At 52.5% G+C, this 53,472-nt stretch carries 70 protein-coding genes, 3 other RNA genes and 1 pseudogene (1 of these 74 only partly in view); 5 read left to right on the forward strand and 69 right to left on the reverse strand.

What is annotated here, in order from left to right; genetic code table 11:
- Positions 1-409 precede the first annotated feature (409 nt).
- The 19 genes from BLT35_RS08880 to BLT35_RS08965 form a co-directional block, all read right to left on the reverse strand.
- A complete protein-coding gene (locus BLT35_RS08880; protein WP_062409932.1) occupies positions 410-1,270 on the reverse strand; it encodes an inositol monophosphatase family protein in 861 nt (286 codons plus the stop codon).
- 155 nt (positions 1,271-1,425) lie between these two features.
- Positions 1,426-3,099 carry a putative ABC transporter permease subunit gene (locus tag BLT35_RS08885; protein ID WP_074727577.1) on the reverse strand — a complete coding sequence of 558 codons (1,674 nt, stop codon included), beginning with the start codon at positions 3,097-3,099 and terminating at the stop codon, positions 1,426-1,428.
- Complete coding sequence (locus tag BLT35_RS08890) at positions 3,092-3,463, reverse strand: ATP-binding cassette domain-containing protein (RefSeq protein WP_496559579.1); 372 nt, start codon at positions 3,461-3,463, stop codon at positions 3,092-3,094. Before BLT35_RS08890 ends, BLT35_RS08885 begins: the two co-directional genes overlap by 8 nt.
- 57 nt (positions 3,464-3,520) lie before the next feature.
- Positions 3,521-3,844 carry a helix-turn-helix transcriptional regulator gene (locus BLT35_RS08895; RefSeq protein WP_074727578.1) on the reverse strand — a complete coding sequence of 108 codons (324 nt, stop codon included), beginning with the start codon at positions 3,842-3,844 and terminating at the stop codon, positions 3,521-3,523.
- The gene (locus BLT35_RS08900) at positions 3,841-4,533 is read right to left on the reverse strand and encodes a DNA-methyltransferase (protein ID WP_074727579.1); all 693 of its coding nucleotides are present in this window, start codon (positions 4,531-4,533) and stop codon (positions 3,841-3,843) included. The genes BLT35_RS08895 and BLT35_RS08900 overlap by 4 nt, the downstream gene beginning before the upstream one ends.
- 100 nt (positions 4,534-4,633) lie before the next feature.
- Entirely contained in the window at positions 4,634-5,002 is a 369-nt protein-coding gene (locus tag BLT35_RS08905; RefSeq protein WP_074727580.1) for a phage holin, LLH family, read from the reverse strand.
- Positions 5,003-5,049: 47 nt separating this feature from the next.
- Positions 5,050-5,859 carry a DUF1906 domain-containing protein gene (locus BLT35_RS08910; RefSeq protein WP_074727581.1) on the reverse strand — a complete coding sequence of 270 codons (810 nt, stop codon included), beginning with the start codon at positions 5,857-5,859 and terminating at the stop codon, positions 5,050-5,052.
- Between the two features lie 44 nt (positions 5,860-5,903).
- Positions 5,904-6,125: a hypothetical protein gene (locus BLT35_RS08915; RefSeq protein WP_074727582.1), complete on the reverse strand. Its 222-nt coding sequence runs from the start codon at positions 6,123-6,125 to the stop codon at positions 5,904-5,906.
- A 61-nt stretch (positions 6,126-6,186) separates the two neighbouring features.
- Positions 6,187-6,333 (reverse strand): CD1375 family protein, encoded by a 147-nt coding sequence (locus tag BLT35_RS08920; RefSeq protein WP_254777530.1) that lies wholly within the window; start codon positions 6,331-6,333, stop codon positions 6,187-6,189.
- A gap of 46 nt (positions 6,334-6,379) precedes the next feature.
- Positions 6,380-6,535 carry a CD1375 family protein gene (locus BLT35_RS26870; protein WP_175471964.1) on the reverse strand — a complete coding sequence of 52 codons (156 nt, stop codon included), beginning with the start codon at positions 6,533-6,535 and terminating at the stop codon, positions 6,380-6,382.
- The gene (locus BLT35_RS08925; RefSeq protein WP_074727583.1) at positions 6,532-6,966 is read right to left on the reverse strand and encodes a hypothetical protein; all 435 of its coding nucleotides are present in this window, start codon (positions 6,964-6,966) and stop codon (positions 6,532-6,534) included. Before BLT35_RS08925 ends, BLT35_RS26870 begins: the two co-directional genes overlap by 4 nt.
- On the reverse strand, positions 6,963-8,792 hold the full coding sequence (locus BLT35_RS08930; RefSeq protein ID WP_074727584.1) for a hypothetical protein: 1,830 nt from the start codon (positions 8,790-8,792) through the stop codon (positions 6,963-6,965). The genes BLT35_RS08925 and BLT35_RS08930 overlap by 4 nt, the downstream gene beginning before the upstream one ends.
- A 15-nt stretch (positions 8,793-8,807) precedes the next feature.
- Complete coding sequence (locus tag BLT35_RS08935) at positions 8,808-9,374, reverse strand: putative phage tail protein (protein WP_074727585.1); 567 nt, start codon at positions 9,372-9,374, stop codon at positions 8,808-8,810.
- A 4-nt stretch (positions 9,375-9,378) separates the two neighbouring features.
- Complete coding sequence (locus BLT35_RS08940) at positions 9,379-10,452, reverse strand: baseplate J/gp47 family protein (RefSeq protein WP_074727586.1); 1,074 nt, start codon at positions 10,450-10,452, stop codon at positions 9,379-9,381.
- Complete coding sequence (locus BLT35_RS08945) at positions 10,433-10,831, reverse strand: GPW/gp25 family protein (protein WP_074727587.1); 399 nt, start codon at positions 10,829-10,831, stop codon at positions 10,433-10,435. Before BLT35_RS08945 ends, BLT35_RS08940 begins: the two co-directional genes overlap by 20 nt.
- Positions 10,828-11,040, reverse strand: coding sequence for a hypothetical protein (locus tag BLT35_RS08950; RefSeq protein WP_074727588.1), 213 nt, complete (start codon positions 11,038-11,040; stop codon positions 10,828-10,830). The genes BLT35_RS08945 and BLT35_RS08950 overlap by 4 nt, the downstream gene beginning before the upstream one ends.
- The gene (locus tag BLT35_RS08955) at positions 11,037-12,095 is read right to left on the reverse strand and encodes a phage late control D family protein (RefSeq protein ID WP_074727589.1); all 1,059 of its coding nucleotides are present in this window, start codon (positions 12,093-12,095) and stop codon (positions 11,037-11,039) included. The genes BLT35_RS08950 and BLT35_RS08955 overlap by 4 nt, the downstream gene beginning before the upstream one ends.
- Positions 12,096-12,108: 13 nt before the next feature.
- Positions 12,109-12,672 carry a LysM peptidoglycan-binding domain-containing protein gene (locus tag BLT35_RS08960; protein ID WP_074727590.1) on the reverse strand — a complete coding sequence of 188 codons (564 nt, stop codon included), beginning with the start codon at positions 12,670-12,672 and terminating at the stop codon, positions 12,109-12,111.
- Between the two features lie 4 nt (positions 12,673-12,676).
- Complete coding sequence (locus BLT35_RS08965; RefSeq protein ID WP_074727591.1) at positions 12,677-15,274, reverse strand: phage tail tape measure protein; 2,598 nt, start codon at positions 15,272-15,274, stop codon at positions 12,677-12,679.
- Positions 15,275-15,335: 61 nt separating this feature from the next.
- Here BLT35_RS08965 and BLT35_RS08970 point away from each other — a divergent pair, with 61 nt between their 5' ends.
- Positions 15,336-15,611: a hypothetical protein gene (locus tag BLT35_RS08970; protein WP_074727592.1), complete on the forward strand. Its 276-nt coding sequence runs from the start codon at positions 15,336-15,338 to the stop codon at positions 15,609-15,611.
- A gap of 145 nt (positions 15,612-15,756) precedes the next feature.
- Here the strand turns inward: BLT35_RS08970 and BLT35_RS08975 are convergent, their stop codons facing one another.
- The 36 genes from BLT35_RS08975 to BLT35_RS09145 form a co-directional block, all read right to left on the reverse strand.
- On the reverse strand, positions 15,757-16,137 hold the full coding sequence (locus BLT35_RS08975) for a hypothetical protein (RefSeq protein ID WP_074727593.1): 381 nt from the start codon (positions 16,135-16,137) through the stop codon (positions 15,757-15,759).
- A gap of 62 nt (positions 16,138-16,199) precedes the next feature.
- Positions 16,200-16,640 (reverse strand): hypothetical protein, encoded by a 441-nt coding sequence (locus tag BLT35_RS08980; protein ID WP_074727594.1) that lies wholly within the window; start codon positions 16,638-16,640, stop codon positions 16,200-16,202.
- A complete protein-coding gene (locus BLT35_RS08985) occupies positions 16,609-16,860 on the reverse strand; it encodes an ATP-binding protein (protein ID WP_074727595.1) in 252 nt (83 codons plus the stop codon). The genes BLT35_RS08980 and BLT35_RS08985 overlap by 32 nt, the downstream gene beginning before the upstream one ends.
- 8 nt (positions 16,861-16,868) lie before the next feature.
- The gene (locus BLT35_RS08990) at positions 16,869-18,290 is read right to left on the reverse strand and encodes a phage tail sheath C-terminal domain-containing protein (RefSeq protein ID WP_074727596.1); all 1,422 of its coding nucleotides are present in this window, start codon (positions 18,288-18,290) and stop codon (positions 16,869-16,871) included.
- Positions 18,291-18,294: 4 nt separating this feature from the next.
- Positions 18,295-18,783 (reverse strand): hypothetical protein, encoded by a 489-nt coding sequence (locus BLT35_RS08995; RefSeq protein ID WP_074727597.1) that lies wholly within the window; start codon positions 18,781-18,783, stop codon positions 18,295-18,297.
- Positions 18,780-19,388 (reverse strand): phage virion morphogenesis family protein, encoded by a 609-nt coding sequence (locus tag BLT35_RS09000; protein ID WP_074727598.1) that lies wholly within the window; start codon positions 19,386-19,388, stop codon positions 18,780-18,782. Before BLT35_RS09000 ends, BLT35_RS08995 begins: the two co-directional genes overlap by 4 nt.
- Positions 19,376-19,816 carry a DUF1320 domain-containing protein gene (locus BLT35_RS09005; protein WP_074727599.1) on the reverse strand — a complete coding sequence of 147 codons (441 nt, stop codon included), beginning with the start codon at positions 19,814-19,816 and terminating at the stop codon, positions 19,376-19,378. Before BLT35_RS09005 ends, BLT35_RS09000 begins: the two co-directional genes overlap by 13 nt.
- A gap of 13 nt (positions 19,817-19,829) precedes the next feature.
- Positions 19,830-20,858 (reverse strand): major capsid protein, encoded by a 1,029-nt coding sequence (locus tag BLT35_RS09010; protein ID WP_074727600.1) that lies wholly within the window; start codon positions 20,856-20,858, stop codon positions 19,830-19,832.
- 66 nt (positions 20,859-20,924) lie between these two features.
- A complete protein-coding gene (locus BLT35_RS09015; protein ID WP_074727740.1) occupies positions 20,925-21,962 on the reverse strand; it encodes a hypothetical protein in 1,038 nt (345 codons plus the stop codon).
- A 5-nt stretch (positions 21,963-21,967) separates the two neighbouring features.
- On the reverse strand, positions 21,968-22,786 hold the full coding sequence (locus BLT35_RS09020; protein WP_074727601.1) for a minor capsid protein: 819 nt from the start codon (positions 22,784-22,786) through the stop codon (positions 21,968-21,970).
- A complete protein-coding gene (locus BLT35_RS09025) occupies positions 22,783-24,042 on the reverse strand; it encodes a phage portal protein family protein (RefSeq protein WP_074727602.1) in 1,260 nt (419 codons plus the stop codon). The genes BLT35_RS09020 and BLT35_RS09025 overlap by 4 nt, the downstream gene beginning before the upstream one ends.
- Positions 24,043-25,788 carry a phage terminase large subunit gene (terL, locus tag BLT35_RS09030; protein WP_074727603.1) on the reverse strand — a complete coding sequence of 582 codons (1,746 nt, stop codon included), beginning with the start codon at positions 25,786-25,788 and terminating at the stop codon, positions 24,043-24,045.
- A gap of 281 nt (positions 25,789-26,069) precedes the next feature.
- Positions 26,070-26,315, reverse strand: coding sequence for a hypothetical protein (locus BLT35_RS26445; protein WP_139170791.1), 246 nt, complete (start codon positions 26,313-26,315; stop codon positions 26,070-26,072).
- Between the two features lie 33 nt (positions 26,316-26,348).
- The gene (locus BLT35_RS09035) at positions 26,349-26,912 is read right to left on the reverse strand and encodes a phage protein Gp27 family protein (protein ID WP_074727604.1); all 564 of its coding nucleotides are present in this window, start codon (positions 26,910-26,912) and stop codon (positions 26,349-26,351) included.
- On the reverse strand, positions 26,909-27,226 hold the full coding sequence (locus BLT35_RS09040) for a helix-turn-helix domain-containing protein (RefSeq protein ID WP_139170792.1): 318 nt from the start codon (positions 27,224-27,226) through the stop codon (positions 26,909-26,911). Before BLT35_RS09040 ends, BLT35_RS09035 begins: the two co-directional genes overlap by 4 nt.
- Positions 27,223-27,489 (reverse strand): hypothetical protein, encoded by a 267-nt coding sequence (locus BLT35_RS09045; protein ID WP_074727606.1) that lies wholly within the window; start codon positions 27,487-27,489, stop codon positions 27,223-27,225. Before BLT35_RS09045 ends, BLT35_RS09040 begins: the two co-directional genes overlap by 4 nt.
- 127 nt (positions 27,490-27,616) lie before the next feature.
- Positions 27,617-27,922 carry a Mor transcription activator family protein gene (locus BLT35_RS09050; protein WP_074727607.1) on the reverse strand — a complete coding sequence of 102 codons (306 nt, stop codon included), beginning with the start codon at positions 27,920-27,922 and terminating at the stop codon, positions 27,617-27,619.
- Positions 27,923-27,943: 21 nt separating this feature from the next.
- Positions 27,944-28,342 (reverse strand): regulatory protein GemA, encoded by a 399-nt coding sequence (locus tag BLT35_RS09055; RefSeq protein WP_074727608.1) that lies wholly within the window; start codon positions 28,340-28,342, stop codon positions 27,944-27,946.
- A 13-nt stretch (positions 28,343-28,355) separates the two neighbouring features.
- Complete coding sequence (locus BLT35_RS27800) at positions 28,356-28,490, reverse strand: hypothetical protein (RefSeq protein WP_302848193.1); 135 nt, start codon at positions 28,488-28,490, stop codon at positions 28,356-28,358.
- The gene (locus BLT35_RS09060; RefSeq protein WP_074727609.1) at positions 28,456-28,713 is read right to left on the reverse strand and encodes a hypothetical protein; all 258 of its coding nucleotides are present in this window, start codon (positions 28,711-28,713) and stop codon (positions 28,456-28,458) included. Before BLT35_RS09060 ends, BLT35_RS27800 begins: the two co-directional genes overlap by 35 nt.
- The gene (locus BLT35_RS09065) at positions 28,710-29,210 is read right to left on the reverse strand and encodes a host-nuclease inhibitor Gam family protein (RefSeq protein WP_074727611.1); all 501 of its coding nucleotides are present in this window, start codon (positions 29,208-29,210) and stop codon (positions 28,710-28,712) included. Before BLT35_RS09065 ends, BLT35_RS09060 begins: the two co-directional genes overlap by 4 nt.
- Before the next feature lie 27 nt (positions 29,211-29,237).
- Positions 29,238-29,477, reverse strand: coding sequence for a DUF3850 domain-containing protein (locus BLT35_RS09070; RefSeq protein ID WP_074727613.1), 240 nt, complete (start codon positions 29,475-29,477; stop codon positions 29,238-29,240).
- The gene (locus tag BLT35_RS09075) at positions 29,477-29,692 is read right to left on the reverse strand and encodes a DUF2508 family protein (protein ID WP_074727615.1); all 216 of its coding nucleotides are present in this window, start codon (positions 29,690-29,692) and stop codon (positions 29,477-29,479) included. The genes BLT35_RS09070 and BLT35_RS09075 overlap by 1 nt, the downstream gene beginning before the upstream one ends.
- Positions 29,689-30,705 carry an AFG1/ZapE family ATPase gene (gene zapE, locus BLT35_RS09080; protein ID WP_083351247.1) on the reverse strand — a complete coding sequence of 339 codons (1,017 nt, stop codon included), beginning with the start codon at positions 30,703-30,705 and terminating at the stop codon, positions 29,689-29,691. Before zapE ends, BLT35_RS09075 begins: the two co-directional genes overlap by 4 nt.
- Before the next feature lie 145 nt (positions 30,706-30,850).
- Positions 30,851-30,918: hammerhead ribozyme type II (locus tag BLT35_RS09090), an RNA gene on the reverse strand.
- A 355-nt stretch (positions 30,919-31,273) separates the two neighbouring features.
- Positions 31,274-31,513: a hypothetical protein gene (locus tag BLT35_RS09095; RefSeq protein ID WP_074727744.1), complete on the reverse strand. Its 240-nt coding sequence runs from the start codon at positions 31,511-31,513 to the stop codon at positions 31,274-31,276.
- Entirely contained in the window at positions 31,494-31,955 is a 462-nt protein-coding gene (locus BLT35_RS09100; RefSeq protein ID WP_083351249.1) for a hypothetical protein, read from the reverse strand. The genes BLT35_RS09095 and BLT35_RS09100 overlap by 20 nt, the downstream gene beginning before the upstream one ends.
- Before the next feature lie 4 nt (positions 31,956-31,959).
- Positions 31,960-32,382: a hypothetical protein gene (locus BLT35_RS09105; protein ID WP_074727621.1), complete on the reverse strand. Its 423-nt coding sequence runs from the start codon at positions 32,380-32,382 to the stop codon at positions 31,960-31,962.
- An RNA gene (locus BLT35_RS09110) (hammerhead ribozyme type II) lies at positions 32,370-32,436 on the reverse strand. The genes BLT35_RS09105 and BLT35_RS09110 overlap by 13 nt, the downstream gene beginning before the upstream one ends.
- Positions 32,435-32,653, reverse strand: coding sequence for a hypothetical protein (locus tag BLT35_RS09115; protein WP_074727623.1), 219 nt, complete (start codon positions 32,651-32,653; stop codon positions 32,435-32,437). The genes BLT35_RS09110 and BLT35_RS09115 overlap by 2 nt, the downstream gene beginning before the upstream one ends.
- Positions 32,650-32,811, reverse strand: coding sequence for an aspartyl-phosphate phosphatase Spo0E family protein (locus BLT35_RS09120; RefSeq protein ID WP_083351250.1), 162 nt, complete (start codon positions 32,809-32,811; stop codon positions 32,650-32,652). The genes BLT35_RS09115 and BLT35_RS09120 overlap by 4 nt, the downstream gene beginning before the upstream one ends.
- A gap of 13 nt (positions 32,812-32,824) precedes the next feature.
- Positions 32,825-32,894, reverse strand: an RNA gene (locus BLT35_RS09125) — hammerhead ribozyme type II.
- Complete coding sequence (locus tag BLT35_RS09130) at positions 32,895-33,095, reverse strand: hypothetical protein (protein WP_074727625.1); 201 nt, start codon at positions 33,093-33,095, stop codon at positions 32,895-32,897.
- 15 nt (positions 33,096-33,110) lie between these two features.
- Positions 33,111-34,115 carry an AAA family ATPase gene (locus BLT35_RS09135; protein WP_074727627.1) on the reverse strand — a complete coding sequence of 335 codons (1,005 nt, stop codon included), beginning with the start codon at positions 34,113-34,115 and terminating at the stop codon, positions 33,111-33,113.
- 25 nt (positions 34,116-34,140) lie between these two features.
- On the reverse strand, positions 34,141-36,132 hold the full coding sequence (locus BLT35_RS09140; RefSeq protein WP_074727629.1) for a Mu transposase C-terminal domain-containing protein: 1,992 nt from the start codon (positions 36,130-36,132) through the stop codon (positions 34,141-34,143).
- A 29-nt stretch (positions 36,133-36,161) separates the two neighbouring features.
- The gene (locus tag BLT35_RS09145; protein ID WP_074727631.1) at positions 36,162-36,380 is read right to left on the reverse strand and encodes a hypothetical protein; all 219 of its coding nucleotides are present in this window, start codon (positions 36,378-36,380) and stop codon (positions 36,162-36,164) included.
- 203 nt (positions 36,381-36,583) lie between these two features.
- Between BLT35_RS09145 and lexA the strand changes: the two genes are divergently transcribed.
- The gene (lexA, locus tag BLT35_RS09150; RefSeq protein WP_083351251.1) at positions 36,584-37,516 is read left to right on the forward strand and encodes a transcriptional repressor LexA; all 933 of its coding nucleotides are present in this window, start codon (positions 36,584-36,586) and stop codon (positions 37,514-37,516) included.
- Between the two features lie 16 nt (positions 37,517-37,532).
- Here the strand turns inward: lexA and BLT35_RS09155 are convergent, their stop codons facing one another.
- From BLT35_RS09155 to BLT35_RS09180, 6 genes and pseudogenes are all read right to left on the reverse strand, one after another.
- Positions 37,533-37,829, reverse strand: a complete 297-nt coding sequence (locus tag BLT35_RS09155) for a hypothetical protein (protein ID WP_074727633.1) — start codon at positions 37,827-37,829, stop codon at positions 37,533-37,535.
- A gap of 581 nt (positions 37,830-38,410) precedes the next feature.
- Positions 38,411-38,803 (reverse strand): annotated as a pseudogene (locus BLT35_RS09160) (ATP-binding cassette domain-containing protein); the annotation flags it as partial.
- Between the two features lie 207 nt (positions 38,804-39,010).
- Positions 39,011-39,526, reverse strand: a complete 516-nt coding sequence (locus BLT35_RS09165) for an ABC transporter permease (RefSeq protein ID WP_309144123.1) — start codon at positions 39,524-39,526, stop codon at positions 39,011-39,013.
- A gap of 197 nt (positions 39,527-39,723) precedes the next feature.
- On the reverse strand, positions 39,724-40,491 hold the full coding sequence (fabI, locus tag BLT35_RS09170; protein WP_054819545.1) for an enoyl-ACP reductase FabI: 768 nt from the start codon (positions 40,489-40,491) through the stop codon (positions 39,724-39,726).
- A 312-nt stretch (positions 40,492-40,803) separates the two neighbouring features.
- Positions 40,804-41,121, reverse strand: coding sequence for a hypothetical protein (locus BLT35_RS09175; RefSeq protein ID WP_074727635.1), 318 nt, complete (start codon positions 41,119-41,121; stop codon positions 40,804-40,806).
- 218 nt (positions 41,122-41,339) lie between these two features.
- Complete coding sequence (locus BLT35_RS09180; RefSeq protein ID WP_054819543.1) at positions 41,340-42,362, reverse strand: amidase domain-containing protein; 1,023 nt, start codon at positions 42,360-42,362, stop codon at positions 41,340-41,342.
- A 225-nt stretch (positions 42,363-42,587) separates the two neighbouring features.
- On the opposite strand from BLT35_RS09180, the gene acnA reads away from it, so the two are divergent.
- On the forward strand, positions 42,588-45,296 hold the full coding sequence (gene acnA, locus BLT35_RS09185) for an aconitate hydratase AcnA (protein ID WP_074727637.1): 2,709 nt from the start codon (positions 42,588-42,590) through the stop codon (positions 45,294-45,296).
- Between the two features lie 113 nt (positions 45,297-45,409).
- Here acnA and BLT35_RS09190 read toward each other — a convergent pair whose 3' ends face one another.
- Positions 45,410-46,153: an IclR family transcriptional regulator gene (locus BLT35_RS09190; RefSeq protein WP_054819542.1), complete on the reverse strand. Its 744-nt coding sequence runs from the start codon at positions 46,151-46,153 to the stop codon at positions 45,410-45,412.
- A 328-nt stretch (positions 46,154-46,481) separates the two neighbouring features.
- Between BLT35_RS09190 and BLT35_RS09195 the strand changes: the two genes are divergently transcribed.
- Both BLT35_RS09195 and BLT35_RS09200 read left to right on the forward strand, forming a co-directional pair.
- Entirely contained in the window at positions 46,482-47,501 is a 1,020-nt protein-coding gene (locus BLT35_RS09195; RefSeq protein WP_054819541.1) for an alpha/beta hydrolase, read from the forward strand.
- A gap of 84 nt (positions 47,502-47,585) precedes the next feature.
- Positions 47,586-48,812, forward strand: coding sequence for a Fe-Mn family superoxide dismutase (locus BLT35_RS09200; RefSeq protein WP_074727639.1), 1,227 nt, complete (start codon positions 47,586-47,588; stop codon positions 48,810-48,812).
- 125 nt (positions 48,813-48,937) lie between these two features.
- Here the strand turns inward: BLT35_RS09200 and folE are convergent, their stop codons facing one another.
- The 7 genes from folE to BLT35_RS09235 all read right to left on the reverse strand — a co-directional run.
- Entirely contained in the window at positions 48,938-49,528 is a 591-nt protein-coding gene (folE, locus tag BLT35_RS09205) for a GTP cyclohydrolase I FolE (RefSeq protein WP_062409938.1), read from the reverse strand.
- A gap of 70 nt (positions 49,529-49,598) precedes the next feature.
- On the reverse strand, positions 49,599-49,814 hold the full coding sequence (locus tag BLT35_RS09210; protein ID WP_062409939.1) for a YneF family protein: 216 nt from the start codon (positions 49,812-49,814) through the stop codon (positions 49,599-49,601).
- Positions 49,815-49,903: 89 nt separating this feature from the next.
- Entirely contained in the window at positions 49,904-50,932 is a 1,029-nt protein-coding gene (locus tag BLT35_RS09215; RefSeq protein ID WP_062409940.1) for an HD-GYP domain-containing protein, read from the reverse strand.
- The gene (locus BLT35_RS09220; protein WP_074727641.1) at positions 50,929-51,459 is read right to left on the reverse strand and encodes a methylated-DNA--[protein]-cysteine S-methyltransferase; all 531 of its coding nucleotides are present in this window, start codon (positions 51,457-51,459) and stop codon (positions 50,929-50,931) included. The genes BLT35_RS09215 and BLT35_RS09220 overlap by 4 nt, the downstream gene beginning before the upstream one ends.
- Position 51,460: 1 nt before the next feature.
- Positions 51,461-52,630 carry a tRNA epoxyqueuosine(34) reductase QueG gene (gene queG / locus BLT35_RS09225; RefSeq protein WP_249929657.1) on the reverse strand — a complete coding sequence of 390 codons (1,170 nt, stop codon included), beginning with the start codon at positions 52,628-52,630 and terminating at the stop codon, positions 51,461-51,463.
- The gene (locus BLT35_RS09230; protein ID WP_254777531.1) at positions 52,630-52,836 is read right to left on the reverse strand and encodes a S26 family signal peptidase; all 207 of its coding nucleotides are present in this window, start codon (positions 52,834-52,836) and stop codon (positions 52,630-52,632) included. The genes queG and BLT35_RS09230 overlap by 1 nt, the downstream gene beginning before the upstream one ends.
- Positions 52,837-52,901: 65 nt before the next feature.
- A protein-coding gene (locus BLT35_RS09235; RefSeq protein WP_082661025.1) for a DUF402 domain-containing protein crosses the window boundary here: on the reverse strand, positions 52,902-53,472 show its 3' portion. Its footprint extends 2 nt past the window's final position; only the last 571 of its 573 coding nucleotides appear in the window; only part of the start codon is in view: it crosses the right edge, with 1 base visible at position 53,472; the stop codon is at positions 52,902-52,904.

A 53,472-nucleotide genomic window follows, 5' to 3' on the forward strand; every position in this document is an offset into this window, starting at 1 on the left:
TATTAGGCACGCCGCCAGCGTTCGTCCTGAGCCAGGATCAAACTCTCCAATAAAGAAAAGCTGATTAGCTCATCATCTACTACTGGCGAGAATCTCTCGATTCTCTATCTTTACACTCACTCGTTGTTCAGTTTTCAAAGGGCAATTTTATGCGCCGTTTTTCGACTCTGTTTTTTCAACCTCGTCGAAAGCGACTCTAATAATATACCACATTCACACACTTCAATGCAAGAACTTTTTTTATTTTTTTACCATAACGCTTTAGCTTGTCCTCTGCATTGCCCGTCCTTATCGGCCGGAAAAATAATATAGCATGGATCGAAACCAAAATCAAGCCCTGAAAATAAAAAGCACAAACCCAAAGGTTTGCGCTAAAAACAACAACCTATAAGCCCGCGAGCCCGCGTTTTTAAAAACCGGTTGCGTTTGCCGCTCCAAGCTCCCGTACCATTTCATCATGGATATGTCCGTTGCTCGCGAGCACATGGCGAACGTTCAAGCTGTAGGGATTGCCCAGCGTATCCGTTACCCTGCCGCCGGATTCCGTAATGAGAATAGCCCCCGCAGCCATATCCCACGAGTTCAGTCCAATTTCCCAAAAACCGCTTAAGCGCCCCGCGGCAACATAAGCCATATGCAAGGCGGCCGAACCGGCTACGCGAAGATTTCGCACCTTGGGACCCATTGCTTGAATCCCCCGCATATTTACAGGCATCGCATGTGAACGATCGGCCGATAAACCGGTCGCAATAAGGCTGTGATCCAGCGTCAGCTCGGACGATACCCGCATCCGTTTTCCTTTCAGATAGGCCCCTTTGCCCTTTTCCGCAACATATAGTTCATTATGAACAGGATTGTATACCACGCCTACGATGACCTCGCCTTTATGCGCAAGAGCGATGGATACCGAAAAAAAGGGAAAGCCGTGAACGAAATTGGTTGTACCGTCCAACGGGTCCACAATCCATAAATATTCGGCATGGCTGACTTGCTCCAGCGCTTTCCGGGATGCGTCCGGTCCGGGCTCTACGCCCTCTTCACCGAGAATTTCATGATGCGGAAAATGGGTTTGAATCAAATTGCGGATCATCTTTTCCGCGCCTTTATCGACTTCCGTTACCAGATCATGCATGGAGGATTTGAGCTGCAGATTATTGAAATCTCCAAGCTTACTCACAATCCATTCCCCGGCTTTCGATGCGGTATTAATGGCAACCGCGGTAAAACTCTTGCTTCCGACAGCAGAGGATATGGGATTTTGATTTGGCATCCATAATCATTCCTTTTCTATACCGATAAATAAAAAATCTGATGATATTGTTTGTAATCGGATTGATTATTTCCAGTATAGATAATATAAGAAAAATTTGCTACGAAATTCACAAAAACGTTGCTGAATGTAACAAAAGAGGGATTGGAGGCAGATTAAACCTCTATCTTCAAAAACCACTTCCGCCCTTTGGTCATCAGAAGGCGATACAGCAAGAGATCCGCGCCAATAAATAAAACCAGAAGAGCAAGTGCGGTAGAGAGCAAGCTGAGCTCCAGCTTAAAAACAACGAAAAAGATAAGGCCGGCTGCCAGAATGCCGATCAGCATATTATATATGCCGTTTAAATTTTGCTTCACCGCTTTTTGTTCATTGTCCCAATGCAGCTTCGGCATCAGAAGATCGATCAGAACGCCGGTCAAACAGCAAAACAGCGTGGCCGGAATACTCACCAGAAGCAGCAAAAGCACAAGCAGCAGCGGCAGTTGAAGCAGAAGATAGGCTAAAGCCGTAAGCAGAAATGCGCTTGAAAGCGTCAGGAGCCATCCGGCGAGCATTTTCGCCGAAATCATTTTCCCATACGCGACCGGCAAATATTTATTTACAAAGAACCCGGTGCCTTCTCTGGAGATCGAAGTGGAGGCCGTAGGGTTCGTTCCGGAGACAAAGAGAAATATACTGGCACCGCCCGCAAGAATAAGAGCCGCCATACCGTCATGATTAACTATGCTTTCCGCTGTCCTTAAGCTTTCCATCAAATTCGGCTGTGTCAGAACCGGAATAAGAAAAAACACCGGCCACAAAAAAGACATCAGTACACAGTTCAGAAAGTAGGGCGGGGTTCGAAACAGAATACGAAGTTCTTTGATCAAGTAAGCTTTTAGTACAGACTGCTGCACAGTCAACTTGTCATACCGGGATGCGCTAAGCCGTTTCCGCCGCGCCGACGATTCCGAAATGCCTAACACGCCTTTAAAATACAGGCGCTGTCCAAGAAAGACAAATCCGATAAAGAACAGACAAGAAAGGCTTAAGAAAAGCGTCAGATTCGCCAACCCTGCCAATGACGTCTCCTTCAACAGCGCATCAGCCGCCAGCTTGGCGCTTGGAAATGCCCGGGCCGCCAAATCGATGAAGGCGTTATGGCCGTTCTGCAGCATGTCTTGCAGCTGTTCGGGATTCATCGATTTGTTCATCGTACGTTGAAATAAAATATTGCCCCCGACAGAAAGAATAACCGCCGCAATTCCCGCCAACATCCTAAAACGGTCTTTGTTGCGGGCGATACTGGAAAAGCTCATGGTGATCATGGCTACAAGGGAAGACAACACCAGCGGAATGATAGGGAGCGCCAGGAAGATAAGCCCCGAATAGATATAGTAGACGATTCCGCTGCCATTCTTGATCCCAAAGGTCAGCAGCACGGGCAAAAGCAGAAGCAGCTGCGTCAAATACTCATAAAGCAGCGTTACGATAAATTTGGCCGTCAAGATCTGGGCAGGCTTCAATGGAAGCGGCAGCAAGTGCTCGACGTCCTGAGAGAAGTAAAAGACGTTGATGACATAAAAAACGCCGAAAATGAAGATGACTACACATGTGACTGCCAGGCCAAGACCCGGGATCATCCCTTCGAGTCCAAAAGACGCAAGTCCGTCGTACATAAAAGAGACCAACGAAACCAAAGAGAACATCAAAGGCAAGAAGGCGGCCAATAGAAGCACCGGCAAAAGAAACCGTACGGAAAGCCTGCGTTTTTTCCTGCCTGCCCCCGTTAGCTGTCCTCCGCCGTTCTTGAGCAGGATGCGTGTTAGCAGAAGCGTTTTATTCATGATTCGTCAACTCCAAAAACAGGCTTTCCAAGGACTGATCCGATTGGAAGCGCTCCTGCATGTCCTTAAATGTTCCGCAGAACAAGATCACGCCCTTATTGATGATCGCCACACGGTCACACAGCTTTTCAGCCACCTCAAGCACATGGGTGGAGAAAAGTACCGTTTTGCCGCTGTCCGTATGCTCCCGCATCATTTCCTTCAGCGTGTACGATGATTTGGGGTCAAGACCGGTCAGGGGCTCGTCGAGAATCCATACGGCCGGGTCATGCACAAGGACACCCATAATAACGATTTTTTGCCGCATGCCGTGAGAATAGCTTTGGATCTGTAGCGTCGCATGAAATTTTAGAAAAAGTCTCACGGATTTTTAGAAAAAGGCGCGCCGCGATATGCAAAAAATCATGCATAAAAATTCCGCTTAGTGGGGCGGCGCATGGTATAGATTTTTTTTGATTCTGATCTCTCTGATTGCGTCTCGAACATCCTCCAAGTCTTCCTCGGTTAGTTCCTGCTTCCCGTATACATGAAAATTGCATTGCGATAGGTCTATGTCAGTACCTTTCAGCCGTTCCGTTGTAACGCCTAAGAAACCCGCTATCAATTGTAAATGTTCGTCGGGCGGATCGACGTTTTCGTTCTCATAATCGAGCAGCAGCGACCGCTCGATTCCGATTGAATCCGCCATATTTTGAGTAGTGATCCGGCGCTCAGTCCGTAGTTTGCTAATGCGATAGCCAATCATAAGCCTCGCTCCTCTAGTCCAAGTATGCGATTTTTCGTCGTTTCGTAATGAACAGGATCGATTTCGAAGCCGAGCAACTCGCGATTATTGAGAATAACTGCTTCGGCTACCGGCCCGGAACCAAGAAAGAAGTCGACAACCAATTCACCCTCACTGCTGCTGTTCTTAATAATATTCTCCATAAGATCAGCTGGTTTCTCGGTCGGATGCACCGTTTTGTTTCCCGGCACTTTAGGTATCCGCCATATATCCGGTGCCGATCTCGTTCTGATCTTTCTGGCGTTGCTTTCGCCCTTTACGGCAAAGATGATAAATTCGTGCTGAAATCGATATTGCCAACCGACGCCCATCCTCATTTTATCCCACACAATGCAGTTTTTCACCACGAAGCCGACTCGTCGCATCCAGAGCACCATAAAAGGATACATCCGCCAATCAATGCAAACGTAGATGTGCCGCCCCGGCTTCAAAATGCGGTATGCTTGATATAGCCATTGGAACGTAAACCGCTGATAATCGGAACGGGAGAGTTTATCATTCGCAATTATATTGAAACGAGGCTTCTTGGTACGAGTCTGCGTCGTCCCACCAAAGCCTAAATTATACGGCGGGTCTGTAACGACCAAATCCACCGACTCATCAGCGATGAACCTCTTAGAGCCTTCAATGCAATCCATGTTATAGATCATGTTGACACCTCCTATTTACGAACGTTTGTTCTATATAATAGTAAAAAAAATTTAGCCCCCACGCAATACCGGCGAGGGCTAAAGGGTGATCATTCAGCTACTATGCACTCTTGTATGCATCCTTGGCCTTGGTCTGACTGTTATAATCCAACCACGCCTTATGAATCGCTGCTTGAATTTCTTCCGTCGTTACAACAATCCCGATGTCGCTCAGCTTTCGGGTAGCGTAATCGGTGGCTGCTTGCAACTTGGCCGCACCGCCTAAATCATGAAATAACGTCTCCGCATGGGCAAACGCCTCCGATCCGATATGCTTTAGCGTTTCGCGCTGCGTTGCATTTGTTCGAGCCTCAAACCAAGCAAAGGCTCGTCCTTTAACCTGCTGCAAGGCCGCAATAAGAAACACGGCTAAAATGCTGAGAAGGAGCTGCGCAATTTCGGAAATATACGGTTTAATCACTTCAAACATGGGCTAATTCCACCTTTCATTTTATTACGATTCGTGAGACTTTTCGTCTAATCTTGAATTGGTTGACCGGATGCCTTGCGCAATTCGTTAGCGAGCGTATGCTGCCAATCACGAAGCTTTAGCCATGCTTCTGCAGCATCTGTACGCCCATCATTTATTGCCGCTTGACGTGCTGCCTCACATTGATTCCAGTTCTCACTAAGATAGGAGTCGATAATGTTGTTCGCAATACTTTCGGGCAGTTGTGGTACCGGTGTTTGCTGCGGTTTAAGCATGTTCCATCCTCCTGCATCTCCGTTCGATTCGTTAAGATCGATTCCGATCCCGTTCACCCGGATGTCGTTTTGGAATTGATAAAGGCCAGCGTGTTCTGTCCTCAAGCCTTTACTCCAAGCATAAGTCTGCCAGAGCTTCGTTGTAACGCCTCGTAGTCTCATTGCCTCAACGACCCGATATGAGCCATAGATTCCCAACTCGTAACCATCGATCTCTTTATCTGCAGCACGCATATAAGCTTCGATAGCGTCAAAATCTTGTGGCCCTGCGTCGTAATCCACAGCAAAATAGATCGTCGACCCCTCCGGTTGTTCGACTTCTCGCGCCAGTTCAAGCGCCATTTTCCCGTCCTCGGAGCCTGCCGCTGCGCCTTTACTAGCACGATCAGCGTCACGTTCAAAAATTGAAACGATCCATAGTCCGACATCGTTAATAACACGCGCCTCAGTAGGCGAGAGCCTCTTCCATGAGCCGGGCCGGGATAGGTACCTCCCGACGAAGGAGTAACCTTGGCTAAAGAATAGCGCGGCTAGAGAGGCCGTCAGCGGAGTCGCGCAATCAAATCCTTTATTCGTCGGCATATGCTAATCACCTCATATAAAAAGACGCTCCTGAAGGAACGTCTTTAAGACTCTTTTTTTTCTTCTTGTTTAGTCGAATCGTTCGTATTATACTGCTGCGTGTGCTTCTGTTCGCTCGATGCGGCCTGCTGCTGTTGGTGCTCCAAGTTCTCAAGAACGGCCAGAGCCGTGTTCAATTGTTTCGACCGTTCGGTAAGCCTGTAAATATTAGCCTCCACCTGATGAATTTCACTAAGAATTTGCTGCTTTTGCTCCTGTATGGTCATGTGGATACTCCCCTTTATTGGATTATTAGCCCCGTTCAAAACGGGGCCGTTTCTCAATTCTTCACGCTGCTTTCGTTTCCAACGGTTTGCCGTCCGTCCCGAGTCCTAAAGCTTCGAGCTCCACTTTAACTGCTGGCTGCAAGCTCACCGGCACTTGGGAGAAGGTACGACGCCCATTGATGATAAGCGCCACATATACGTCCACCATGATCGTGTCACCTCCTTTCATAAGATTCAGAAGCCAGAGCAGCAAGCTAACCATTCAAAAGTGCCTCCGGCTGCGCTTGCATCTGTTTGTTGAGCAGCGCCTCCACCTTACTTCGGAGCTCATCACATTCCGGCACCTGATCCAGCTTTCGTATTCCGGCTTTTACGAGCTCGAAGTATACATCCACCATTGAAAGTGTCATGCACCTGTTCCTCCTGTTCCAGCTGCGATTTGGTCCTGAAGGGCGAGCACCATCTCGAATACCTCCGCTAGAGCGGACATCGTTGTGAGGTTCGTCTCGTTCGCGCTGTTTAGAGCTGCCTTAGTTTGCGCGAGCTCCGTCTCCAATCGAGCCGCCTTTTGTTCTAATGTCTCGGGCAGTCGGTCCCGCACGTCGACCAAATCTTCAGGCAATATTTCGCCTTCGGACAATTCAACAATCTTAACTTGGCCGTCGTCTTTATGCTCGACCAACGGTAACTGGTCCAAGAAGATGAAATCAACCAATTCCCTATTCGCGCCACGTATCGCACCGAAAAACCCCACGATGTCGGTTTCCGTGTACCCAGTGACGTCATACACAATACCCGAAACAATGCGGGTTTTCTTGTCGTATGATATTCCGTAAATCATCGAATAACACCGCCTTGTGCCTGATAATACTGCGTGCTGCCTGTGATCGTATTTGAACCAGCCAACATTATCGTCGAATTATAAGCGGATGCGCCTACGTTGTTATTGCTGCCTGTGCATCCGGCTAACCCTGCACGCGACTGGTTAGTAACGATAATTGCATGGTGACGGTTGGATACGTTGCACGCATTTACAAATACGGATGGCGAATATGAAATATTTATTCCGTGCTGCGCCGCTGCTGCCGCCGATATATTAATGCTGCTCAACGTCACCGCGCCCGGGTTTTCATCAACCAAGCAAGCCGGTCCATCCGTTTTTAGTAATGTGCATGTTGCTCCGCCCATGTTCACCTTTATGGTATTTCGGGCAATGTTCAAGGCCCATGTGTCATAATTGCCTAATGCGTTTAGATAAATGTACCCATTGCCAACAAACCCCTTAATGTTGAAGTCGCTTGCGTATGACCCGGCCGCAATATTAATGGTGATTGTATGGTTAATAACCGGCGGCAAGTTGTTTATAACGGACTGGAATGTACGTTTTGCTGTGGCGGCACTTCGGCCATCGTTTGCGTCACTACCTGTCGGTGAAATATACCAATTTTCGTCTTGCTCCGTTGCAAGTGCAAACCGCAATTTACGGTCCCAAAACGTGGCATAATTGCTTTGTGCCTTTCCGGGTAATGCATAATAGAAATGGACCGGTTGCAAGTCCTTGGTGGCATAGCCATTGTCTATAATAACGGCCCTCGTTTGGGCATATGGAGCGGCTTGCTTCCATGAATCCGCGTTCCATATAGGTTGATATCCGTTTTGGACCCAAATACTTTCAGCCCCGCTGAAACGTGTTCCAATGACGTTGACATAATCGGCTGTGGAGTCACCAAACGCTAATTGGTTTGTACTTGTGTTTGTCCCTCCGTTACCCGGTTTGACCCATACTTGGAAATTGTTATTACTTGAATCGTTGCGACCCTTGAAAATTCCTTGATTAGCAGTCAGTCTCCCCGCGTCATCAAATATGAATTGGTTGACCCAATCCCAATCCTCTCCATCTACTGTGGCGGACGGTGCCAAAATTAAACTGTTGGCCGTTGGGTGATGGAGAACCATGCTTTTATACCCGCTAAGCTTGGATACAATCGGGTATGCAACGGTGTAATAAGTTGTCCCGCCAATCGTCCCGCCGCCGGAATGTAATATGTCGTATACCGTGGTTTCTCCCCCGCCAACTGTCGGGCGATACTTCAATCCATTGGCGACCAAATGCAACGGTTTGAACACCGTGCCGGAGTGTACCGAAAGGACTTCGCCAACGTCCTTGGTGCCGTTGTATTGTAAATAAATAAACTTGTTTAAGTCCGTTGACAAGGTTGCTCTAATTTGCCCTGTCGAACTTAGTAGCGACGTGGCAAGAAAATTCAATGCCGAAACACTACCGTTGGAATCCCTTGCGGCAATTGTGTTGGCAGTTGTGGCCGTGGTGGCGTGCATACCGTCAAGCATGTCCGCGTTCAGGTTTGAGACAAGAGTCGTACTGACAACCGAAAGAGGGGCCGTACCAGTCGCAAGGCTGCTCTTGATCTGGCCGGTCATCGTTTGGCTACCGTCAAGGAGAAGCGGAACCTTTGTCAACGCGACGGTGGGGTCAAGCTTTGGCCCTTTACCAGCTGCGCCGCTATGATCGTGCCCGCCTCCAGCGGTCGTCGCCGCGAATAATGCGTCGATAATGTTGTTGTCCGCGTTGAAATCGGCCATTTGAACACGGTCAGAGGCGATCCAGCTATTCAGCGACAAATTAAGCGTCTTGTTTGTCGAAGCCACTTGATGTCCTCCTTTCTATGGTTTCCATACCTCAAATTCGGCCCAAGTCAGGCCGTCGCCGGTTTCGGCTTCAATGCGGCTCCAAGTTGTTGAGCCAGCCTCCAATTCGCTCCATACCAAGTAGGAAAACTCATACTGCATGATCAGGTGAGCAGGCTTGATTTCCTCAAGCGTCTTGGTCAAGTCAGAAAGGTTCGGCGGGATGCCTCGTGCCCCGATGAAGTGAACAATGAAACGGTGCTCGCTAGGAAACTCCAAGACTTCGACATCTCCGTTCGAGTACACTTCGGCGACCGTTTCGATCAGCTTTGTCGTGATCGTACCGGTTCCCCGCAACTTCCCAAGAACGCGGGATTGTCGCTGATCGTCCGGCGTTCCTTCAGCACTCGGCAAAGCGAGCATCAGCTCCCAGCGCGTGAGAAAAGCTGAAGCCGTGCTTCCAAAAATCTCATTGAACGACTGCTCGGTTGCGCTCTCCAAATCGGAGAATCGCTTCGCCAATACTTGCAAGTGCTTGTAAAGGGTTGTCGTTTCCGCCGATGTATCGCCGAATGGAACCATCGAACGAATATACTCGAACATAGCGTCACCCCTTCAGCATAGTTACGGTTCCCAATACCGCAATCTCGTCGGATGTCAGCACTACATTTTGAGTCGGCACGGCCACCGTAACGTCCTTGATTTCCGCAACGTCCAGTACCGTATTGATGATTTGAGCGACACGAACGACTCCACCGACACCCACACCGTTGATATATTGCTGCAGCGCCGTCTGGATTGCAGGCTCCAGCGATGACGTGGAATCCGTGTAGTACGTCAGGGTTACATTGACCGTCACGGCGACCGGCCCGCGAACAAGCACATCGGCGTTGACCGGCTTTTTGTCGTCAATATGATCTTGCACCTGCTGCAGCAGCGCCGAGGAAGGCATGCCGTCCGAAGATACGACAACCACATCCACGGTACCCGCGCCACGCGCCATCGGGATACAGTTCGCCGATACGATACCGGTGACTTCCTTGGCCCAGCGTTCGTAATCCCGTTTCGATCCGCCAGTTTCAGGATTCTGTATAGTTTCCATGAATCGCTGCTTCAGCTCCTTGTCCGATTCTGTGTCGGTACCGCCCGAAAGCCCGGCTGCATCGACGCGGATTGTTTCAATGCCGACCACCGCGACGCCTGTTTCAATGAGCACCGTGTTCGGCGCTAAATTTCCGGCCTTTCCGAGATTGATCGCCTCAACATCGACCGTCACGCTCGTCCCGCCAGCCGGGATCGCAGCTGCTGCCTTCGTCTGGACAGAGACTTTTTTGTCGTTTGTCGATAACACCGTGCCCACTGGAATGTTGATTGTGAACGGGGCAGGAGAGGAGCGACCGACGATTATCTTGCCTGCGGACTTCGTTCCGACTTTCCGCGAAATGCTTCGTTCCATGACGCGACGATCCAGATATTCGCCAGTTAGTGAATCATCATCAACAAAGAACAGATGAAGCAGCCGCTGCAGCATGTAGTAATACTCGCCAAACAAACGAGCTGTAATCTCCCAATAGGTTCGATTGGCCGAACCTGATGACCAGTCAGTAAGACCGGCATCAGCCAGCTCCGGGCGAACCTCGTTCAAGATATCTTCCCGCGTCTTAAATTGTAATTCCGTCATCGTTTATCACCCCTTGCAGAACGACATTGCTGCCGTCGCCGTTCCGGTACCGGTACACAACTCGGAACCGGGTCGTGCGGTCTTCATTTGCGAGATAGACCTCCACCCGGACTAACTGGACGCGCTGTTCACCTTGAACACAACGGCTTATACCGTCTTGCGCCTTCTGGACGAAGTCATCATTCATCGGATCGCCGAGCATGTCATATACAGGGTTGCCATAGGTTGGGTCATAGAACAGGCTCCCGAGTGGAGTTTTCAGGCGCCGGATAAGCGCCAAATCGATGTTCTTGCCGCCGGATGCCAACGCATAGTCGCCTTGATTCGTGATGCGGTGATCATCGTCAAGATGGAAGTCGGTACCGGCCCAATCTTTCATGTGACACCTCCGATCTCAGCGATTACAACGCCGTCGTTCAATTGGCCGTTCACGAACACGACCACAACCTCCGCACCGTCAAGCGGCACCCCGACATGAACCGCTGTTCGAATCCAATCAGTTTCTATTTTGAAGAGGGGAAGGAAGACCTTAACGAGCTGTTCCGTTTCGTTCCTGCCGGTGATGACTCCCGCTTGTGGTGTCGTCATAACTTCGCCCCCTGATAATCGTATAAGTCTTGTCTGTACTGTTGGGCCGTTTCCGGCCTTACGTTCGTAATGTCAACCTCGGACGTGGCTCCCATCTTGCTGATGGAATGCGTCACCCTGTCGATATAATAATCGCCGTCGAACCGTCCGCAGCCTTCGGTTGCAACCTTGCGCTCGGCGATTAGCTCCGGGACTAGCGGCCCCCAAGCCCTTCCGGTAATCACTTGGCGGCTCCATTCCTTCAACCGCTTTTGCGCAAGGGTTTGGGCCAGCTCCGGCGTTGTTGCCTTGGATTCGTAGACAATGCGTTCTTTCACTTGGCCCATTTGCTGAATGAGGAAGTCATCTTTTGCGCTGGCTTCGATAAGTCGCTTTTTGTGCCAGTGACGAACGGTAACGGTATTGACAACTCCTACAGCGGAGTCGTCAAATTCGAGGGTACAGTTCTCATAACCGCGCTTCCGTGAGAATTTATGAACGACCGCCTCGTCTGTTTCGTCTTGCCGGGGACCGAAATAGAGCTGTTTGTCTTTATCGACATAGCAGATGAACCCTTCCCGATCTGCCAGCATCTGCAGGATGTCCCATTCCTTTTTGTCGCTGAACATTTCTTTGTCGAGAGTGGCTACGCCTGGCGTAACGACCGGCGTAAGACCGTATTTATTCGCCAGCAGAATCGCGATTTCATCGGAACTTTGATTCGCGAAAGCGATGCTGCTGTCGGTGTCAAGGTACCGGGCTGAATAGTCGCGCCCGATGATCTGAACCGTTTTTTCAGCAGCGAAACTCGGCTTTACACCGTCGATTTTGCCGGTAAAGACGTGCTGCAACTCCTGTTTGGACCAGCGACCCGGATCGTTGACGAAGCCTAGATAGATGCGAACTTCCTGCTCCTTGCGAAGCCAATCCGACAGCATGTTCTCGTTGTTCAGCTGAATTTCAAATGAATCTGCAGCAAAGTACAACGTATTCTCTAGCCGCATATCGATCAGGTCGTCCCAGCGGACGGTTGCGCCTTCCACCTCAACAATGGCCCTCGGTGCATCCATACTCATGAGCTCACCACCTTCACACCGGAATCGTCAGTTTTTGCCCGATAGCCAATTTGCGCGGATTCGTGATGCCGTTGGCCGAGGCGATGGTCTCCCAATCAACCCCGTTTTCTTGCCCGATCTGCCAAAGCGTATCGCCTTGCTTAACGACGTACTCCTTGGCTTCGGTATCGGCTGCGGCGATTTGCGGCTCCTCAACCGTTTCGCTGCCGCTGCCATCATCCACAACCGGCGAGCTGACCTTCACGATCAGCTCGATAGTGTAGCGGATATAATCGAATCGGATGATCTTCTTGTTAAACGACTTGATGCGCACATCCGCCGCGATCTCTCCGTAACGCCAGCGCAACCATGTGCCTTTGTCCTTTTCCTCTTCGATCAGCAGCGTTTGCTTGTATGCCTCATCGCCGCGCAGCAAGCCGGACCAGCTTGCTATTTTTTCGCTTGGCCCGACATCCTGATACCGTGGAGCGCCGCCGGGTACATCGATCTTAGCGATGTCCCGACCGCTGCTAATGTCAATTTCGCGCTCTGGCGCAAGTTCAAATGTGAAATCGCCAATCGTACACGTATTCGCCATTTGCTCACGCTCCTTGCCATACTTGCTTTTTGACGCCGCGAGACGCGATGTACTTGTCGTCGACCGCGCGGCGAACGCCGATCTCCGCTTCCTTGGCGTCGTTCGCATAAATCGTGATGTCAATCTTGCGATTATCGTTGACGTTCATGCCGCCTTGTGGCCGCTGCAGCAACGTCTTGTTTTCTTGACCCATGCGCTGCGGGAACGGAACGATGTCGGAGGCCGGAACGTTTGGCCGCTCGATGCGGGGTAGGCTGGCCGGGAACGGAATGACATTGTCCATATTCGGGATATTGGCCGTCGGTACGGTAGGCGCGGCCACCTGAATGTCCGATAGCCCGGAGCAGATTTGCGCTGCCGTTCCTTTGACCGACTTAGCGACGCTCGGCAATCCAGCGTCAATGCCACCGGCGAACATTTTCATGAAATTCGGTGCCCATTGATCCGAATTGGAGGCAGGCCCGGCCTCGGTAGGCGAGGAGAAGCCAAGAAACTTCTTGATAATGCCGCCTGCATTCGTCACGGCTTCCTTGACCCAGTCGATGCCTTTCTTGATGCCGTCCGCGATCATTTTCATCATGTTCTTGCCCCATTCGAGAGCATCATACGGCAGAAGGTTAAGCACGCCCATGATGATGCCGCCTATTGGGTTAATCGCGGCTAGAATGAGCGTCGGCCAGTTTGATTTGATCCATTCCCATATCGCGGTGATCTTGTCTCGGAATCCGAGGAAGTTGTTCTTCCATGCGAGAATTGCACCGGTGATGATCGCCGTCACGCCGAGAATGATCCAGCCGATCGGTCCCATGCCAATGAACCAAGCGAGCGCGATCCGCGCTCCCATAAGCAGCGCCTGTACACCTACCGTCAAGAAGCTTGCGCCGATCCGCGCCAGCCATACAGCTCCTTGAACGCCAAAGCGTCCCAGCGCCATTAGGCCGCTACCGGCACCTCGAACCAAGAACATGAAACCGTTCCATCCGACCCGGCCCAGCGAAGATAAAGCTCGCGCGCCTCCCTGAATGAGTTGCTGGAGAATAGGGAAATCCTTGAACAATGCCTTCAACCCGGCAGTAAAAACGCCGTTTCCGACCGTCCGAAAGAAAGTGAACGCCTTCGTCGCATCGCCGACATATTTACCGAATCGGATAAAGCCGCCGCCCATTGAAAACAATGGGCCGAGCACGACACCCTGAACGATTTTAAGAGCACCTATTCCGATGCGTAGTAATGCTAACCCTGCAATAGTTTGGATGATTACTCGGGTTAATTGCGGATGAGCGGCCGTCCACTTCGCGAGTACATCAATCAGCTCCAGTCCTTTTTTCGCAAGCTGCTTCACTTCGTCAAGAACAACCCCGCCAGAAGATGCGTTGAAGGTTTCCCAAGCTCCTTGCATCTGTTCAAACAAACCGACGGTCGTTGCCTGAAGCTCGTTAACCTGCTTTTGAATTTCCATCGACTGCTTTGCTGCTTCTGTCGTCGCTTCATATGAACCTTTACCTTCAGCAGCGAGAGCAATAGCGGCACGCATACCTTCCTCGCCAAACGCTTGCTTGAACAATAGGAGCGTCTGCGCAACGTTCTGCTTGCTGCTTGCCAGCTGATCAAGCTGCTCTTTCGGAAGCAAATTCCCCTTCGAGTCCACAATGTCTTTCAACTCAACGCCGTTTGACTTAAATGCAGCACGAACGGTATCGACCAATGCTTGGGCGCTTTTGATTTGCCCTTTATCGTTAAATACCGCGCCTTCGCCGCCTTTGATCTTCCAAGTGCCGTCTTGTTTCTTTTCAAAAGTTGCGTTCTTCAGCATCCCAAGCTTCGCCATCGCTTCACCGGCTTGATCGTCAATCTTGGTCAATGCGAGCAATAGGTTATTCAGGGAGCTGCCACTCAAGTTGTTCAAGCCTTGGTTAAAAAGCGTGCCGATCAAGAGTGATGTTTCCTTGGCCGTCAATCCGAGGGTATTGGCACTCATACCAGCAAGCTGCATGCTGTACATGATCTCCTGAACGCCAGCGGAGGATGCGTTCGATGCACGGTTAATGTCATCCGCCACCTGCATAAGCTGGTCGCCATTGACTTTGAACATGTTCGACATCTTGGCGATGCTTTCGGCAGCTGTTACTGGAGCGACTTCAGCCGTTTGTGCCAGATAGATCGCTGCTGCAGCCCCACCTGCTAACACGTCTTTCACGTCCATCCCCGCGCGGATAAGCGTCGTCATACCGTCTGCAGCTTCCTTGGAACTAAATGCCGTATCCGCGCCCAATTTAACCGCGAGCGCCTCCAACTCTTTCAATTGCTTCTTCAGTTCCTCGGCTGGCTTGCTAGCATCATATTGGGCGATCTCCAGCCGTTTAATCGCATATTCCAAGTTTGCTGCTGCTTTCACTGATGATTCGATAGGAGCGAGCATAGCGGCACCAGCCGCCGCATCTTTGATACCACTGGCGCGAAGGTCATTCATCTTCTGCACTTTTTGCCGAAGTGCGTCATAGCTTGCACCAAGATCGCTAACCTGCTGTTTAACAGCACGGATCGTCGTACCCATGTTATTAACAGCAGTAAGCACAAGGGCGACCTGCATACTGGTGGACATATAGCCTCACCTCCTCGCATGTGGTATAATCAGGAAAAACGGATCGAACGGAGGATGATTCATGTTCGGGTTTTTCAAGAGCTTTGCCTTAATCGCTCAGTTTATTCTCTCGTTTGCTACAGCTATCGTCGCAGCCATTTTTATAGTCCCTATTGCGTGGCTCTGCGCTGAAGGAGTCAGCATTTTCCTGTTTGGACCAGCATGGATGTGGTTTATAATCATGCTGATCGTGGCACTCGGCACGGCGGTCGCTAAATATGAGCCACAAATACGAAAAATGCAGATGAACTTCGCTGCAGCTCGCCAATCTTTTAAGAGCGCCAACAGCAACAAATAAGAGAGACGGTTTCCCGTTTTATCGGGTCCGTCTCTTTTTCATTCCTCGCTGTCCGAGCCTTCCAACTGCTGCTCACACATCCATTCGAACGACTCCCAAACCGCCTCGCGCATATCGTCCGAAAGGGCGAGCCATTCGTTCAACGCTACTCGGCCTTCGAGCTGGACCCATCGGTAGAGGTCGAGTTGCCCAGCAAAAAACGGGCGGCTTCCTTGGCTTTATCCCGTTTTTCTTCCGTCATTCCGAACATTTCGGTATGGACGGTGGCGTAGAATTGGACGTCGTCATCGTCCCAATCGTTGAACAAATTCAGGAAGCTGGTTGCATCGACCGGCTGGCCGTCTACCGAAACGACGCATTTCGCTTTCAAGGCTTGTTCAACGTGTAGCGTGCCGCCGACCACGTTCTCGTCGCTGATCGGGACGATATCAAGCACGTTGGCGCGATCTAAGCCTTTCGGTTTGCGGAATGTGATCACCTTGCCGCTTGGCAAGGTTAAAGGGCCGTATACTTTGTTTGCAGTCATGGGGGAAATCCTCCTCGATTTCTAATGATTTGTGAGACTAATTGCGAATCGTTTGCAGGTCGTTACGCCTCTTCGATTCCTTCGGCCTTAAAGGACAAATCCTTGTTGACGACCGTTTTCCCGGCTTTGACCGAAATGCTCAGCTCCGGGATGATGACATCGAGCAGCTTTTGCTTGCCGGTCAATCCCTTCTCCGGCGCATCGAATGTGGCCGTAATCGTGAAGCGCGGCTGCGAAGGGATTTTCGTGCCACGCTTCATCGAGCTCACTCCATAAACCCGGCGAATGACATCCGTATACACCATGCCGCGCTTCAGCTTGCCGTCGATCTTGATCTCGCCGTCGAGAATTTGCGCGATGCGCTCATTCGTTTCGAGGTATTCTTCCGTTTCGTTCTTGATGCTGATCTCCAGCTCATTGAATTCACCGGCCAGCTCCGGGCCGTTCGGCCCGACGATGGAAATCGAAACGTCAAACCCTTGAATTGGTGCCTTCCTCGCCATTCTCGATCACCTCCGTCTTTTTATCTTTCTTGTTAGGTTTGCTTGTTTGAATTACTTCTTCAATGGCCGCAATAGGGCAGGCTGGAATACACAGGTTACAGCTGACGCACGATTTCTCAACGGCGACCTTTTGCCGATCATCCGTGTAGACGAGAGCCTGTACCGGACAAACCGGGACACAGGCTCCGCACGCGGTGCAGGAATCTTTTACCGTAATCATGCAGCCACCTACTTTTCATTACCGACCAAGCGCTGAATTGCGTGGTCGATGTAGTCGGCGGCGTAGATCGGGCGGACGCGGATGCGCGTGTTCAGGATACGCGCCTGTACCATTTCTGCCGGGTTGTTCGAAGCGTCGCAGACGGTCGGCTTGAAATCGTAGATTTCCTCCTGCTGCTTCATGTTCTGCAGCACCGCGTCGATCTGCGCGGCCAGCGCGGCCCACGTCTTCGGCGTATGCGGCTCCGAAATGACCCATTGCGTGTCGTTGTAAACCGTCATTTCGATTTTGTCGAAGATGCGCCGGATGTTTGTCTGGTTCCAAGCGGTATCGCTTGCCAGCGTCAAGCCGTTGCGGATGCGGAAGCCGCGACCTTCAACGAGCGTGATCGGGCTGATCTTCGCTTGCGTGAGCGCTTTGACTTCCGCATACGTGAGCAGCCGCTCTGTCGACAGGATGCCGTTGATTTGCTTATTGCTCGGGCTGTGATGACCGGGCAGCTGCGCCAATCGTCCGGCGTAATAACCGTCAGGTGCGACATAAACGCCTTCCATCTCCTGCGGTTCGACCCACGGATAGGCCATGATGCCGCGCATACTGTCCAGCGACCCGGTGAGCGCCGTGGCAGCGTCGACCGCCGTTGCTTGCGGCGTATTGAGCACTGCCATGCGCAGCCCTTCGTCCAGCCCTGCATTCGCCGCGTGCGTGAGCAGGGCGGAACGGATCACCGTACTGGACTGCTGCGCCGCGATCACGACCGAGCAGCGTACCGGGTCGAGCACTCGCAGACCGGAACGGGAACCGTCCGCCGCCAGTGTGCCGACGTAATCGGTGTCAGCTGTCGTTGCGCCGTCGTCGCCTCCGGCCAGCGGCTGCGCGTCAATCACGTTCGGCAGCTTCGTCGCGCCGGTCACCTTCTTGAAAGTTACATCGCTTGTGCTGAACGTTCCCACATTGTCGAGCGTCACGCCGTCAAAGACGGTACTCTTGTTGCCGGATATGACGACCAGTTTGACCGTCCCAGCGGAGGTACCAGCAGCGACAGCAACTTTAATGCCAGTCGATTCCGTGCCGTTTGCCCATTTACCGGGCGAGGTTGCTTCCGCGATGATGCTGTCGGCGTTTGCATCGTCCTTCAGCGTCAGCTTGGCGGTGGCAATCGATGCGCCACCGATCCGCACCACCACAAAGTCGCTTGCGCCTTGGTTGAACGCGCCGAGCATCGAAAGCGGCCCGGAGAGGTCGGTTCGAAACTCCCCGAATTGTTGAACGAACTGATCCGGCGAGCCAATTGTCACCGGCTTGTTTAGCGGCCCTTTCGCGAACGTGCCGACGACGCCGATCCGCCCGAGGCTAACCCCGGAGGCCGGGCGAGGTCCGACGTCGCTTTCATCCACGTCAATGCGTGGCACAATATATTCTTTTGCCATTGGTTCACGCTCCTCCCTGATCTTGCGCGATATCTCTCTGCAGATGCTCAATCGGCTGGAACGGCGCTTGCTTGCGACGTTCCTCGTAATAAATCGCGGTTACGTCCACTTGACAGGCATGCAGATTGGAGTTGGACACTTCTGCATAAACCGCTTGAATGCCCTTGACTTCCAAGTCCTCCAGAATGCCGCCCAGGTATCGATTTGAGAGAAGGGAGAGGCGGATGCGGGAGGCGAGCTCCCACGCCGTGCTTTCTCCGCGTTCCAGCTCGCGGTCGTCCAAGTAGACATAGACCTTGATTTCAGCCTCTGCGCGGTCGAGGTCGCGCGTGTCTGTTTCGTATTTCACGTTCTCGGCACCAACCGATATCGTCGGCCTGCGCGGTACCGCAAAGCCATTCATCCGGTGAAAATCCCGGACATCTTGCAAGCCATCGTCGGCCTGCAGGTGCTCGATAATAGCGTCGATGACTTCATACACCTTGCTGTTCATAGCGAGCCTCCTTCACCTTCGATGTGGCCGAGCATCGCTTTTTCGATCTTCGATTCGTCTTCCCGCTGGATCATAAGGAACGGTCTTGCCGGGATGACGACTTTCTTCAGCATTAGAAACTTGCCGCCGCCGACCGGTACGAAGAGCGCCTTCTTGCTTTTCGGACGGATCACGCCGCCGAAATGGTGAATGGCAGCATAGCGCAGCGGCGAGCCGACGATGACGGAGGTTCGCTCCACCCGGAACACGATGCTTTTACGCAAATCGCCGGTTTGCTGAAGAATCGGACCGTTTCGGGTTGTCTCGCCGACTTGGCGAAGATGCTTCGTTTTCGTCGACTCGCGCTTCAAGTTCTGATAGCGTTTCGTTCCTTTGGCCCGATCCTCCGCATCGGCGATGAGCTGCTGCAGCCGCAAGTCGCTGCGGCTCTTCCACTTTTGCGGTCGACCTTGGGCTTCGAAGTTTTTGTCAACCGACCGAACGATGACTTGGCCGACCCGGCGCAAACCGGGGCGCAGCTCCTCCGCGCGGAATTCGTACTTGCGCAGCTGCTGCTCGACGTTCTCCAAGCCCTTTGCCTGAATCCGAAACTCTACACCGGCCATTGATCTAACGCCGCCTTCATCGGACTTCGGTTCGGCGTGGTCGTTCCTGCAGAGGGACTCGTCACCTCTCGGGGCAGCGCCACACGTTTCACGCCGGACAAACCGTCCAGTGTGAGATTTTTTGCGATATGATCAAGGTCGCGTTCGGCCCGGCGAAAGTACACTTGAGCAAGCGGCACCTGCTCGTTGTTCGGGCGGTCGATGTAATCCTGATCGACCATGAAGCTGCAGGCGAAGTCTTCCGCGATGGAGACGATCATGGCCGGTACCGGGGCCGAAAATGGCACCATATAGTAGGGACGGAGGCGGTCGTTGATCCGCGCCTCCGCCTTTTCGATGAACATCGCGTATTGTTCCGGCGTATAGTTGTCCACCCGGACGAAATCCTTCAGCAGCGCCTCGATCCGTTCAGCCGTCGTGTAGGTCATCGTGGCTCACTCCTTACGGAGTCGGATCAACAATCGTCACGACGACGATCCAGTTCGGGTACCGGACATAAGGCATACCGGCGCGGCCAACCTGAAGCAATACGCCCGGAGCTGCAGGCGGCTGCGTTTCCGCCGCGCGGCTCCAAATACCGGCCAAGCCGTCCGGGTGCTCGCCGATTACGAAGTCCGTCCGGCCCAGCGGCTCCATTTCGTACTCCTTGCAGCAGATGACGACCTTATCGTCAGGCATCATTTGTTTCACCGTCCGGTTGTAACCGCCAGAGCCGTTGGAAGTCAGCTCCTCATATACCCGGTTTTCCTCGACAATCTCAAGGCCGCAAATGTGCGTGATCTCGCCATTAGCGAACCGTACCTTGCCCGGATCGCGTGCCGTCTCCGCATAAGCGCGGAGCTTCTTGTTCTTCGAAAACTTCGATCTCCGTGTGCTGTTCATGACGATGTGCGTCGGCGGCACCATGCCGTTTTTCTTGATGAGCAGGATATAATCCTCGATCTCCTCCAAGAAATCGACGTTCACGTCGTCCCAATCCAGCGTGTTATTGACCTTGTGATCTACCGGGATACCGGCGTCGACTTGAACACGTTTGCCTGTTACCGGGTCAGTGTAATCGATCCCGCCGAGGAACATTTGCGAACGAAGGAAGTCGTACAGCGTGTCGTTACGGTTCGTCAGGTGCTTCACCTGATCGGCCACATACTTCTTGCCGTACTTCTCGTTAACCGTTCCCGGCATGCGCAGGCTGTTCACCACGTCGTTCGGAATGTTGTCGCTCTCCCGGCTGTAGATCGGGTCGTGCTGCGTCGTCTCCACTTTGCGGCCATCGGCGAAGCCGTCCGGCGTTTTGCTGTCGACGATCCGCGCCATGCCGACGCCGCCGTAAATCTTCTCAACCTTGACGGTTTTCTCTTGAATGTCCCTTACCGGGAAGAATGCGAGCAATTGGGTCGGACGGTTCTCGAATGTTTTCGCCAGTTCGGTCAACACCGTGCCGCCCAGCGTTTGAATGTCGTTTACGGACATAGGATATTTGCCTCCTTATGGGTTCATATGGAAAATAGGACTATCTGCCGATGCGTCGGTAGCATGTTACTGATTCTTTGACAGCTCGGGCACCACGTCTCCGTAGAGCGAAGCTGCATTTGTGCCGGGCGGGTTAAAGTGCTTTTGCCCGAACTGAGAGAGGCGCACGCGGTTTTCCTGCGGCAGCGCTTCGAGCAATCCGAAAATGGCATCGTCCAGCGGCTTTTGCTCCGTGTCCGAAAGCTTCACCAGCGTTCCTGCAGGAGCGGCCAGCAGGATAGCTTTTGCTTTGTCGCACAATACCGGCGGCACGCCTTGTGCAACGAGCGCCGCCATCTTGCTTTCGATAGTGGACTGCCGCTGCGCAAGTACTACTTGGCCCGTCGTCTGTTCGGCAGTATCGATCCGCTTTTTCAGCTCGTCATAATCGGCCAGCTTGCGACGTTCCTCCTCAGACAATCCACTCGCTGCGCCGCCTCGGGCCGCGCCGAACTGAAACAGGGAGAAGATCCCGGATAGCCCATCGGACAGCTTTTTCAGCAGGGTGTTTTGCTCCTGCAGCAAATCTTCTTGCTTCTTGGTTTCCATCTTTGAATCGACCTCCTCGTAATCCATGAGAAATGTGGTTTTCCCTGCCTTCTGATCGGCAAGGAATACAGCCTCCGCATCGGGAAGCTTGGTCAGGAACGGCTCGTTCGTCAGCGCAATGGCCGACAAGACCGGGCCGACCTTTTTGCCGGATTCCTTGTCGGAATAATCCGGGTCGTACTCCGCGCTGGCGAACCGGTACCGCTTCGTTTGAATGGCATCGACGACGGTGTAGCTCGTCGGGATTGCAAGGCCGTACAGAATGTCGCCTTCTTGCTGGATATCGAATACCCATGCTTCTGCAGGCGCATCACCGAACTTGTCGATGCTGCTCGCTTGAATGTCGTGGCCGATGCGGATATAAGGCGGTCGGCCAAGCACGCCGCTGCGGAAATTGGCGATCATCGCGTCAAACATTTGCTGCGTCGCCTCGATTTCGCCATAGACCGGATGCTTCCACCGACCAATGCGGAAAAACGGAATCTTTAATGTCGGGTCCAACTCATTCACCTCCATGTAGGTTATCTGCGCCATCCGCTCGGCAGCGGTTGGGCGTTGCTCCAATCGATTCGCTTTGGATCGCTCACCACATCCGGCTCAAAGGCCGAATAAATCGGGGAGAGTAGCGACCGGCAGCGGCCATGCAGCGGCGGCGTATTGTCGGCCAGCTGCGGATCGTTCAGTCGCATCACCTTGCCGTGACGCGAATTGCATTGCACGCTGGTGCGTTGGTCGCGAATCGCTATAAATTCCACGTAATCGACGCCATCCTCGGCGAACGACAGCAGCCGCCCCCGGTTCACACCGTAAGTCGTCTCCGTCGTGATGATGAGGGAGGCGCGATCCAGCGCCGCGCCGAGAATGTCCTGAAGCTTGCTCTCGGCTTCTGGCCGGGAGTATTGATCGTCCAAGTTTCCTTTGACGACGCCCTTCAGCTCGGCGAACAAATCGTCTGTCACTCGACCGGCGATATAGTTTTCGCGCTCGTCCATCGCCCGGATCGCCTCGACCGGCGTTACCTTGAAGCTGCTGAACGTCGGGGGAGCCATCGCCAGCTTTTTGCGCTTCTTCCGGTAATGCCGCTTCAGCGCGTTCGTTTCTCGCTTCGCTTGGCGTTTCCCGGATTGAAGGGCTGTACGTCCGGCTTCCTGCAGCACCTTGTCCAAACCGCCGGGGAGCTGCAGCGTCTCGACCGGCAGCGACCAGCGAATATGCTTCAGCGTGACCGAGCGGACGTTGTCAAGCCATTCCTTAAATCCGCGCAGCCCTTTGGCTTCGATGCGGTCGATCTCATTCAGGCTCCGTTTGCCGACCGGCTGGAACTGGCGTGCCGCGCTCATCCCGTTTCACCTCGCCAATAGTGGGGGATGTCGGCGAGCTGCGCCTTCTGCGAATCGTCCTCGGCGGGAACCAGTTCGCGATCCGGCAATCCGGCTGTAGATCGCATGTAGGAGAAGTCCTCCTCGGTGGCCGGGTCCAGCACCCCGATTTCCACATACTGCTTGAAGATTTCGGCGATCAGCTTCTGATAGACAAGCGACACTTGCGCTTCGGCGAATTGGCCGTAATTTTGTTGCGGCCCGAAGTTGTAATCGATCAGCCGGGCTACGAGCTGCTCGATAAGCGTTTCCGTCAGGCGGCGATAAATGCTGCCGCTCATCTGGTCGAAGGCGGCGAAGTGACTCTCACCGAGAGCCAAGCTGCCGCTGCGGTCGCCTTCGTCGAAGATGAGCGAAGGAATCAGCAAGGAGCGGTACAGCATTTTGTTCAAGTACAGGATCGCTTGATGGAAGTTTTCGCCGATGTTGCCCGTCGGGTTATATAAGGTTTTCACATCGACTCCCTTTGTGAAGGCAAGTGCCGTCTCGTTCTGGATGTTAGAAAGGATGCCGAGCAGATAGTCGATAGCCGAAATCTGCTTCTCTTCGCCGTCGATCTCGACCGTCACCATAGCGTCCTCGGAGAAAGCGCCAAGCAGCGGCGTGCCGAACCGATCCAGCGCCGTCGCCCACATCTTCAAGATCGTGTCCTTGAGCAACCAGTTTTTGTACGTGCGCTTCAGCTGGCTGCGCCCGTACAGATTGCCGAAACGCGGGTTGTGCGTGTAAATGATGCACTTGTCCTTCGGTATCTCAATCCGTTCGACCGCAACCCCGGCCTGTTGGATAACGCCGTTGTCCTTCAGCTTACCGGTAGAGCGGTCAATGTCGAACTTGATGGAGCGCGGATGGTATGTGACCAAGTTGTCGATCATGATTTTGCCGGACTTGGCCGTGAAATTGATCTCCGTCGTGGAGTACCCAGCCCACACGGCAGAGAGGATGTCATAGCAGGCAAGCACCAAGCTGCCATTCATTTCCTCGAAGCACCGGTTAATAAAATCGCTGATGTCCGGGTTCTCATGATGGTAACGGCCTAGGCGCGAAACGACGGTCGATATGAGAAAATCTACCCCGCTGCCTATCGTTTCGTCCGTTTCGATCATGCGCTCGTAAACGTCAATGCCAATCGAGTCCGGGTTGCTGGTTCCTAGAGAGAACGAGTACAGCATCCCGGTGAGCTGCGAGCCGAATTGGCGCATTTCTATACTCGCCATCTAGTACAGCCTCCTTCCCAAACGCCCGATTTGATCTTTAATCGATTTCAAATGCTGCGTGACCCCGCGTGCGGCGTGGCCTGCGGTACCGCCACGAACCTTGCTTGTAATTCCTTGTTTAGAAAGCCGGACGGCCATTTCCAAAGCATCCGGGCCGTCCTTCTTGGCTCGCGGATAATTCTCCAGCTGCGCGATCAGCACGGTGTGCGATTCATGGATGAGCACATAGCCGTTGTTGATCGATGGTTCCAGCGACTCAATCCGCAATTCCTTCGATACCGTGTTCCGAATCGGCTTGATGGGTAAGTGGATGCCGCGCTCCTTGGCCCGACGCTCCACTTCGTCCTTGAAGAACGCTTGGAATTGTACGTCCTCGATGCCGACGACCTGTATCCGCAGGTTCACACCCAAATACTGCAAGGCGATGTCGAACAAATCTTCGATGATCTTGTTCGGGTGGCGGATCATGATGCTCGCGTCCAGCGTGTACATTTGACCGGTCTTTCTATGAGTCCCGAGGGCGATAATCGCCGAAGGGTCGGACTTGTCCGATTGCCCCATACTCGGGTCGACCGTGATCACAATGTCGAGCTGACCCAGCGGTGGCCGCTGATCGGCATTGTATTTCTTGGGCTGGAAGAACTTTTCTTCCGAGCTTTTCGGGTCGTTCTGCATTTCGCTGGCGAATGCGGCCTCGCCGCCTTTGATGCGAACGACCATCAGGTCGTAATAGCCGTTCGGAAACTTCGGACTATTCTTTTCCCACAGCACTTTCGCGCCGCGCAGCATCTCCTCGCGGTTTTGCTGAAAGAACGTCCAAGCGTCTTGCTCGCGGCTTGGATTCGCCAGCTCCGTGTAAATCCGTTTCCACTCGGCCCATAAGTCCTCGCGTTCCGCAAAGGAAACCACCGCGCGATACACTTTTGAGTCGTAAGCAGGATTTCTCAAAAGCTCGGCCAAAAGCGCCTCGTCGGTGATGACCGTCCCGATAATCACGAAGTCCGTATACGCTGCGCCTGCATGGAGAACGGCCTTCTCGTACCAGTTTTTCAGCTTGGCTCGCTGCTCCGGCGTCGCCGTGTTTTCCTCGTTCTCGATATCGTCGAGAATGATAAGGTCGGGGCGGCGGTTCCGGTTTTTCCGGCCTCGGATTTTTTGGCCTGCACCGAGCGCCTCGATCTTGACACCGTTGGAGCATTCGATGCTGCCTTCCTGCCAGCGGTCGCCTTTCAGCGAACCGAAGTCTTCCAAGATGCGCTCGTTTGATTCGAGCTCATCCTTGACGTTGGAGATAAAGCCCTGCGCTTGGTCGTAGGTGTCGGAAATGATCAGGATGTACAGCTTTTTCTTGTACAGCGTTGTCCACGTGGGGAAAACGAAGTCCCAAATGGTCGTCTTGGCGTGGCCGCGCGGTGCGGATCGCACCATATTGCTGCCGCCGTTCCGCTCGACGACCCGCTGCAAATCATCGAACCATTCGCCGTGAAAGGGCGGGGGAGCGGTAGGGAGGTAGTCCGGCAAGTACGCCCGGCCAAAGTATTCCATATCCACTTCCCCGAGCTTGCGTCTGAGTCCGGTCGGGCCGGTGAACGGTAGCTTGCCCTTCAGCGCCTGAATGTCCGGGTACTTCGCAGCGTAATCTTCCCATAGGGGAAACTCCCAATCTTCCACGCGGCTATTGTTCGATGGGCCGACGATATCGCCGACAATCGAACCCGTTTTTTTGCGAGTAGAATCATTTTTCATAAATGCTCACTACCTATGAGGGGATTATGCGTTCCGTAACGGCGTTATAACGCGTTATAACGGCCCTATCCGGTAGATCGGATAGTTCTGTACCCCTAAACTAAAAAACTCGCAAATCAGAGCCGTTTTTGAAAGAGTTATAGATTCGGGTAAACGATGCTTAACAAGGTCCGAATCGCCCCTTCCTGCGCTCCTGTCGATTGCGAGGTTCCGGTACACTATAGGGTGCTAATTTTCGAATGAATCGGTACCACAGCTTTCTGATCATGTGGCACGTCCTTTCAAGTAGTTTGATAATGAGGAGCAAGGCTTCCCCATCGGATACACGTTCGCGGTTCGCTCCGCTGATCGCTCCCCGCCAGCTGACGGATCGTCGCAACGCCGTACCGGTTGCCACCCGGATTTTCATCGGCCCATGTACCCCAAGTTCGGGCGTATGGCACACTGTCGTGTGTCGGCCAGCGGTCGAATCGGCTCCGACATTCGCCTTTATCAAAGATCGGGGTTGCTTCCGTCCCACCCGCCACCGGAAGCGTCGCCTCTGCAGGCGACCCGTGCAGCTACGTCACAGCGGTCAGGTCCACATGAATCTGATCCACTTTCGCAACCAAACGATGATACAAGTCAGGGTCGTTCTTCAGCTCCTCGTGCAGCTGCAGCTTTACTTTTTCAACTGCTTGCGAGACGCCTTTGTCAAATTCGTACTTCAGCTTCTCGCGCTGTACGGCAGAGCGTTCAAGGCTGGCGATGAGGCGTCCGGCCTTCTCCAGAGAAATGCTTTCAAATTCGTCCTCGGCTTGTGCGACCCGTTGGAGCAACCCTTGCATCATGAGCTGGTTCGCGACTTCCGCAAGGTCCGTGCCCGGCTGATCCCGGACAGCGTCGACCAGCACCTTCAGCTTTTCCCTCGTCTCGGTGATCCGTTCAGTAATGCGCTCGAACGAGTTGTGATACCGGGCGATGCTTGACTTGCCGATGGGATGCCCTTCCTCGAACAAGAAAAACTGAATCTCTTCGTAGGTGTAGCGAGGGTTTTGGCTGGCAAGCATTTCGTCGACTTTGGCTCGGATGTCTTTGGGCAGGTCTTCAATCTTGAAATGTTTCCGGCGTTTCCCCTTGCTCATTGCAGGTATACTCCCGGATCAGGGTCGATATTGCCTTCCAGAAGATCAATGCCCTTGGGCGTGAGCTTCGGAAGCGAAATCGGCAAGTCAATCCCTTTGAGTCCCGGTTTGGTGATTTCGATGTAGCCTTTTTCCTTGAGATAGTCCAGATGGCCGGAGAGGGCGGTCGGCGTCACCGGCAAACCGGCATCCACCAAGCAAATTTCAATTACGTTCGATCCGGTTGGCTGCGGGTGTCCGATCTGCAGCACCTTCATGATGTACCCGCGAATTTGTCTGGACATAATCGTCTTCATATCCATGTTGGTATTCACCCCTTATCCTTCAGCACGATGTGATCGTGTATTTTATCCAGCTTGTTCCCAAACGCTGCCATGCTTCGGATATAATCCTCTCGCAGTACGTAGGTGAATGGCATTTTATCCTTCATTTCGTCGAAGTCGTTTCTCAGCTCTTCGATCTCCCGTTTACGCTCGTCGTTGTTGTCAGAAATTTGCTTGTGCAGCTGCTTCAAGAAATAGGCGATGATGCCGATCATGATGGTTAACACTAGCGGGAATACTTCTTTCCATTCCAAAATCCACTCACCTCATTTCGGCCCTAAAGTAATCAGGTATTATTTGCCTTTTGAGAATAACAAAGAGGCGTGTTCGATTATGAACACGCCTCATAACTTTTTTATTTGATTAACCCACTTGAAACATTTAGCCGAATTGCATTTCGAGCTGGTTATCGTCCTTGTTGTCGACGATTTCCCGAATCCACGATTCGGAAAGCTTGTACTTCCGAGCCAGCTGCTTGTAGTTCGTTCCGTCAAATTCCTTCTGAATCAGTTTGTCCCTCGCCTTGCGGATCGCGCCCTCCACCTTGGGGAAGTACACGTATGTGCCGCCGAATTGCTCGGCGATCTGCAGGGCTCCCTTAATGCCGACAACCTCGACAATCTGATGGTAAGGGTGGGGCAATTGTTCCGGGTCTATCTCCTGAAGCAATTCGTCGGTGATCTCCATCGGGCTTGCCTCCTTTGCGTATTATACTGCGCCTTTCTGTTCACGCGCCAGTACCTTTTTCAGCGACTCGATCAGCTTCCATGCTTTTTGGTGCGTGAGCCACTCGATTCGCTCGACTCCTGAGAACTTTTTCATGAAGCCCTGCAGCCGTTTCGGATCATCGTCCCAGCCGAGCTGCTTCTCCAGTTCGCGGATTTTCCAAAGCATCGCCTTCGACGCCATCTTCCGGCCAGCTTCGGGGGCTTGGCCGGTGTATCGGTTGAGCTGGTCGATCACCCGGACGGCTTGTTCCTTGGTCAGCTGCGATATGCTTCGACCGCCGGAAACCTGCTCGACCACGGAGTAAAGATCATCTTCGTTCATGCCGTGCTGGCGCTGGATCGCGAATATTTTCTTCCGTTGTTCTGGGGTGATCGACATGCTTGCCGCCTCCTTAGTGGATGTATCCCTTGTTGTAGTAAAGTTCGAGCAGCTCCGGCGTGAAACGTTCCAGGAGCAAGGAACGGTCGGCTGCATCGCCGTCAAACATCAGCTCAAACAGCTCCTGCATGGTGTTGATCATGATCATGTTCAGCTCCCCCTTGAATGATTTTCTCCACGCGAATCGTCACTTCGTACTGATCCGCCGGGTCGAAGCACTTCGTGAAGGCCGTCGCACCCTGCATCATCTTTTCGAGCTCATCGCCGCTCACGCGGGTCACAATATCAAGGCCGACTTTGTGCTGCGGTGCTATCGATTTCAGTTCGCGCTGCGCGTTGTTGCGGTTCCTACCCGCAGGTGTTTCTCTCATTTCGTCTCAATCCTTTCCACAGCGGGTTCATAGAAGAATTTTTCCTCGGTCTTGCGCTTGGCCCCGACCTTCTCCAGAGAAGCGTCGTCGTACTTGGCAAGCTCTTCCTTGTTGATCGTGACCGAGATATTCAAGCAATCCTGCATTCGGTTTTGCTTGATTGCCTCGATGATCGCCTTGACGTTCCGGGTGATGAGGCTGGTCGTTTTGCGGAAGCCCACTTTGCCAAACGTGAGAAATTTCGTCTTACTGTCGGTGAATTCGTCTTTGTGGTGCTCAGTAAACACCTTGATGTTTTCCTCCAGCTCCGCTTTGCGTAGCGCCAGCGGGGCGACCTTGGCTTCGGCATCAAGCTTCAGGTTGTTAATGCCCTCATTCAGTGTCGCCTCGATCCCGGCGATCTGGCGGTTAAGGTCGCCGACCTCCCGCAGCGCTGCGTTGACTTCCTCCCAGCTTTGGTACTTCGGCAGCTGGGCCGGTTTCTTTTCTTTTGCCATGTATTGATCATCCTTTCGGTTTAATATCTAAAAGCTGAGTATTACATATCCTTCTTTCACGAAATCCGGGTTGTCGAGAATGTATGCAATGAAGCGCCCGGTTTCTCTGCCTGTATAGCCTGATTCGTGACTGTATTCCCTTAACCAAAGAAGGTCGCCTACCTTAAAATCACGATCATTCCGGCGGACTTCAAAGTTCTTCTTCCGCTGTACAACCAGTTCAAAATACTCCGGCCAAGTCTTTAATTCATGGGTATCGTATTTCATTAGGCGCTTACCCCCTTGGCATGACGTAAAAGCGCACGATACTTTTGTTCCGCCGCCGTCAACTGGTAGATCGCTGCGTCGACAAAGGCCGGTTCGGCCTGATGAAAGTTTTGCCAAGCTTGGGCCAGCTCGGAGCGTGCCGCTTGCACTTCGGGATGGGGAGGGTAGGGTGAAACCATTTGCTCGTGAGCAGATAGGAGCTGATGCAAGATCATTGCCGTTTCCCTCCCTTCGGGGCATCCAAGAACGTGATGCCGATTTTTCTACCATCGCGTCCCTGCAGGTGCGAATGCTTGCTCATCTTGATTAACCGGCTACGGATCGCTTCGATTTTTTCAGCAGCTGCAGCCTGCACTTTGGCCGAGGCGTTTTTATACACGTCGGTCGGTGCATAATTGCTGGTGAAGAATGTCGGCAAGCCCTCGATGAACCGGGTATTGACGATGCGGAATACCTTGCCGATAGTAAATTCGGTCGGCGGCGTCTCTTGGGCCAGCTCGTCAATGATCAGCACCGGCACTCGGCAGTATTGCTCCAAAATCGGCTCAATGTCCTGCTTTTGCTCCAGCATACCGCGCATCTTGTCAAAGATCGATTCGGCCCGGACGAACAAGACCGGGACGCGCCGTTCCTCAAGCCGGTTGCAAATGGCGAGCACAAGATGCGTCTTCGCAACGCCCGGCAGTCCAAACAGGTACAGCCCCTTCCGAAATTCGGGCGAAATCGGTTGGCCTTCTTCTGGCGGTTCGAACCGGTTGGCAAAGTCCATCGCTTCTTGGAAGGTTTGTGGATAGCTCTCCCGCTGTTCGGCAGGGTAATTGCCGAAAGTAAATTCCGCGTCGGTGCTGGCCTTGCCGGAAAACTCCTGAAGCTTTCGCCATTCCAGCTCTTTCAGGTGCGCTTTGAATGGGTCGCATTGAACGAGGTAGGTGTCCAGATAGGAACGTTCATCGCGCCGATCCACCATCAGTTTGTGCCAGAAACCTTTCATGCCTTCGGGCCGCGTGCATTGCTGGAAGCCTTGACACCCGCTGCAGCTTCGTTTCTGCCCGATAATATCGATGAGCGGGGGACAGCGGGTGATCATGTCGTCGGTCACATCCAGCTCGTTTAGCTCGGGGATGTGTTCGCGGAAGTAATCCGCCGTGTAAACCCGTAGCCGATCCGCCATTTTTCGCCTAATCTCCGATAGGGTGTCGGAAACCGAGACTAGCTCCGCGTTCTGCATGACCGCCCTCCTTATCGTCGCGACACTCGTAATCTGAACAAGAGCCGCCTTCCCATATATCTACCTGCGATAGCTTGCAGCCGTGCTTGCCGTCGTTGTAGGCGCATTCGGCTGCTTTGCAAGTGAATTTCAAAAAGGTCACCTCCTTGGCCTGCCATCGTCAGGAGTACGAGGCCACCCGTACCCGACGCCCCGGATCAGGGCGTTTCGGCTTTTGTTTTATAGGCTCTGATCGCCTCTGCTTCCTTGTCCGCTTGGAGGATGCCCCATTTGGAGAGCTTCGTCTTCAGCGTCTCCTTGACGATACCGTGCTCCTTGCAGATTTCTTGTTTCGACTTGCCGCTCGCTCGCTTCTGCAAGTATTGATCCAGCATGAGACGATTTGTCGGGGGCTTATTCGGAAGGGAAATCGGCTTAGAATGCCGCCTGCCGCTGGAATTGGTTGGCGGCGCAGCCGTTCTCGCTCGTAGAGCCTCCAGCTCCTTGTCGCTCAACCGATATTCCCGGAGCTCTCCAGCGCCTGTGCCTTGAAGTTCCCTTTCCAAACTTCTGCGGGGAACAGGGTAGCTCATGAACCGTCACTCTCCTCAAAATCGATGATGAGCTTGTTTTCTTGCGGGATGTATTCCATCCGCTTGACCGGCTTGTCGCGATGTACATGCTGCACTTGCCGTAGCAGGCTTTCCAAGCCGACGCCCACCGTCAATGCGTTAAAGTAAGTCCCGACCGGGAAGAGAACGAAGCAATGATTCGGATCGCGGGGCGTTGCAAACTTCACTGGGTCCGATTTAATCTTGGTCTTCGCCATCGGCATCCAACCCTTTCTCCGTATTTTCGCAAACCAATTCGATGACGTTGTTGTTTTTGACCAAATGGCTTTTCAGCGCCCGGAAAGAGGACCAATGGGCTTGATAGTAGGTATACTTGTTTTTAGCCGCCAGCTCTTTCCACATCTTCTTTGAGATTTTTTTGAATTTCGCCATTTCTTTCGGGGAGTAGATCGACTTCGTTTTCGGGCTGAAAAACCTGCGTCGCTCCTCACAGTCCTCAATATGCCATTTGCCTTCGATTACACCGTTCACGTAGAACGAGATAACGTTTCGGTATTGGTTGTACCTCTCCAAGATGAGGGTCAGTTCGTAACCGTCGCAGACGAGTACGACCTTGCGGTAAAAGCTCTTCAGCTTTTGCTCGATGTCCTTCCAATCTTGCGGGGTTATGGGTCTTGTTTGTTTCGCTAAGGTGGTCAACGAATCAGCTCCTTTCGTCGTAATAGGCCTTGAGCTGCTGCATTTGATCGTGCAATTCTTTGGCCTTGGCAAAATCCTTCTGCAGCAGGGCATCATCCAGCTGCTCGTTCAATCGTTTCAGTAGCGCCGCTTTCGCGATCCGTTCAGCTTCATGCTCCAATTCGGCTGAAGCTTTCTTGATGATCTTGGAAATGATGTACTCGACCGGCATAATAACCCCGAACTTGTCGCCGTTCTGCCTCCACATTGGAAAGCCAACGCCGAGGATGTATACGAGGGCTTCGTCGCCGTTGGGAAGGATAAACTCCCGATTGGAGTAGCGTTTCGGGAAATCCTCGCCGAATGCTACGAACAAGTTGTCCTTATGTATCTTCCCGTCAATACTGAGCAAGCGTTCCTCACCAGCCTTCCTTTCTTGACCTGCCATCGTCAGGCAGGGGAGGTCATTCCCCTGCGACGCCCCGATCCGGGCGTTTCGGCTATTGCACGTATCGATATACCTGCTCGACGATCCTGCCGTTCTGCCAGATAAAGTTGACCTCTCCGTCCTGCAGCTTCAGCACGACGAGGCCCGGAAGCAGCGTAACGTCGTTGCCGAAGGATCGTTCCTCCTCGTAGATGCGGCGAAATGCGGAAGGGGATTGCATGATGTCCCGAACGACCTCGCGGGTCCGCTCAAAGAGTAACTGGCGTGTCATGCAAACAGCTCCTTTCGTCGTTGCCCCTCAACGATCAATATGTCAAGTTCTTGGCTTGCGGCCAGCACGTCAGGATGGTTGAAATCAAAGGCGTTTCGTTCCGCGATTTCGATAAGCTGCTGCCTGAACTGCTCGATCCGTTCGTTCAATGTAAACATGGCGCTTTCTCCTTTCGGCCTGCCATCTTCAGGGGTACAAGGCCATCCGTACCCGACACCCCGGACACCGGGGCGTTTCGGCTTCAGTGATTTCCTATTGGCACTCCGAACTTTTCCGTGTAATGCAGACCCAGCATGATAGTTTTGCCGATGCTGTATTTCATGAGCCAGCGCTGCACTTCATTGTTGCCTTTGTCCGTCAGGCGAAGTTCGTCTCCGACTTGTTCAACAAAGCCGTCATCGATCAGGGACTGGACAATAATCGCTTGCGTATCGACTGTCATCACCATCACCCCCGATTAGTGTCTCGCGCGTTCGAGAAGCAGCATCCGCTTCGCTTCCTGCACGATCTCCAGAGTGATCACGCCGCCTTCCGCAAGGTCTAAGCTCCTGCGCAGCGCCTTGACAAGTGCCCGGCATCCGCCGCGTTCTTTGTCGAGGGCGATGCGCGTCAACTCCTTTTTCGCATCCTCGTCGATCTGATACCCGTCCAGCATTTGCTCGACTTCCTCGCGCCGTAAACCGCCGAGGTTAACAATAAAGCCGACGCGGGAGTATAGCTGTGAGAGGTTTTCCCGCATGCTCGGGCCGCGCTGCAGGTAGGTGCCGAGCTTCGGCAGGCCAACAAATACGATGCCGACCTTGGCTTGATCATGGATGGTGCGGAGCATTTCCAATTTCTTGACCGAGTAGTTGACCAGCCTGTCCGCTTCGTCAACGACGATCATCACCGGGTCCTGCTTGAGCCTGCGGACAATTTTTCTCACGCGGTCGCGGACCGTGCCGTATTTCACATCGTCGCCCATGCCGATTTCGTGTCCGATCTCTTCGATCAGGTCGCGCGTGCTCATCATGTCATCGCCCTCGATGCGTACTACGCGGGTCGGGTGCTGCTTCATGAACTCCTCGACGCTGCGTGTCTTACCCGAACCGGCTGGCCCGATAATTACCCCGAGGTCGCCATATTCCAAGCAACCAGCCAGTACCGCCGATGCCTGGATCACGTTGTTTGTCGGAACGAAATTCATGTCCGCGATAGTGGTTTTGAAGGCTGCTTTCGGCCTATCTGCCGGTGCGGCAGGGGCATCGTCCGGGCTCATTTCGCTGTTTATGAACGAGGCAACCTTTTCCTCGATATCCTTGCTCGTATAGTCCGGCTCGTTAATGAACCGGCTCAAGGCGCTTCGGCTTACGCCCATCGCCGTCGACATTTGCTGGACCGTGTATTTGCCCTTCAGCTCAGCGAGCTGCTGCTTCATTTTTGTAACGATATCTTTATGGTTCAATTCGAAAATCTCAGGCATGGATTTTTTTCTCCTTTTCGCTCAATTAGCCCAATCCTAGGGCTTTCTTTCCTTGTCTCTCTAGCCATTGCTCGCGGATCGACGTGCGCTCTGGCGCTATCGGCGGCTCGCTTCGTTCCTGCTGGTCGGCTTCGATCTCTTTGGCGGCTCGTTCAAAGCCGGTGATCATATCCGCTTTGCCATCTTCGACCGTGCTGCCGGTGTAATGGCCTTTTTTCAGGCCAGCCCGTTCCTTGTAGCCGTTAACCGCGTCTTTGACTAGGCGCTGCGAGCGCTTTTGCCGCTGCATGTGCAGCTGCAGCTCGTCCTGATTACCGAATTCGGTATAATTTTGCCGCGCAGTGCAAAGATAGCTCGTCCCTTGGAAAATCATGATCTCGTCCAAGTGGCCAGGGTCGTACCGCACGATCACGTCCTCGCCGACATAATTGTCGAGAGCCGGATGTGTGTAGTAGCGGCCCTCGAAGCGGACGCCGACAGTGTAAACCTTGCGTTTTTTCGCACGCATGAGCAGGATGTCGAATGCTCTTGCGTCCGGCACACCCTCGCGAGCTTTCTCATTTTGCATGTAGACGTTGAGCGGCGTATCTTTCAGCTCGCTGTGAACCGTATTATGGTATTTGTCAAAGTACTCCTCGATCAGCTTCGCCAGCTCATCCAGTTTGACCAACTTGCCTTGAGCGAGCAGTTTCTTCTCATCGAAGCCCTCGGGCCGCGCTTTGTTGTTACTGCCGCAATATCCGGGCAGCTGCATGGAAAACTGTACTTCAAATGTTTGGTAGAATCGTTCCATCATCCCTTTGGCCCAAGGTGTCCGGGCCGTACAGTAATCGGGTTCGATCCCAAGGCTGGCGAAAACGCCTTTGACCTCTTTGCTATAATCAAATTTGTATGAGTGCTTGAGTCCACCGGCCATATGTTTGCCCTGATAGTCTTTCCCGTTGTCTATGTACACTCTGACCGGCAGGCCGCAGATAGGGCTGTTCGGCTTCCGCAGGGCCGCATGACGCAAGGCCAAGCCAATCGTCTGCGAATTGTTCTGCGGACTGAGACACCAGCCAACCATGACGCGGCTCTTTGCATCCTCCCATGTGGAGAGCCAAGGCCGGATCGCCTTGCCTTCATACTCCACGAAAACGTCCAACTGATGATGATCGCCGATGAAATATTGATTGACACGCACCTTGCTGTAATCCATGAGCGTCTTCGGCATGAACTTGTTGCGATAAATCTCATAACCCTCGCGGCCATAGGCCAGAACGTTATTCGGTAGCTCGCTGATGTACCGGCATGCCGTCTGATAGCTTCCGACCTGCCATAATTCCTGCAAATACTGCGTTTCCATTTCGTTTTGGGCGGCAGCGATGCGCTTCTCCGCTTCCCGAACCGTCTGCTCGTATACATACCGAACTTTCGGCTTTGTCGGGCTTAAATAGAGGGCCGTCATATAGTCCAGTGCCGCCGATCCGAAGCCCCGCGTTCCAAACTTCGGGCCGTTCGCTTCCGCTTCTTCCATCTTCTTGCGGACCGGCTTCCTCAAAAGTCCCACCTCTCCTTCCTTGTCATAGGCGTCCAGCCAGTTATAAAGGGTCGGCAGCTTGATTCCATTCGCCCGGCACAGCTCGTCCAATTGCTCGACCACGTTTCCGCGCTGAGCTTGAATCTCTTTGGCCTGTTTGACTAGGTTGGCGCGGGTAATAAGCTCGTCCAATGCCTTGTCGCCGCCGATTTCTTCAAGTACTGCGAGGTTAATAACCGGCTGGTTGGTCTTCGCCGCGTCCGGCTTCGTCTCAGCCGGGCGCTCCTGCTTTGTTTGTGCTGTTTCTTGGTAGTATTCATGCTGAGCGTCTGCTGGCAGCGAAGAGAGGGCGATCAAGTAGCGTTTCCCTTGCGTGCCGCCAGCCTTGCAATCATCCTCCCGGTACTGATAATCCCCGGAGGCGATCTTCTTTCGTACCGCCCGTTCTGTAATTCGGAGTAACGCTGAAACCTTTTTAGTCGTGAGCCACTTCTCCATCGCACCCCTCCTTCCCAGCAGTAGCTAAGTTATTCCGCTTTTCGGTGGAGAAGCTGCTCATTGAGTCCCAGTGCCTTTTCGATTTTGTTGCGGTCTTTGGTGGCACGTCTTTTGTCCCGGAGAATTTCAGAGAATCGGCTGGCAGAAATGCCTTCCTCCAAGCAGAAGTCCTTGCGTGATTTGTTTAACTCAGCCAATCTTCTCAAGACAGCCCATCCAAACGGTGTGATTGGCTTTTTGTCGGCCAAATGGATCACCTCCGAATTTCGACATTCTTTCTGATAGTCAAGCGAGTGGTAGATTGATATAATCTGATTGGGAAATTCATTACCACACTTTCATTATACTCGCGTTCGCGAGTAAGTCAATAAAAAAAATACGCTTTAGCGAGTAACTTTACACGCGTTTCAGAGTACCGTTATACGCTTTTAAGAGTAATGGAGGGTGTTATATGGCTGCTAATAACGATAAAGCCAAGGAAGTTATGCGGGAAATAAACGAGAGAGTACGAGAGATCAGGAAGAAAAACGGCCTTACAATGGCCGAATTTGCTAAAAGGATAGGTGTTTCTTCTGGTAATGTAGGGGATTGGGAGAGTCCTAATAAGAGCTCCTCGCCTTCTCCCGTAGCTTTAATCGCTATCGCGAGTGAATTTAACGTATCGTTGGATTGGCTTATGACAGGAAAGGACAAAAGAACAGAGGACCCTATTTTTTTTAGAGACAAGTGGGAAAATAGTTACCAATTTATCGAGGAGATAGAGGGGAGAGAAACTCTAAAGTCTTTAGTAAAAACTGCAGCGGCTCTGGCCGATCCCGATGTAGAAATGCTTCAAACATTTGCAACAAGACTGACCCGCACCTACATACGAGAGGAAGCAGCTTCATATTTTTATGAAGACATAAAAAAGAACCCCTTGTCAGATAACAAGGAGCCAAGCAAAATAAGAGAAAAAAATCTGCCTGATCAATATTATGTCAGATTGCCGTTGATTGGTAAAGTGTCTGCAGGTAATCCGATAACAGCTATTGAAAATTTTGAACAGTCCTACGACATACCTAGAGATTTCATTTCGAGAAACTCCAGCAGGCCGATCAATAAAAGAGACTACTTTGTCCTCCGTGTTCAAGGCGAGAGTATGATCAACGCAAAAATTTATGACGGCAATTTGGTCATCGTTAAGCGTCAGCCGACCGCCGAGAACGGCGAGATCGTCGTTGTCATGCTCGACAATGAAGATGTGACGGTTAAGACATTCTACCGTGAAGACTCTCATATTCGTTTGCAGCCGGAAAATGATTCGATGGACCCAATCATTTGCGGCAAAGACCGCGACGTGAGAATTCTCGGCATCGTTATCGGCGTGTACCGACTAGAAGATTGATCGAATTGTGAGATTTTTAGCTTTGATTTAACTGTTCATAGAAGGAGCTGTAACGGGCCGGTTCTGGCTGATCGCTATGGCTCCTTTGTTTAATTGGAGGATCGTTTGGTTTCCAACCGTTGCGTAACGCGCTTCTGACGAAGTTGGCCGGAGCCTTTATTGGATTCGGACTTTGACGAAGGACGAGCAGCACTTCAAGCACTCGGATGTATTCGGTTCGCGCCAGCTCGTCGAGTAGATCGGCGGGTATTTCGTTTAATGTTGCGATTTGATAGGCGAGTTTAATTGCTTCGCGTTTGTCTGTCGTGCTCAAATTATTCCACCTCCCGGTACTTTCTCATTCTAATCGAATCTGATAGAATTTTATAGAGAAACTTCACTGGGTGCGGAAGAAATAACGCTTAGAGCGAATCGGTATTTTTATGCAACTATCTTGTATATTTATGCATTTCCAGTAGCGGAACCATTTTTCGGCTCAATCACTTGCATGAATCGGCTAAAAGTAGTCGCGGCGCGGGTTTTCGCTTGGTTCCGCACTCACGGCTCCGGTTCCGCATTTTGGTTCCGCACTCACAGAAGGTTTGAGGGTTGGTTTGGGCATCAGGAGATGCCTGAAAAGAGGTCTCTAGAGTAGGGGTGTTATAGTTGTAACGCCTTGAAAACACTAGGGTTTCCGTCATACCGTTACAGTTATAACGCTATATAACGGCTCCGTTACAAGGTATTCGTTACAAGGCAATAAAACAGGGGCAGACCACAGATTTTCTCATAAATCCGTGAGAACTACCCCATAATTTCCAAATCCCCGAATCCCTTGTCCTGTCTACGTTGTCCCGCGATTTACCCCAATGAACCGCGATTTCCCGTTTTCTATTATTCCGTGAGATTCTACAGGATCGGGTCAGATAACGCATGCAGCATATCGAAACGCCGGGCGAGCGCCTCTATACGTTCCTTTCTCAGCTCTCGCGGCACATCGTACATGTCGGCCATAAAATTCAAATATTCCAACCCCTTGAGCCGTAAAAACAAATCCGGACTATCCGGAACGTAGCCAAACTGCTTCTTCGCTTCAAGCGGCGATTGGGATATGTCCTTCCCGTTGATCCGGATCGTGCCTTTGTCCGGCTGAATAATGCCGGTGATCATTTTGATCGTTGTCGTTTTCCCGGCGCCGTTCGGTCCGAGAAAACCGAAGATTTCGCCGCCCCGGACAGTCAGCGTCAGGTTATCCACCGCTTTTACCGTACCGTTATAGCTTTTGGTCACGTCCATGAGCTCGATCATAACCATTCTCCTTCCCGATATGCCTTTATGTTCGTTAACTTAGTATCGTATTATATATGCCGGGTTTAACCGTCGCGAACAGAATCATGGTTCGCTTTTGGCGGGCCGCTTGTCCCGATCCGCACTCCCAATATCATCAGCCGGGATACGGCATAAGCCAGGCCTGTCCCGGCCGAAAGCATCAGCGGTACACCCAGCCACAACCTTTCAGGCCATGCAGTGCAAGCGAGAGCAACGCTCATGGCTAAGGTTGCCGGGAGCAGCAGCGTAAATACCGCACGGCTCATGCCGTCGGACAAATCCGCGGCCTCCCACCGGAACAGCCGGAGAACGGGAATCCAGCAGCTCCTGCCCGCTAATCCTAAGCCATGAAGCCAGCAGAAAAGCTACAACGCCCCAAAGCAGCCACTTCAACCATGAGGGCACGATCGCCACTGCATACATCACAAGCACCACAAACTGCACATAAAGCTTCATTCGCGGCCCGCTTCTGACAAACGCCTTCAAGGCCGCTTCCGCCACCCCTGTCCCCGGTGTCCGCCGGTGAAACAATCTGCCGGACCTGCGGAATAACAAGGGCCGGGAACGAGGGGTGCTCGGCGGTTTCTCTATCCCTTGGCTCAGCACAAGCGCAGCAATCTTCATCTTCTCTTTATGTTCGCGTTCGATATCGCCGAAGAAAGCCCCTTTACACGGATTCGGCGGCGAATGAATAACGATAATGTCCCCGCTGACAAGAAGCTGAGAAGCACCGGCACTACGCCGGCATCAGGCAATAAGCAAGTTTTGCCGGATACAAATGAATGGTATATTATAGTATAAATTTTATACACTTTCCCCAAGAATACCATATACCATAAAGCACAAAAAAACCACCTGTCAATAAAACAACAGGTGGTCCACTATTTGGAAATCTCGTATTACACACCAACGATGTGATACCCGCTATCTACATAAATTACTTCGCCAGTGATGCCCCGGGACAAGTTACTCATCAGGAACATAGCCGTATCGCCAACTTCGGCGGTTTCCGTCGTCCGGCGAAGAGGTGCTTTTTCCTCTACGGTTTTCAGGATGGAGTTAAAATCCTTAATCCCTTTCGCGGCAAGCGTCCGGATCGGACCGGCGGAGATGGCGTTCACGCGAATGTTGAATTGGCCCAGATCGTTCGCCAAATAACGCACGCTGGCTTCCAGAGCAGCCTTGGCAACCCCCATGACATTGTAGTTTTTCATGGCGCGTTCAGCCCCGAGGTAGGTCATCGTCATAATGCTTCCGCCCTCGGTCATGAGCGGATACAGCTTTTGTGCAACAGCAACCAGCGAATACGCGCTGATGTCGTGCGCCAGAGCGAATCCGTCCCGGCTCGTATTCACGAACAAGCCTTCAAGCTCTTCGGTCCGGGCAAAAGCAATGCTGTGCACGATACCGTGAAGCGCGCCGAAATGCTCCTTTAAGGAACCCGCCAGCTTCTCGATATCTTCATCAACGGTCACATTGCAAGGCAGCATGACCGCATCCGGAATCGTATTCACCAGTTTGCGCACGCGTTCCTCCACCCGTTCGTTCTCATACGTAAACACCAATTTGGCGCCTTGGCTCGCCAAAGACTGCGCAATCGCCCATGCGATACTCCGGTCATTAGCCACACCCATAACCACAATATTTTTACCCTCTAGCAAACTCATCCGTACGTTCCCCTCTCCATTGTCAAATAGGGCTTGGACACTTTCTTCCCTACTCAAAGTATATCATTTTACCGAATATTTCAAGCGAGCTTTTCGCCCCTGAACAGGACCGTTCACAGTTCAAAAGAAGCTTGGAACAGCACGGTTAAACCGGATTCTCCCCTCACAGATTAAATCAGCTTAAACAGCGCATCATCTTTCCTCCCGGCCTCCGATATCATATCGTGTATTCCGCCCGTCCTAAATTCGAACTTAAAAACAAAGCACCCATACCATTAAGGAATGAGTGCTCCAAACTCCGGTTTGTAGGATCTACTTTCCAGCTCCAAAAAACAATTCGTCGGCTAATGCGGTTTGAATGCGCGATTCTTCATCCGTGAGCTTGCGGACCAGCTCCATTTCGACCTCCGTCACTTCTTCCCCCTGGAAATTGATTTCGGCGATGGAGGCGAGAATCTTCACGATGGCAATCGCCTGATTGTCCGGGGTGTAAGCAATCACCTTCTGTCCTGCGGGATAAACGCGAAAGCCTTTCTTTACCATTTTGCCGCGGCCGTATTCCAGCAGCTCGAACAGCTCCTGCTCGGACTTAAATTTGCAAACGGAATTAAATTCGGTTTGAAAACCCATAGAATTTCTCCTCCCGGCTTGTTCATTAGCCTTAGCATAATGGAAGCGGCAAGGCAAAAGCAAGCCTGGACACGCGGCACATTCCCCGCATCCGATACCGAAACCCCGGAAAATTCCGACACCGCCCGCGAATCATAAATATAGAAAAACAACGCCTCGAAGGTGCATGGACACGGTAAAATTAGCAAAACCTAATCTACGGCACGTCTCATATGCATTTAAAAAGAATCCGAAATATGTAAAAGCCGGTAACGCGTACGTTCAGTCCACGCCGGCGAATCCGTGTAGCTCCAATAACGGTGCTTGCTGCTGACCGTATTGGCGTTAACCAGCGGCATCCCGTTGGAATCTTTGGCGGCAACCACTGTCGTGTGCTGAAATCGGCCGTCGCCGTCCCAGTCATAGCTGATGACATCGCCAGGCTCAAGCTCGGCCGCGCTGGAAACCTCCTGAGCGCGAAGACCTGATCGGCTGGTCAGCAAATAAAACTGCAGGCTTTCGGCAACAGCCCAACTGAAGCTCCACAGCTCCCGCCCGCCTACACGGCCTTTGTACCACCATCCCGTATCTCTCTGGCCCGTATGCTTCATCGGAGCGCCTCCGGCAAACAGACATTGGGACACATAGTTACTGCAGTTCACTTCGAATGTCAGGTAAGCCGGGTTCCCTTTATCCCACCAGAGATCCGCGTAACGGGCGGCCTCCATTCGATTGTATATCGCCCGCGCCGCGGAATGCTGCAGCTCCGGCACAAGCTGCCGGTTCAGGAAAGGCACGGACGGCGCCCGCATCAAACCGACCGCTGCGAATTCGTCCTCCGCCTCCATAATGCCGCCGGCAACAGCCGGCTTCAAACGAAGCGCCGCTTCCGTTTGGAGCGCTTCAATCTTAGCAATGATCCAGCCGTCGGCTCCGGGTACCAGCGTCACGCGCTCCTGCTCCAGGCGTTGTTCTTCATAAGAAGAGTGGCCAATCTGGCCTACGGAGGTTCTTCGCAGCAATACATCGGCCATAACCCGGTCTTCCCGTTCTGCAGCGCGTAATATCGTAAGGCGGGTTTCGCTTTTGACCGGCATGAAATGTCTATCCTTGTCCGTCGCCGCTCTGCGGGAAAGTCGGGCGGTCTGGTCGTGGAGGTATGCTTCGTCCTCTACAATCGGCAGCATGGGATCTACGGAATAATCGATGTCCATTTGATTGCGATGATGTACATAGTCGTACAGGATCGTTTTCCAAGTCATGGCATCTGGCCCCTTTCCTTAAAAAACCTGTCGGGAGTTATTCGGCGTTTCAAACATTCATTCCATTCGTATGCATAAAACCGTACAAAAATGATTCAAATCAACCTTTACGAAAAGGGGCCGCAGCATGTATACTGTAATTAGAGCTAATTTTGAAATCTAGTTTTACTAGGTGAAACAAAATAAAAGGCTGAATAATTGTTTTATAAGGAGGAATTAGCGACGATGTCTATCAAAGACCAATTTTCAGTCCGCAAGCAGCTGAACGTAGGCAATAAATCCTATAGCTACTACAGCCTGCCGGCGTTCGAAGAGCAAGGAAACGGAACGATTTCCAATCTCCCTTTTTCCATTAAAGTTCTTCTTGAAGCAGCCGTTCGTCAATTCGACGGAAAGGCCATTACACAAGAGCATGTCAAACAAATCGCTAACTGGGCCTCCGAACGCGACGCCAACAAAGAAATTCCTTTCATTCCTGCACGTATCGTGCTGCAGGACTTCACTGGCGTACCGGTTGTCGTTGACCTCGCAGCCATGAGAGATACCATGAAGCGTGCCGGAGGAGACCCGAAACGCATCAATCCGCTCGTGCCCGTTGATCTTGTTATCGACCACTCCGTCATGGTTGACGCATTCGGCTCCAAGGAAGCGCGTGAATATAACGAGAGAGTGGAGTTTGAACGCAACGAGGAACGCTACCGCTTCCTGCGCTGGGCGCAAACCGCTTTTGACAACTTCCGCGCCGTTCCGCCGGATACGGGGATCGTCCACCAGGTCAACCTGGAGTATCTGGCATCGGTAGCCGCTACGAAAACCGTTGACGGCGAAACGTTCGTATACCCGGATTCCCTTGTAGGCACCGACTCCCACACGACGATGATCAACGGTCTCGGTATCGTGGGCTGGGGCGTCGGCGGTATCGAGGCGGAAGCCGGAATGCTTGGCCAACCGCTCTATTTTGTTACACCTGAGGTTATCGGCTTCAAGCTGACAGGTACACTGGCAGAAGGCGCTACGGCAACAGACCTTGCTTTGACCGTTACGCAAATGCTGCGCAAGAAAGGCGTTGTCGGCAAATTCGTTGAATTCTACGGTCCCGGTCTGAGCAACATCAGCTTGGCAGACCGTGCAACGGTAGCCAACATGGCACCGGAATACGGCGCAACGATCGGCTTCTTCCCGGTGGACGCAGAGTCCTTGAACTACCTGAGAGGTACAGGGCGTTCCGAAGAACAAATCGCGCTCGTTGAAGCTTACTATAAAGCGCAAGGCATGTTCCGTACCGATGATACGCCGGATCCGGTATTCAGCGACACCATTGAGCTTGATCTTGGTTCCGTCGTTCCAAGCTTGGCCGGTCCGAAGCGTCCGCAGGACCGCGTAGAGCTGACGAACATGAAAGAATCGTTCAACAGCATCATTCGCACCCCGATTGAAAAAGGCGGCTACGGTCTCTCCGAAGAAAAAATCGCCGAAGTGGTGGAAGTGAAGCATCCTAACGGGGAGACAAGCAAAATGGGCACCGGTGCAGTGGTCATTGCTGCGATTACTTCCTGTACGAATACGTCCAACCCAAGCGTTATGCTGGGAGCCGGCCTTGTTGCGAAGAAAGCTGTAGCACGCGGTCTGCGCAAACCGGGTTATGTCAAGAGCTCTTTGACACCAGGTTCCCTGGTTGTAACCGACTACCTGAAAAAAGCGGGGCTTCTCGAACCGCTCGAATCGCTTGGCTTCCACGTGGCAGGCTACGGCTGCGCTACTTGTATCGGTAACTCCGGACCGCTTCCGGACGAAGTAAGCGCGGCGATTGCCGACAACGATATGACGGTTGCTGCCGTGCTTTCCGGTAACCGGAACTTTGAAGGCCGCGTTCATGCGCAAGTCAAAGCAAACTACCTGGCTTCTCCACCGCTAGTCGTAGCTTACGCTTTGGCGGGCACGGTGAATATTGACCTGGCCAACGATCCGATCGGTTACGATCAGAAGAACGAACCGGTATACCTGAAAGACATCTGGCCAACGGCTCAAGAGATTCAAGAAGCGATCCAGTCCGCAATGAGCCCTGAATTGTACCGTGCAAAATATGCCGACGTATTCCGTTCCAACCCTCGCTTCAATGCGATCCAGGTTCCGGAAGGCGATCTGTATGAGTGGGATGAAAAATCCACCTACATTGCCAATCCGCCGTTCTTTACCAATGTTGGCGATCAGCTCTCCGACATTACGGATATCCGCGGCGCCAAAACGCTGGCCTTGCTGGGCGACTCCGTAACAACGGACCACATCTCGCCTGCAGGCAACATCAAAGTCGACAGCCCGGCGGGTAAATACCTGATCGAGCATGGCGTGAAGAAGGAAGACTTTAACTCGTACGGCTCCCGCCGCGGTAACCACGAAGTGATGATGCGCGGCACATTCGCCAACATCCGGATCCGCAACCAAGTGGCTCCGGGTACTGAGGGCGGCGTAACCACTTACCTGCCGACAGGCGAGGTCATGTCCATCTATGACGCTTCCATGAAGTATCAAGAGCAAGGCACGAACCTTGTTGTCATTGCGGGTAAAGAATACGGTACGGGAAGCTCCCGCGACTGGGCGGCCAAAGGTACGTTCCTGCTCGGCGTGAAAGCCGTTATCGCCGAAAGCTTCGAGCGGATCCACCGTTCCAACCTGGTTGGCATGGGCGTATTGCCGCTGCAATTCATCGATGGCCAAAGCTGGAAATCCCTTGGCCTCACCGGTACCGAAACGTTCGATATTGTCGGCCTGAACAACGATGTACAGCCGGGTCAAAAATTAACCGTAAATGTAACCCGCGAAGACGGCTCCACCTTCAGCTTTGAAGTGATCGCCCGTCTGGACAGCTACGTTGACGTAGAATACTACCGCAACGGCGGTATTTTGCAGACAGTTCTGCGTCAAATCATGGCTTAATTGAAAATCCTTCAATATACAAAAACCTCCGAAGCCTCTATTTTTCCAGAGGCCCGGAGGTTTTTTTCATGGTTCTTCATGCGAACAGGCGTCGAAAAGAAGCGCTGCTTCATTTACTTCAGCATTTTGCCCATGCGCCGGGCGGCTTCCATAAGAATCGGCGCATGCTCTTTCATCATCTCCAGCGTCAGCCGGTTGGAGGGACCCGAAACCGCGAGCGCGGCAACCAGCCGCTGTGCCCGGCCGAAGATCGGAGCCGCCACAGCCGCAGCGCCGGGCTCGCGCTCCTCCACGCTGGTGGCATAGCCCAGCGTCCTTACTTCCTCCAGCTGCTCCATATAAGCAGCCGTACTCACCGTTTTTGGCCAGGCAGGATCGTGCAGCAAAGCCTGCTGCTCCGCAGGGTCCGCGAAGGCGACAAGGATTTTGCTCGACGCGCCGACGTACAGCGGCAGTCTTGCTCCGATCGGCGCCACACGGCGAATGGCTTGATTGCTCTGCACCGCCTGAACGCGGACACGCTCCATCCCGTCGCGCACATACAGACTGACCGTCTCTCCCACTTGGTCGCGCAGACGCTCCAGCTCCGGCAGCAGAATCAACGCGGGGTCGTCGCTGTGCGTCAGGTTCGCCGATAGCTCCCATATGCGAAAACCGAGCCGGTAGCGCTCCGATCCGGGATTGCGGATGATGAAGCCCTTGCCTTCCAGAGAAGCGAGCAGCCGATGAACCGTACTTTTGTGCAGCCCTACCCGTCCTGCAATTTCGGTTAAGCTCAAATCCTCGGCTTCCGTAAAACAAAGAAGGATATCCAAAGCACGCTCAACGGCGCGCACGGTTAATTTTCCGTCTTCCATCAGCTTCCCACCTTCCGAAAATCCGTTTCACCAGTTGAAATATATTATAGCTTATTTCGATGTATTTTCATATCTTTAAACTGAAAATCATCGTCATTCCCATTTTTCACTTCCATTAAGCATCTTCATTATTACAGGAAGATTACAGGTAGTTTACATTTTTCGACTTTCATTGACTCTATGCGGCAGTTGCCTATAATATTAAATTAATAAAATGATCCAAGCTTCATAATAATGTATGGTTCTTTATTCCCTCTTTGGAAATCAAATTTTCCTTTTGGAATAGTATAATTACAGAAACCTCAGTTTACGTTGGGAGGGATCCATCATGGAAACGAACTCTTACTCATCCGTCCCTTTAAATCCGGCAACCGTTGAAACCGCTCTCAAACGAACCTCGTTTGCCCGACGCCACAAAGGATGGCTTATCGCACTGATGTCCGTGCTGCTCTTGCTGTTCAGTTTGACTATGGCCTTTCACGCTTACGTTGCCTGGACTCTTGCACGGCCGCACATCGACCCGCTGCGTTCCAATCCCGCTCTTGCCTTCGGAGCTCCTTACGAGGACGTGCGCTTTCCGAGCCTAAACGAATTATCGGAGCTGTCAGGCTGGTACATTCCAGCTTCCGGGGCCGCGCCATCCAAGCAAACGGTCGTTTTCTCCCACGGCTACGGGGGCAACCGTGAAGAAATTTGGGTGCCGATCTATGATCTGGCCAAAGCCGTATACCATCAGGGATATAATGTATTGATGTTTGATTATGGGTATGTTCAACCCAATTGGAACGTGACCGGAGGGCTGCGCGAATCGCAGGAGCTGCTCGGTGCAGTCAAGTACGCCAAAGACCGCGGGGCCGAACGCGTCTATGTATGGGGCTTCTCTATGGGCGCGGGTACCGCTCTGCAGGCAGCGCTTCAAACCAGGGACATCGACGGCATGATTCTCGACAGCACATTTGTACTGGAGCCCGATACGCTGTATCACAACATGAAGCAAGAAGCCAATTTGCCTAAGGTCTCCCAGTCTTTGGTTCATATGTTTTTTCCATTGATCAATGGTGTCAGCATGAACCAAATGCCGTATTCGAAAGTCAAGGAAACACAGTATGATATCCCGATCTTCTTTATTCACGGCAAGAAGGATCTGAAAGCCCCTTACGAAACAGCCCAAGAGATTTACCAACGGCAAAAAGCGGATTCCGGCTCCCAGCTGTGGCTGCTCGAAAATGATGGGCATGAACTCATTTACCGGGCGCATAAAGAAGATTATCTTCAAATAACGACAGGCTTCCTGCGAACGCTGTCCAGCGCTCCTCCGGCTCCAGTTAAATTTAGCCATTCAAGGTAGCATAGGCAATGGCCTCCCCGAATACAATGATCTCGTACAACCAGCACAGAGTTGGAAGGACAGAACGACGGGGAGGTTTTTGTCATGCTGTATGTGTACGGAGCTTTGATGCCTTTAAGGGTGTTGGAGGAAATCCGTTTTTGGAAAATGCAGGAGAAGGAGCATACGGTCGTTATCCGCGAGCTTGTTCCGACGTTGGAACCGCAATTCGTTTTGCTGATGCAGCAATGGGAGGGCGTATTTGCCCAAACGGAGGCCGTTAGCGGACAGCTCATCGAAGCCGTGGTCCGTTCCCATCCGCCGATCAGCCCCTATTTGTCCGCACAAATCCAACAGCTGCTCTACATCTCCATCCGCCAATCGCGCGAATTCGTCAACCAGTTGTTTAACCTCATGAAACAAAGCCAGCCTGTCCGGTCAAACCCAGTCATCCAGACGGTGGTTATGCATATTATTCGCGAATCGGAGTACTTTATTGGCGTGCTTCATGCCGCCAGCCCGGGACCATTCATGGACGAATATGTCTGGCCTCGGGAATTCGCAGTTAAAGAGGGAACGCCAGCACCATCGCCGGATACGGAGGAAAAAGCCCACATCCACAGATTAAGCAGCGATGAAGAGTTAACCGCTACACAGGAAGGAACCTGGTCGTCGGGTATTAGACCTACGACACCGGCCCTGAAACCGGTGCCGATCGGTGGTCATGTGCTGCCGGCGCTCCCCTACGCTTATGATGCGTTGGAGCCGTATATCGATACGGAAACGATGAAGCTTCATCATGATAAACATCATAAGAGCTATGTGGATGGTTTAAATTATGCGGAAACGATGCTGGCCAAAGCGAGGGAAAGCAATGATTTTGCGCTGGTGAAGCATTGGGAACGCGAACTCGCGTTTAACGGTGCGGGGCATTACCTTCATACGATATTCTGGAATATCATGAAGCCCGGCGGCGGCGGACCGGCTACCGGACCGATTGCTGCCGAGATCAGGAAATCGTTCGGCAGCTTTGAAGCGTTTAAAAAGCAGTTTAGCTCAGCAGCGGATAAAGTGGAGGGTGGAGGCTGGGCTATTCTCGTATGGAGTCCGCGCAGCCATCGGCTGGAGATTTTACAGGCGGAAAAGCACCAAAATTTATCCCAATGGGATGTGATCCCTCTGCTTGTGCTGGATGTCTGGGAACACGCCTACTACCTCAAGTACAAGAATGAGCGGTCGAAGTATATCGAATCCTGGTGGCATACCATCAACTGGGATCATGTCAATGAGCGGTTCTCCGCCGCCCGGATGCTGAGGTGGCTTCCTTATTGACCGGTATATGTGAAATTATCCTTGCGGCATGAACAAAAGCACCAGAGCGCTCATCCCATGCGCCCAGTGCTTTTGTTCAACTGCGTTATCCGGTTTGGACAAACCATCGCAAACGGCCTATGTCATTACTCCTTTACCAGAGCAAGAAACTCAGCCCGCGCAGCCGCGTCCTTGCGGAACAAGCCCCGAACGGCAGAGGTCACGGTCTTGCTGCCCGGCTTCTTCACACCGCGGGCGCACATGCACAGATGCTCCCCTTCCACGACGACCATACAACCGTGCGGCTCCAGCACCTCTTCTATAATATCAGCAATCTCCGAGGTGATTCTCTCTTGTACCTGCAATCGGCGGGTCACCGCTTCCACGAGCCGGGCAAATTTGCTGAGTCCGGCAATCTTGCCGCTCGGAATATACCCGATATGAATCTTGCCGAAAAAAGGCGCCATATGATGCTCGCACTGGCTGTAGTACACGATATCCTTGACGATGACAAGCTCCTCGTGCTTTTCATCGAAAGCCACGCCCAAAATCTCCCTGAAGTCGGCCTCATAGCCCGCAAAAATTTCTTCATACATGCGCGTTACCCTCGCAGGGGTATCCAGCAGCCCTTCCCTGTCCACATCCTCGCCAATTAAACGCAAAATTTGGCGAATATGCTCTTCGATTTGTTCGCGGTTTTCGGCAACCAGACGGTTCTTATATTCCTTCGCCGGCATCGTCATTCCCCCTTCTTTTCAAATTTTCGATGGTGCAAAGAAGAAAGCCTGCGCCTTGAAGGCTTCAGGCTCACGGACGAAACTTTTGATTTTTCATCATCTGCTGCATTTTCTGCATTTGCTGTTTGTTCAAGTTATAGCCCATCTGCTTGGCCATACGCTGCAGCATTTCCGGGTTGCTCTGCATTTTTTCGAGCTGCTTGCGCAAATAGTAGACGCCGATAAAGAAACCGCCTACCCCTCCAACCAATAGCGCAATAACTCCTGTAATGATATATCCCCACATGTTGAACCTTCACCTCAAACGATGGATGTCATTTAATCATCATAGCATGTCAAGACTGCCGTTACAAATGGTTTTGCAAAGCTTTTTCATTAGGTCAGCACACCATCAATAAATATGGTCGTATGCTTAGCCAGATCGATTTCCTTGATCTCAAGGTCATCCGCGCTGCCCTTGACGACACGTACGATAGGACGGCCCGGCAGTCCGCGGTGCTGTCCTACGACTACCCCCGTTTCCCGGGTCGATAACCTGACGGAAGAGCCGGTAGGGTAAACCGACACGATGCGCAGAAATTGAATGACAATCTCCCGGTCCAGCTTGTCCCCCGCCAGCACCATCATGCGTTCACAAGCTTCATGCGGCAGCATTCTCCGTCCTTCCGACAAATCGGACAGCAGGTTGTCATATGTATTGGCTACGGCGGTGATTTTCGCATACAAATGGATTTCATCGCCTGTCAAACGCCGCGGCAGACCTTGTCCGTCCATCGTTTCATGATGCTGAAATGCCACATGGGCGATCAACAGGTTCAGCTCTCTCTTCGATTTCAGCACCTCGAAGCCCCGCCACGTATGATGCCTTTTCCTATCGGGGCTTTCGTCATCTGTGATCTTGTCCAGCTTGCCTATATCGTGCATCAGCGCTCCAATGGCCAGCTCTCTCAATTGCGGCATGGAGAGTCCCAGATTGATCCCGATCAAGGTGGACATCATACAAACGTTAATGGCATGCACGTACATCTCGTTATCTTCCGTACGGATATCGGATAATTGCACCAGCACTTCCTTGTTTTGCATGATCTCTTCCAGGAGATTATCGATACTTCCAATGACGTGCTTGGTGTTAAAATCTTTACCGGACCGGATCGAATGGAACGTTTCTCCCATTTGCTTCATCACAATCTGTTTCGTTTCCTCCGATACAAGCTCGGGAATCTCGATGTCTTCAAACTGCAAATCCTTAATATAGATCATGGTGACACCGATCCGCTTGAGCGTCGTAATCATGTAAACGGTCAACTGTACGCCTTCCGATAACAGGACCGATCCGTTCGCCGAGAAAATCGTACGTCCTAAATATTGCCCTGGCTCTACATTATCAATATGCACATACCTCATGGCTGATCTCCTTCCATCGAAAAGCCTTCGTGCTGAAGCAAAAAGGTTTTTTTGTCAAGCCCGCCGCCATAGCCGACCAAGGTTCCGTTTGCGCCGATCACTCGATGGCAGGGAACGATAATCGGGACCGGGTTGCCATTATTGGCACCTCCTACCGCCCGAACCGCTTTAGGCGAGCCGATCCGTTCGGCGATATCCTTGTACGAACGAGTGCTCCCGAACGGAATCTCCGTAAGCGCCTCCCAGACTTTCACTTGAAAGGGGGTTCCCTTCAGATCCAAAGGCAAATGAAAGGAGTGCAGCGCTCCGGCAAAATAATCCCGAAGCTGTCCCGCTGCTTCGGCCAGCGACTTCGGAGCCCGCTCCCATTCTTCCGTTCCATAGCGGAGCCGGGACCACGCTCTGAGCTTAGTCTCCGTCTCCTTAAACGTTCCGAATTCAATGGAACACAAGCCTTTATCGCTCCATCCCAACGTCAACGGCCCGATGGGCGATTCCATTTCATCATATCTAATTCGACTTGTCATATCATTCCACCTGCTGCCCCTCCGCATATTGGCTTATCGCTTTGGCGAGCTCGCGCCGCACCGCTTCGTCCTGTTCCTTCCCGGCTGCCGCTTCCAGCGCCTCACGGGCTTCCGCTCCGCCGATTCGGCCCAACGCCCACACAGCCGCACCGCGAATTTCAGGACGCTCGTCGGTCCGCAGCAGATGGATCAATTCCGGGACCGCCGTCTTATCGCGGAAATTTCCGAGCGCCAGAATCGCGTTGCGCTGGATCGGCTTACGTCCTCGCCATGCAGCCGCGCTTGAGCCGAAACGCTCTTTGAATTCGCGGTTCGACAGGAACAGCAGCGGCTTAAGCAGCGGCTTCACCAGTTCCGGGTCAGGCTCAAGCTCCGGATGATGATCCGCATGCATTCCTTTGTTCTTCGGACAGACGATTTGGCAAGTATCACAGCCGTACAGCCGGTTTCCGATCTTGCGCTTCAACTCATCATCTTCGATGTGCCCCTTGGTCTGCGTAAGATACGAAACGCAGCGCTGCGCGTTGAGCTGACCCGGCCCGACAAGAGCTCCCGTCGGACAGGCATCGATGCATAGCGTGCAGTCCCCGCAGCTCTCCGTTACAGGCGTATCCGGCGGGAACGGCACATTCGTGATCAGCTCGCCCAGATACACCCAAGAGCCCCATTCCGGCGTGATGACCGAACAGTTTTTACCCAACCAGCCAATGCCGGCCCGTTTGGCCACCGCACGGTCCACCAGCGCCCCGGTATCGACCATGCTGACCGTCCGGGCTCCCGGCACCCGTTCCCGGATCCACTGCTCAAGCCGTTCAAGCCGGTTTCGCAGCACATGATGATAATCCGTTCCCCAGGCGGAACGTGACAATATGCCACGGTAGGCGCCCGGTTCCGACCTGGGCGGATTCTTCATCTTCGACGGATAGGCCACCGCGATGGAGATTATCGATCTCGGCGCTTTCAACGTTAAAGCCGGATCCACCCGTTTATCGATATCGGGCTCCTCGAACCCCGATTCATATCCTTTTTCACGATGCTTTAAGAGAATATCCTTCAACTCAACGAACGGATCTGCTGAGGCAAAACCGATTTTATCAATTCCAAGCCGGGGAGCATCCGCCCGCAGTTCTTCCTTCAGCCGGGCCCAATCCACAGCTTCATTTTTAACCATTACAGGCTCCTCCATTGTTTTGGCGGCCATACGATCATCTCTGCCCGCCCCTCCACTTTCGATAGCGGGACCGCTCCGAAGCTTCGGCTGTCGTTGCTGGCATACCGATGCCGGTTGTCCCCCATGACGAACAGATGGCCTTCCATGATGATATACGGTTCGAACCGCCCGTCTTCTATTAAACTATCCGTATAAGACTCGTGCAACCCTTGGGGAGTTGAGGCTTTCCTCCGGTTGAGGTTCTGTTTCATCGGGAGAACACAGCCGTATCCTATCCCTCCGCTCCGTGTTCTCTCCATCGCTCATAGTAAAACTTGATGTGCTCATCACGAAAAGGCGGTTCGGCTCCCTGCACCCGCGCCAGCAGCGCCTTCAATCCCTGCTTCACTTTGCCGTCGACAACAGAGGAATAATGATACAGCTGCTTGTGCTGCTCGTATTCCTCCTGATCGACAACGTATACCTCCCCGCCCGGCATCCGTATGACATCCAAATCATAATCAATATAGGTGATCACCCTGCCGTTGACATAAGGCGGAGAGGCGACATTGCAGTAATAACGAATACCGTTGTCTTCCAGCAAAGCCACAACATTAAACCACTGCTTCGGAATAAAAAACGACACGCCTGGAATTCGGCTTACCCATTCCTTTCCGTCCGCCTCGACAATTTTGGTTTGACTGTTGATGAGCACCAGCATCGCTTCTTTGCGATGATCTTCATGGAGCAGGCCTTCAGGCACAAGCCAATTTTTCAGCCACATCCGGTGCAGGTGCCCGTCGTGCTTGAAGCTTTTGATTACATACGATGAGAAAGTGTTCATCCGGTCCTGACCCTTCTGC

The sequence above is a fragment of the Paenibacillus naphthalenovorans genome (assembly GCF_900099895.1).
In the GTDB taxonomy this organism is placed as follows: domain Bacteria; phylum Bacillota; class Bacilli; order Paenibacillales; family NBRC-103111; genus Paenibacillus_G; species Paenibacillus_G naphthalenovorans.

What these genes read in the sequence shown, in the direction of transcription:
- BLT35_RS08880 (WP_062409932.1), bottom strand. Translation starts at nt 1,270, where the DNA reads ATGCCAAATCAAAATCCCATATCCTCTGCTGTCGGAAGCAAGAGTTTT.
- BLT35_RS09035 (WP_074727604.1), bottom strand. Translation starts at nt 26,912, where the DNA reads ATGAGCAAGGGGAAACGCCGGAAACATTTCAAGATTGAAGACCTGCCC.
- BLT35_RS09140 (WP_074727629.1), bottom strand. Translation starts at nt 36,132, where the DNA reads ATGGAGAAGTGGCTCACGACTAAAAAGGTTTCAGCGTTACTCCGAATT.
- BLT35_RS09015 (WP_074727740.1), bottom strand. Translation starts at nt 21,962, where the DNA reads ATGGAGGTGAATGAGTTGGACCCGACATTAAAGATTCCGTTTTTCCGC.
- BLT35_RS09200 (WP_074727639.1), top strand. Translation starts at nt 47,586, where the DNA reads ATGCTGTATGTGTACGGAGCTTTGATGCCTTTAAGGGTGTTGGAGGAA.
- BLT35_RS09095 (WP_074727744.1), bottom strand. Translation starts at nt 31,513, where the DNA reads ATGGCGAAGACCAAGATTAAATCGGACCCAGTGAAGTTTGCAACGCCC.
- BLT35_RS08985 (WP_074727595.1), bottom strand. Translation starts at nt 16,860, where the DNA reads ATGATTACGGTAAAAGATTCCTGCACCGCGTGCGGAGCCTGTGTCCCG.
- BLT35_RS08980 (WP_074727594.1), bottom strand. Translation starts at nt 16,640, where the DNA reads ATGGCGAGGAAGGCACCAATTCAAGGGTTTGACGTTTCGATTTCCATC.
- BLT35_RS09130 (WP_074727625.1), bottom strand. Translation starts at nt 33,095, where the DNA reads ATGACAGTCGATACGCAAGCGATTATTGTCCAGTCCCTGATCGATGAC.
- BLT35_RS08990 (WP_074727596.1), bottom strand. Translation starts at nt 18,290, where the DNA reads ATGGCAAAAGAATATATTGTGCCACGCATTGACGTGGATGAAAGCGAC.
- BLT35_RS08910 (WP_074727581.1), bottom strand. Translation starts at nt 5,859, where the DNA reads ATGCCGACGAATAAAGGATTTGATTGCGCGACTCCGCTGACGGCCTCT.
- BLT35_RS09210 (WP_062409939.1), bottom strand. Translation starts at nt 49,814, where the DNA reads ATGTGGGGATATATCATTACAGGAGTTATTGCGCTATTGGTTGGAGGG.
- queG (WP_249929657.1), bottom strand. Translation starts at nt 52,630, where the DNA reads ATGGTTAAAAATGAAGCTGTGGATTGGGCCCGGCTGAAGGAAGAACTG.
- BLT35_RS09220 (WP_074727641.1), bottom strand. Translation starts at nt 51,459, where the DNA reads ATGACAAGTCGAATTAGATATGATGAAATGGAATCGCCCATCGGGCCG.
- fabI (WP_054819545.1), bottom strand. Translation starts at nt 40,491, where the DNA reads ATGAGTTTGCTAGAGGGTAAAAATATTGTGGTTATGGGTGTGGCTAAT.
- lexA (WP_083351251.1), top strand. Translation starts at nt 36,584, where the DNA reads ATGGCTGCTAATAACGATAAAGCCAAGGAAGTTATGCGGGAAATAAAC.
- BLT35_RS26870 (WP_175471964.1), bottom strand. Translation starts at nt 6,535, where the DNA reads ATGACACTTTCAATGGTGGATGTATACTTCGAGCTCGTAAAAGCCGGA.
- BLT35_RS09055 (WP_074727608.1), bottom strand. Translation starts at nt 28,342, where the DNA reads ATGTCGATCACCCCAGAACAACGGAAGAAAATATTCGCGATCCAGCGC.
- BLT35_RS08900 (WP_074727579.1), bottom strand. Translation starts at nt 4,533, where the DNA reads ATGATCTATAACATGGATTGCATTGAAGGCTCTAAGAGGTTCATCGCT.
- BLT35_RS27800 (WP_302848193.1), bottom strand. Translation starts at nt 28,490, where the DNA reads ATGATCATGATCAACACCATGCAGGAGCTGTTTGAGCTGATGTTTGAC.
- BLT35_RS08965 (WP_074727591.1), bottom strand. Translation starts at nt 15,274, where the DNA reads ATGTCCACCAGTATGCAGGTCGCCCTTGTGCTTACTGCTGTTAATAAC.
- BLT35_RS09105 (WP_074727621.1), bottom strand. Translation starts at nt 32,382, where the DNA reads ATGGCAGGTCAAGAAAGGAAGGCTGGTGAGGAACGCTTGCTCAGTATT.
- BLT35_RS08915 (WP_074727582.1), bottom strand. Translation starts at nt 6,125, where the DNA reads ATGACCATACAGGAGCAAAAGCAGCAAATTCTTAGTGAAATTCATCAG.
- BLT35_RS09075 (WP_074727615.1), bottom strand. Translation starts at nt 29,692, where the DNA reads ATGATCTTGCATCAGCTCCTATCTGCTCACGAGCAAATGGTTTCACCC.
- BLT35_RS08895 (WP_074727578.1), bottom strand. Translation starts at nt 3,844, where the DNA reads ATGATTGGCTATCGCATTAGCAAACTACGGACTGAGCGCCGGATCACT.
- BLT35_RS09020 (WP_074727601.1), bottom strand. Translation starts at nt 22,786, where the DNA reads ATGAGCGCGGCACGCCAGTTCCAGCCGGTCGGCAAACGGAGCCTGAAT.
- BLT35_RS08960 (WP_074727590.1), bottom strand. Translation starts at nt 12,672, where the DNA reads ATGGCGAATACGTGTACGATTGGCGATTTCACATTTGAACTTGCGCCA.
- BLT35_RS09120 (WP_083351250.1), bottom strand. Translation starts at nt 32,811, where the DNA reads ATGTTTACATTGAACGAACGGATCGAGCAGTTCAGGCAGCAGCTTATC.
- BLT35_RS09215 (WP_062409940.1), bottom strand. Translation starts at nt 50,932, where the DNA reads ATGAGGTATGTGCATATTGATAATGTAGAGCCAGGGCAATATTTAGGA.
- BLT35_RS09190 (WP_054819542.1), bottom strand. Translation starts at nt 46,153, where the DNA reads ATGGAAGACGGAAAATTAACCGTGCGCGCCGTTGAGCGTGCTTTGGAT.
- folE (WP_062409938.1), bottom strand. Translation starts at nt 49,528, where the DNA reads ATGCCGGCGAAGGAATATAAGAACCGTCTGGTTGCCGAAAACCGCGAA.
- acnA (WP_074727637.1), top strand. Translation starts at nt 42,588, where the DNA reads ATGTCTATCAAAGACCAATTTTCAGTCCGCAAGCAGCTGAACGTAGGC.
- BLT35_RS08970 (WP_074727592.1), top strand. Translation starts at nt 15,336, where the DNA reads ATGTTCGGGTTTTTCAAGAGCTTTGCCTTAATCGCTCAGTTTATTCTC.
- BLT35_RS09195 (WP_054819541.1), top strand. Translation starts at nt 46,482, where the DNA reads ATGGAAACGAACTCTTACTCATCCGTCCCTTTAAATCCGGCAACCGTT.
- BLT35_RS09115 (WP_074727623.1), bottom strand. Translation starts at nt 32,653, where the DNA reads ATGACACGCCAGTTACTCTTTGAGCGGACCCGCGAGGTCGTTCGGGAC.
- terL (WP_074727603.1), bottom strand. Translation starts at nt 25,788, where the DNA reads ATGAAAAATGATTCTACTCGCAAAAAAACGGGTTCGATTGTCGGCGAT.
- BLT35_RS08955 (WP_074727589.1), bottom strand. Translation starts at nt 12,095, where the DNA reads ATGAGTATGGATGCACCGAGGGCCATTGTTGAGGTGGAAGGCGCAACC.
- zapE (WP_083351247.1), bottom strand. Translation starts at nt 30,705, where the DNA reads ATGCAGAACGCGGAGCTAGTCTCGGTTTCCGACACCCTATCGGAGATT.
- BLT35_RS09070 (WP_074727613.1), bottom strand. Translation starts at nt 29,477, where the DNA reads ATGAAATACGATACCCATGAATTAAAGACTTGGCCGGAGTATTTTGAA.
- BLT35_RS09060 (WP_074727609.1), bottom strand. Translation starts at nt 28,713, where the DNA reads ATGAGAGAAACACCTGCGGGTAGGAACCGCAACAACGCGCAGCGCGAA.
- BLT35_RS08885 (WP_074727577.1), bottom strand. Translation starts at nt 3,099, where the DNA reads ATGAATAAAACGCTTCTGCTAACACGCATCCTGCTCAAGAACGGCGGA.
- BLT35_RS09025 (WP_074727602.1), bottom strand. Translation starts at nt 24,042, where the DNA reads ATGGCGAGTATAGAAATGCGCCAATTCGGCTCGCAGCTCACCGGGATG.
- BLT35_RS08905 (WP_074727580.1), bottom strand. Translation starts at nt 5,002, where the DNA reads ATGTTTGAAGTGATTAAACCGTATATTTCCGAAATTGCGCAGCTCCTT.
- BLT35_RS09000 (WP_074727598.1), bottom strand. Translation starts at nt 19,388, where the DNA reads ATGGCCGGTGTAGAGTTTCGGATTCAGGCAAAGGGCTTGGAGAACGTC.
- BLT35_RS08945 (WP_074727587.1), bottom strand. Translation starts at nt 10,831, where the DNA reads ATGAAAGATTGGGCCGGTACCGACTTCCATCTTGACGATGATCACCGC.
- BLT35_RS08920 (WP_254777530.1), bottom strand. Translation starts at nt 6,333, where the DNA reads ATGGTGGACGTATATGTGGCGCTTATCATCAATGGGCGTCGTACCTTC.
- BLT35_RS08925 (WP_074727583.1), bottom strand. Translation starts at nt 6,966, where the DNA reads ATGATTTACGGAATATCATACGACAAGAAAACCCGCATTGTTTCGGGT.
- BLT35_RS09010 (WP_074727600.1), bottom strand. Translation starts at nt 20,858, where the DNA reads ATGTCCGTAAACGACATTCAAACGCTGGGCGGCACGGTGTTGACCGAA.
- BLT35_RS09135 (WP_074727627.1), bottom strand. Translation starts at nt 34,115, where the DNA reads ATGCCTGAGATTTTCGAATTGAACCATAAAGATATCGTTACAAAAATG.
- BLT35_RS09175 (WP_074727635.1), bottom strand. Translation starts at nt 41,121, where the DNA reads ATGGGTTTTCAAACCGAATTTAATTCCGTTTGCAAATTTAAGTCCGAG.
- BLT35_RS09065 (WP_074727611.1), bottom strand. Translation starts at nt 29,210, where the DNA reads ATGGCAAAAGAAAAGAAACCGGCCCAGCTGCCGAAGTACCAAAGCTGG.
- BLT35_RS08950 (WP_074727588.1), bottom strand. Translation starts at nt 11,040, where the DNA reads ATGACGACACCACAAGCGGGAGTCATCACCGGCAGGAACGAAACGGAA.
- BLT35_RS08995 (WP_074727597.1), bottom strand. Translation starts at nt 18,783, where the DNA reads ATGAACAGCAAGGTGTATGAAGTCATCGACGCTATTATCGAGCACCTG.
- BLT35_RS09050 (WP_074727607.1), bottom strand. Translation starts at nt 27,922, where the DNA reads ATGGAGATCACCGACGAATTGCTTCAGGAGATAGACCCGGAACAATTG.
- BLT35_RS09180 (WP_054819543.1), bottom strand. Translation starts at nt 42,362, where the DNA reads ATGACTTGGAAAACGATCCTGTACGACTATGTACATCATCGCAATCAA.
- BLT35_RS08975 (WP_074727593.1), bottom strand. Translation starts at nt 16,137, where the DNA reads ATGACTGCAAACAAAGTATACGGCCCTTTAACCTTGCCAAGCGGCAAG.
- BLT35_RS08940 (WP_074727586.1), bottom strand. Translation starts at nt 10,452, where the DNA reads ATGACGGAATTACAATTTAAGACGCGGGAAGATATCTTGAACGAGGTT.
- BLT35_RS08935 (WP_074727585.1), bottom strand. Translation starts at nt 9,374, where the DNA reads ATGTTCGAGTATATTCGTTCGATGGTTCCATTCGGCGATACATCGGCG.
- BLT35_RS09005 (WP_074727599.1), bottom strand. Translation starts at nt 19,816, where the DNA reads ATGACCTACACGACGGCTGAACGGATCGAGGCGCTGCTGAAGGATTTC.